This is a genomic window from Cryobacterium lactosi, from assembly GCF_004403945.1.
GTDB lineage: Bacteria > Actinomycetota > Actinomycetes > Actinomycetales > Microbacteriaceae > Cryobacterium > Cryobacterium lactosi.
In genome coordinates, this window is sequence record NZ_SOHM01000051.1 from 1 (window position 1) to 56,495 (window position 56,495).

The 56,495-nt window shown below is 69.8% G+C and carries 56 protein-coding genes and 1 rRNA gene (1 of these 57 running past the window's edge); 28 read left to right on the top strand and 29 right to left on the bottom strand.

The features are described 5' to 3' along the window. Positions 1-90: ribosomal RNA gene (locus tag E3T61_RS21350) — 16S ribosomal RNA — on the bottom strand; the annotation flags it as partial. A 566-nt stretch (positions 91-656) separates the two neighbouring features. Between E3T61_RS21350 and E3T61_RS21355 the strand changes: the two genes are divergently transcribed. Then, on the top strand, positions 657-2,216 hold the full coding sequence (locus tag E3T61_RS21355) for a phytoene desaturase family protein (protein WP_134642838.1): 1,560 nt from the start codon (positions 657-659) through the stop codon (positions 2,214-2,216). A 75-nt stretch (positions 2,217-2,291) separates the two neighbouring features. Beyond that, complete coding sequence (locus E3T61_RS21360) at positions 2,292-2,852, top strand: SRPBCC domain-containing protein (RefSeq protein ID WP_134642839.1); 561 nt, start codon at positions 2,292-2,294, stop codon at positions 2,850-2,852. Between the two features lie 3 nt (positions 2,853-2,855). Here the strand turns inward: E3T61_RS21360 and E3T61_RS21365 are convergent, their stop codons facing one another. The 5 genes from E3T61_RS21365 to E3T61_RS21385 form a co-directional block, all read right to left on the bottom strand. Further along, on the bottom strand, positions 2,856-3,434 hold the full coding sequence (locus E3T61_RS21365; RefSeq protein WP_241992744.1) for an acyl-CoA thioesterase: 579 nt from the start codon (positions 3,432-3,434) through the stop codon (positions 2,856-2,858). A gap of 9 nt (positions 3,435-3,443) precedes the next feature. Further along, complete coding sequence (locus E3T61_RS21370) at positions 3,444-4,751, bottom strand: amidohydrolase family protein (RefSeq protein ID WP_134642840.1); 1,308 nt, start codon at positions 4,749-4,751, stop codon at positions 3,444-3,446. Continuing rightward, positions 4,751-5,497 carry a nucleoside phosphorylase gene (locus E3T61_RS21375; protein WP_134642841.1) on the bottom strand — a complete coding sequence of 249 codons (747 nt, stop codon included), beginning with the start codon at positions 5,495-5,497 and terminating at the stop codon, positions 4,751-4,753. The genes E3T61_RS21370 and E3T61_RS21375 overlap by 1 nt, the downstream gene beginning before the upstream one ends. Before the next feature lie 105 nt (positions 5,498-5,602). Beyond that, positions 5,603-6,718 (bottom strand): alpha/beta hydrolase, encoded by a 1,116-nt coding sequence (locus E3T61_RS21380; protein WP_241992745.1) that lies wholly within the window; start codon positions 6,716-6,718, stop codon positions 5,603-5,605. A gap of 357 nt (positions 6,719-7,075) precedes the next feature. After that, positions 7,076-7,621: a YbhB/YbcL family Raf kinase inhibitor-like protein gene (locus E3T61_RS21385; RefSeq protein WP_134642842.1), complete on the bottom strand. Its 546-nt coding sequence runs from the start codon at positions 7,619-7,621 to the stop codon at positions 7,076-7,078. Positions 7,622-7,722: 101 nt separating this feature from the next. Between E3T61_RS21385 and trhO the strand changes: the two genes are divergently transcribed. Both trhO and E3T61_RS21395 read left to right on the top strand, forming a co-directional pair. Beyond that, the gene (gene trhO, locus E3T61_RS21390; protein WP_134642843.1) at positions 7,723-8,622 is read left to right on the top strand and encodes an oxygen-dependent tRNA uridine(34) hydroxylase TrhO; all 900 of its coding nucleotides are present in this window, start codon (positions 7,723-7,725) and stop codon (positions 8,620-8,622) included. Positions 8,623-8,775: 153 nt separating this feature from the next. Next, a complete protein-coding gene (locus E3T61_RS21395) occupies positions 8,776-9,978 on the top strand; it encodes an MFS transporter (protein ID WP_134642844.1) in 1,203 nt (400 codons plus the stop codon). Here E3T61_RS21395 and E3T61_RS21400 read toward each other — a convergent pair. Both E3T61_RS21400 and E3T61_RS21405 read right to left on the bottom strand, forming a co-directional pair. Then, complete coding sequence (locus E3T61_RS21400) at positions 9,975-10,457, bottom strand: hypothetical protein (RefSeq protein WP_134642845.1); 483 nt, start codon at positions 10,455-10,457, stop codon at positions 9,975-9,977. The two genes, E3T61_RS21395 and E3T61_RS21400, sit on opposite strands and share 4 nt — an antisense overlap. Next, positions 10,454-11,368: an LssY C-terminal domain-containing protein gene (locus E3T61_RS21405; RefSeq protein WP_134642846.1), complete on the bottom strand. Its 915-nt coding sequence runs from the start codon at positions 11,366-11,368 to the stop codon at positions 10,454-10,456. Before E3T61_RS21405 ends, E3T61_RS21400 begins: the two co-directional genes overlap by 4 nt. A 67-nt stretch (positions 11,369-11,435) precedes the next feature. On the opposite strand from E3T61_RS21405, the gene E3T61_RS21410 reads away from it, so the two are divergent. From E3T61_RS21410 to E3T61_RS21440, 7 genes are all read left to right on the top strand, one after another. Beyond that, the gene (locus tag E3T61_RS21410) at positions 11,436-12,662 is read left to right on the top strand and encodes a cysteine desulfurase-like protein (protein WP_134642847.1); all 1,227 of its coding nucleotides are present in this window, start codon (positions 11,436-11,438) and stop codon (positions 12,660-12,662) included. 98 nt (positions 12,663-12,760) lie between these two features. Then, complete coding sequence (locus E3T61_RS21415) at positions 12,761-13,663, top strand: ATP-binding cassette domain-containing protein (RefSeq protein ID WP_134642848.1); 903 nt, start codon at positions 12,761-12,763, stop codon at positions 13,661-13,663. Next, positions 13,660-14,499, top strand: a complete 840-nt coding sequence (locus E3T61_RS21420; protein WP_241992746.1) for an ABC transporter permease — start codon at positions 13,660-13,662, stop codon at positions 14,497-14,499. Before E3T61_RS21415 ends, E3T61_RS21420 begins: the two co-directional genes overlap by 4 nt. Positions 14,500-14,567: 68 nt before the next feature. Then, a complete protein-coding gene (locus E3T61_RS21425; RefSeq protein WP_134642849.1) occupies positions 14,568-15,581 on the top strand; it encodes an MDR family oxidoreductase in 1,014 nt (337 codons plus the stop codon). 60 nt (positions 15,582-15,641) lie between these two features. Continuing rightward, positions 15,642-16,022: a DUF1304 domain-containing protein gene (locus tag E3T61_RS21430; RefSeq protein WP_134642850.1), complete on the top strand. Its 381-nt coding sequence runs from the start codon at positions 15,642-15,644 to the stop codon at positions 16,020-16,022. Between the two features lie 37 nt (positions 16,023-16,059). After that, positions 16,060-16,626, top strand: a complete 567-nt coding sequence (locus E3T61_RS21435) for a dienelactone hydrolase family protein (protein ID WP_134642851.1) — start codon at positions 16,060-16,062, stop codon at positions 16,624-16,626. A gap of 67 nt (positions 16,627-16,693) precedes the next feature. Then, a complete protein-coding gene (locus tag E3T61_RS21440; protein ID WP_134642852.1) occupies positions 16,694-17,275 on the top strand; it encodes a helix-turn-helix domain-containing protein in 582 nt (193 codons plus the stop codon). 15 nt (positions 17,276-17,290) lie between these two features. Here the strand turns inward: E3T61_RS21440 and E3T61_RS22120 are convergent, their stop codons facing one another. From E3T61_RS22120 to hemE, 12 genes are all read right to left on the bottom strand, one after another. After that, a complete protein-coding gene (locus E3T61_RS22120) occupies positions 17,291-18,088 on the bottom strand; it encodes a hypothetical protein (RefSeq protein ID WP_174777059.1) in 798 nt (265 codons plus the stop codon). Positions 18,089-18,247: 159 nt separating this feature from the next. Next, the gene (gene hemL / locus E3T61_RS21450) at positions 18,248-19,579 is read right to left on the bottom strand and encodes a glutamate-1-semialdehyde 2,1-aminomutase (RefSeq protein WP_134642853.1); all 1,332 of its coding nucleotides are present in this window, start codon (positions 19,577-19,579) and stop codon (positions 18,248-18,250) included. Then, entirely contained in the window at positions 19,576-20,559 is a 984-nt protein-coding gene (hemB, locus tag E3T61_RS21455) for a porphobilinogen synthase (RefSeq protein ID WP_420898515.1), read from the bottom strand. The genes hemL and hemB overlap by 4 nt, the downstream gene beginning before the upstream one ends. A gap of 69 nt (positions 20,560-20,628) precedes the next feature. Further along, a complete protein-coding gene (locus tag E3T61_RS21460) occupies positions 20,629-21,414 on the bottom strand; it encodes a uroporphyrinogen-III synthase (protein ID WP_134642855.1) in 786 nt (261 codons plus the stop codon). Next, positions 21,411-22,364 (bottom strand): hydroxymethylbilane synthase, encoded by a 954-nt coding sequence (gene hemC / locus E3T61_RS21465; RefSeq protein ID WP_134642856.1) that lies wholly within the window; start codon positions 22,362-22,364, stop codon positions 21,411-21,413. Before hemC ends, E3T61_RS21460 begins: the two co-directional genes overlap by 4 nt. Next, the gene (locus E3T61_RS21470) at positions 22,361-23,455 is read right to left on the bottom strand and encodes a ferrochelatase (protein WP_134642857.1); all 1,095 of its coding nucleotides are present in this window, start codon (positions 23,453-23,455) and stop codon (positions 22,361-22,363) included. Before E3T61_RS21470 ends, hemC begins: the two co-directional genes overlap by 4 nt. Next, positions 23,455-24,219 (bottom strand): hydrogen peroxide-dependent heme synthase, encoded by a 765-nt coding sequence (gene hemQ, locus E3T61_RS21475; protein WP_134642858.1) that lies wholly within the window; start codon positions 24,217-24,219, stop codon positions 23,455-23,457. Before hemQ ends, E3T61_RS21470 begins: the two co-directional genes overlap by 1 nt. Before the next feature lie 60 nt (positions 24,220-24,279). After that, positions 24,280-24,573 carry a DUF3618 domain-containing protein gene (locus E3T61_RS21480; protein ID WP_134642859.1) on the bottom strand — a complete coding sequence of 98 codons (294 nt, stop codon included), beginning with the start codon at positions 24,571-24,573 and terminating at the stop codon, positions 24,280-24,282. Beyond that, positions 24,563-24,979, bottom strand: a complete 417-nt coding sequence (locus tag E3T61_RS21485) for a phage holin family protein (RefSeq protein ID WP_166793357.1) — start codon at positions 24,977-24,979, stop codon at positions 24,563-24,565. The genes E3T61_RS21480 and E3T61_RS21485 overlap by 11 nt, the downstream gene beginning before the upstream one ends. A 31-nt stretch (positions 24,980-25,010) precedes the next feature. Next, positions 25,011-25,418, bottom strand: coding sequence for a hypothetical protein (locus E3T61_RS22045; protein ID WP_166793358.1), 408 nt, complete (start codon positions 25,416-25,418; stop codon positions 25,011-25,013). Between the two features lie 91 nt (positions 25,419-25,509). Beyond that, the gene (locus E3T61_RS21495) at positions 25,510-27,042 is read right to left on the bottom strand and encodes a protoporphyrinogen/coproporphyrinogen oxidase (RefSeq protein WP_134642861.1); all 1,533 of its coding nucleotides are present in this window, start codon (positions 27,040-27,042) and stop codon (positions 25,510-25,512) included. Positions 27,043-27,124: 82 nt separating this feature from the next. After that, on the bottom strand, positions 27,125-28,282 hold the full coding sequence (gene hemE / locus E3T61_RS21500) for a uroporphyrinogen decarboxylase (protein WP_134642902.1): 1,158 nt from the start codon (positions 28,280-28,282) through the stop codon (positions 27,125-27,127). Between the two features lie 73 nt (positions 28,283-28,355). On the opposite strand from hemE, the gene E3T61_RS21505 reads away from it, so the two are divergent. Both E3T61_RS21505 and E3T61_RS21510 read left to right on the top strand, forming a co-directional pair. After that, on the top strand, positions 28,356-29,756 hold the full coding sequence (locus tag E3T61_RS21505) for a glutamyl-tRNA reductase (protein ID WP_134642862.1): 1,401 nt from the start codon (positions 28,356-28,358) through the stop codon (positions 29,754-29,756). A gap of 51 nt (positions 29,757-29,807) precedes the next feature. Beyond that, on the top strand, positions 29,808-30,854 hold the full coding sequence (locus E3T61_RS21510) for an alcohol dehydrogenase catalytic domain-containing protein (RefSeq protein WP_134642863.1): 1,047 nt from the start codon (positions 29,808-29,810) through the stop codon (positions 30,852-30,854). Between the two features lie 224 nt (positions 30,855-31,078). Here the strand turns inward: E3T61_RS21510 and E3T61_RS21520 are convergent, their stop codons facing one another. Continuing rightward, a complete protein-coding gene (locus E3T61_RS21520; RefSeq protein ID WP_134642864.1) occupies positions 31,079-32,464 on the bottom strand; it encodes a glycine--tRNA ligase in 1,386 nt (461 codons plus the stop codon). A 203-nt stretch (positions 32,465-32,667) separates the two neighbouring features. Here E3T61_RS21520 and E3T61_RS21525 point away from each other — a divergent pair, with 203 nt between their 5' ends. The 10 genes from E3T61_RS21525 to E3T61_RS21570 all read left to right on the top strand — a co-directional run bounded on the left by E3T61_RS21525 (position 32,668) and on the right by E3T61_RS21570 (position 41,689). After that, complete coding sequence (locus E3T61_RS21525) at positions 32,668-33,573, top strand: polysaccharide deacetylase family protein (protein ID WP_134642865.1); 906 nt, start codon at positions 32,668-32,670, stop codon at positions 33,571-33,573. Positions 33,574-33,708: 135 nt separating this feature from the next. After that, positions 33,709-35,991, top strand: a complete 2,283-nt coding sequence (locus E3T61_RS21530) for a carbon starvation CstA family protein (protein ID WP_134642866.1) — start codon at positions 33,709-33,711, stop codon at positions 35,989-35,991. A gap of 13 nt (positions 35,992-36,004) precedes the next feature. Then, complete coding sequence (locus E3T61_RS21535; RefSeq protein ID WP_134642867.1) at positions 36,005-36,214, top strand: YbdD/YjiX family protein; 210 nt, start codon at positions 36,005-36,007, stop codon at positions 36,212-36,214. 79 nt (positions 36,215-36,293) lie between these two features. Then, positions 36,294-37,148 (top strand): shikimate 5-dehydrogenase, encoded by an 855-nt coding sequence (locus E3T61_RS21540; protein ID WP_134642868.1) that lies wholly within the window; start codon positions 36,294-36,296, stop codon positions 37,146-37,148. A gap of 10 nt (positions 37,149-37,158) precedes the next feature. Beyond that, positions 37,159-37,563, top strand: coding sequence for an NUDIX hydrolase (locus E3T61_RS21545; protein ID WP_134642869.1), 405 nt, complete (start codon positions 37,159-37,161; stop codon positions 37,561-37,563). 129 nt (positions 37,564-37,692) lie between these two features. Beyond that, positions 37,693-39,039 (top strand): NADP-specific glutamate dehydrogenase, encoded by a 1,347-nt coding sequence (gene gdhA / locus E3T61_RS21550; protein WP_134642870.1) that lies wholly within the window; start codon positions 37,693-37,695, stop codon positions 39,037-39,039. Between the two features lie 110 nt (positions 39,040-39,149). Then, positions 39,150-39,731 carry a DUF5655 domain-containing protein gene (locus E3T61_RS21555; RefSeq protein WP_134642871.1) on the top strand — a complete coding sequence of 194 codons (582 nt, stop codon included), beginning with the start codon at positions 39,150-39,152 and terminating at the stop codon, positions 39,729-39,731. Positions 39,732-40,019: 288 nt separating this feature from the next. After that, complete coding sequence (locus E3T61_RS21560) at positions 40,020-41,087, top strand: iron-containing redox enzyme family protein (protein WP_174777060.1); 1,068 nt, start codon at positions 40,020-40,022, stop codon at positions 41,085-41,087. Next, positions 41,084-41,332, top strand: a complete 249-nt coding sequence (locus tag E3T61_RS21565) for a CDGSH iron-sulfur domain-containing protein (RefSeq protein WP_134642872.1) — start codon at positions 41,084-41,086, stop codon at positions 41,330-41,332. Before E3T61_RS21560 ends, E3T61_RS21565 begins: the two co-directional genes overlap by 4 nt. A gap of 9 nt (positions 41,333-41,341) precedes the next feature. After that, positions 41,342-41,689, top strand: a complete 348-nt coding sequence (locus tag E3T61_RS21570; RefSeq protein ID WP_134642873.1) for a hypothetical protein — start codon at positions 41,342-41,344, stop codon at positions 41,687-41,689. 13 nt (positions 41,690-41,702) lie between these two features. On the opposite strand, the gene E3T61_RS21575 is transcribed toward E3T61_RS21570, so the two are convergent. The 5 genes from E3T61_RS21575 to E3T61_RS21595 all read right to left on the bottom strand — a co-directional run bounded on the left by E3T61_RS21575 (position 41,703) and on the right by E3T61_RS21595 (position 46,179). Next, positions 41,703-42,068: a DUF7882 family protein gene (locus E3T61_RS21575; protein ID WP_420898514.1), complete on the bottom strand. Its 366-nt coding sequence runs from the start codon at positions 42,066-42,068 to the stop codon at positions 41,703-41,705. 79 nt (positions 42,069-42,147) lie between these two features. Beyond that, complete coding sequence (locus E3T61_RS21580) at positions 42,148-43,044, bottom strand: PfkB family carbohydrate kinase (protein WP_166793359.1); 897 nt, start codon at positions 43,042-43,044, stop codon at positions 42,148-42,150. A gap of 53 nt (positions 43,045-43,097) precedes the next feature. Next, complete coding sequence (locus tag E3T61_RS21585) at positions 43,098-44,132, bottom strand: ADP-ribosylglycohydrolase family protein (protein WP_241992747.1); 1,035 nt, start codon at positions 44,130-44,132, stop codon at positions 43,098-43,100. Next, on the bottom strand, positions 44,129-44,689 hold the full coding sequence (locus E3T61_RS21590) for a cysteine hydrolase family protein (protein ID WP_134642875.1): 561 nt from the start codon (positions 44,687-44,689) through the stop codon (positions 44,129-44,131). Before E3T61_RS21590 ends, E3T61_RS21585 begins: the two co-directional genes overlap by 4 nt. Next, positions 44,686-46,179, bottom strand: coding sequence for a purine-cytosine permease family protein (locus E3T61_RS21595; protein ID WP_134642876.1), 1,494 nt, complete (start codon positions 46,177-46,179; stop codon positions 44,686-44,688). Before E3T61_RS21595 ends, E3T61_RS21590 begins: the two co-directional genes overlap by 4 nt. Positions 46,180-46,238: 59 nt before the next feature. On the opposite strand from E3T61_RS21595, the gene E3T61_RS21600 reads away from it, so the two are divergent. Both E3T61_RS21600 and E3T61_RS21605 read left to right on the top strand, forming a co-directional pair. After that, positions 46,239-46,631 carry a VOC family protein gene (locus E3T61_RS21600; protein WP_134642877.1) on the top strand — a complete coding sequence of 131 codons (393 nt, stop codon included), beginning with the start codon at positions 46,239-46,241 and terminating at the stop codon, positions 46,629-46,631. Then, positions 46,625-47,197 (top strand): YdeI/OmpD-associated family protein, encoded by a 573-nt coding sequence (locus tag E3T61_RS21605; RefSeq protein WP_198418753.1) that lies wholly within the window; start codon positions 46,625-46,627, stop codon positions 47,195-47,197. The genes E3T61_RS21600 and E3T61_RS21605 overlap by 7 nt, the downstream gene beginning before the upstream one ends. Positions 47,198-47,278: 81 nt before the next feature. Here E3T61_RS21605 and E3T61_RS21610 read toward each other — a convergent pair whose 3' ends face one another. Together E3T61_RS21610 and E3T61_RS21615 are read right to left on the bottom strand one after the other, a co-directional pair. Next, positions 47,279-48,187, bottom strand: a complete 909-nt coding sequence (locus E3T61_RS21610; protein WP_134642878.1) for a serine hydrolase — start codon at positions 48,185-48,187, stop codon at positions 47,279-47,281. Between the two features lie 83 nt (positions 48,188-48,270). Beyond that, positions 48,271-50,235, bottom strand: a complete 1,965-nt coding sequence (locus E3T61_RS21615) for a M13 family metallopeptidase (RefSeq protein WP_134642879.1) — start codon at positions 50,233-50,235, stop codon at positions 48,271-48,273. A 152-nt stretch (positions 50,236-50,387) separates the two neighbouring features. Between E3T61_RS21615 and E3T61_RS21620 the strand changes: the two genes are divergently transcribed. Beyond that, on the top strand, positions 50,388-51,317 hold the full coding sequence (locus tag E3T61_RS21620; protein ID WP_134642880.1) for an NADP-dependent oxidoreductase: 930 nt from the start codon (positions 50,388-50,390) through the stop codon (positions 51,315-51,317). A gap of 46 nt (positions 51,318-51,363) precedes the next feature. Here the strand turns inward: E3T61_RS21620 and E3T61_RS21625 are convergent, their stop codons facing one another. Further along, positions 51,364-52,926, bottom strand: coding sequence for a glycosyl hydrolase family 18 (locus tag E3T61_RS21625; protein ID WP_134642881.1), 1,563 nt, complete (start codon positions 52,924-52,926; stop codon positions 51,364-51,366). A 76-nt stretch (positions 52,927-53,002) separates the two neighbouring features. Between E3T61_RS21625 and E3T61_RS21630 the strand changes: the two genes are divergently transcribed. Next, entirely contained in the window at positions 53,003-55,300 is a 2,298-nt protein-coding gene (locus E3T61_RS21630; RefSeq protein WP_134642882.1) for a glycosyltransferase family 2 protein, read from the top strand. Positions 55,301-55,431: 131 nt separating this feature from the next. Continuing rightward, positions 55,432-56,495 carry the 5' portion of an MATE family efflux transporter gene (locus E3T61_RS21635; RefSeq protein ID WP_241992748.1) on the top strand. The gene runs 214 nt beyond the window's last position, so the window shows 1,064 of its 1,278 coding nt (coding positions 1-1,064); the start codon lies at positions 55,432-55,434; the stop codon falls past the right edge of the window.

A 56,495-nucleotide genomic window follows, 5' to 3' on the forward strand; every position in this document is an offset into this window, starting at 1 on the left:
CAAGGAGCAAGCTCCTCTTCACCGTTCGACTTGCATGTGTTAAGCACGCCGCCAGCGTTCGTCCTGAGCCAGGATCAAACTCTCCGTAAATGTTTAATAGCCTCACCACCGAAGTGATGGGCACATCTAGTGCTGAAAGCCACCGGAATAGGCGAACAATCAACAAGTTTGAAACTGACAGAACAAATCATTACTGACTTGCTTTGTTGTTTAAATGTTTTCCAAAGGAATCTCTTCCGCGGTACTCCCTAGAAAGGAGCCCTACGACCGAGGTTTTTGGCATTTGACATTGTGCACGCTGTTGAGTTCTCAAGGATCGGACGCACCCNCAAGGATCGGACGCACCCGACTTCAGGCCTGAAAGGCTGTCGCTCCGGGGCACTTCGATGTTGTTCTTGTTGTCTGCTGGAATCCCAGTAAAGGAATTCGAAGCAAACTTCATCAAGCTGTACAAAGCGAAGAATCGCTTTCTTTTCTGCTTGGATTTGGTCCCGCTTGAGGCCGGTAGCTCTTCGGCTTTCCGAACCTGTGGGGTGACGAGAGATGACATTACGGGGATTCTGAGGGGGTCGCAAATCCCATCCGCATCCCGGGCGTGTCGCGCTGTCGAGGATAGGGTCGACAGACCAGCATCGTCGCTTGAGAAGGGCCCTTCCATGGACACCACGCACGACATCGTGATCGTCGGAGGTGGCCACAACGGCCTTACCGCCGCCGCCTATCTGGCCGCTGCCGGGCGGAGCGTGCTGGTCCTCGAGCGCAACGACCACGTGGGCGGGGCCGCGGTGTCGGCGGCAGCCTTCCCCGGGGTGGATGCCCGACTGTCCAGGTACTCCTACCTCGTGAGCCTGCTCCCCACCCGCATCATCGACGAGCTCGGCCTGTCAATCGAGTTGGCCAGGCGCCGGTATTCGTCGTACACCCCTGACCCCGCCGACCCGGCCACTGGACTGCTGGTAGATGCGGGTGACGCCAAGGCGACGCGGGCGTCCTTCGAGCGGATCGGCGCCGCGGCGGACAATGGGGCGTGGCAGCAACTGGGTCTGGACCTCGGGCGCCTCGGGCAGGCGCTGTTCCCCACTGTGTGCGAACCGTTGCCCACCCGGACCGAGGCTCGCCGGCTGGTCGGTGACGACGCCCTGTGGGACGAGCTCATCGAGCATCCGCTGGGCGAGATGCTGAACCGGCGCTTCTCGAACGACCTGGTGCGCGGGGTGGTGGCCACCGACGGCCTGATCGGCACGTTCACCTCAGTGCACGACACCACCCTGGACGCGAACCGCTGCTACCTGTACCACTCGATCGGCAACGGCACCGGCGACTGGGACGTGCCCATCGGCGGCATGGGCGCGGTGACGGCAGAGCTGGAGCGGGTGGCCCGCCAGGCCGGGGCGCGCATCCTCACCGGCGCCGAGGTCACCGGTATCGATCCGGACGGCGCCGTGCGCTACCGGTACGAGGACCGCGACGAGAGCGTTGTGGGCGGGCATGTGCTGGCGAACGTGGCGCCGTGGGTGCTGGACGGCCTGCTGGGGGAACGCCCGGCGGGCACTGTGAAGCCGGAGGGCGCCCAGGTCAAGGTGAACCTGCTGCTTCGCAGGCTCCCCCGGCTGCTGGATGCGACGGTGTCCCCCGAGGCCGCGTTCGGCGGCACCTTTCACATCAACGAGACCCTCAGCCAACTCGAGACCGCTTTTCAGCAGGCCAGTTCCGGCCGGATCCCCGAGCTGGTGTCCTGTGAGATCTACTGCCACTCACTGACCGATCCGAGCATCCTCTCGCCCGAGTTGGTGGCGGCGGGCGCCCAGACCCTCACGGTGTTCGGCCTACACACCCCCGACCGGCTCACCCGCTCGGACAACACCGCAGCGCGGGCACAGCTGCAGGCGGCAGTTCTGGCCTCGCTCAACTCGGTGTTGGCCGAGCCTGTCGAAGACCTGCTGCTGAGGGATGCCGACGGCCGGCCCTGCATCGAGACGAAGACCACCGCGGACCTCGAGCAGGCGCTCAACCTGCCCGGCGGCGACATCTTCCACGGGCTCCTGTCCTGGCCGTTCCTGGAAGACGACGCCCCCAGGGGCACGGCGGCCGAGCGCTGGGGTGTGGCCACCAGGCATCCGCGGATCCTGCTTTGCGGGGCCGGCGCCCAGCGCGGCGGCGGGGTCAGCGGCCTCGGCGGGCACAACGCCGCCATGGCCGTGCTCGAGGGCGACTGAGGACTCTGGCGCCTGCCCCGAACTAGGCATAGCCTCAAGGTGAAGGCTCGTGTTTCACTCAACGTGGAGGTCACCATGCCCACTTCGCCCCTGCCCGGCCCGCCGGATGTCGCCCATGCCACGGGGAGACTCGCCCACCGGGCCGACGGGCTCTACCTGCTCTTCGACCGCATCTTCCCTGCGACCGCGGAGTCGGTGTGGGAGGCCGTGACCAAACCTGAGGGCCTGCACGGCTGGATCGGCACCTACACGGGGTCCCCGCGCACCGGCGCCGTGCGGTTCCGGATGGAATCGAAGCACGATTCCCAATGGGAGTACGTGAGCATCCTGGAATGTGTGGAGTTCAAAAAACTGGCCCTGGACATCGGCGAGGGTGAGGACGCCTGGCGGGTGATGGCCCATCTGACCGAGGGATCGGGCAAGACCGTGCTGACCTTCGGGCTGCGGTTGCACTCCCCGGCGGAGGCAGCCACGTTCGGCCCGGTCTGGGACTACTACCTCGATCGCTTGGTCGCATCGCGGACCCACCACCCACTGCCGTCCTTCAGCAAGTACTACCCCGCGCTGAAGAGCCACTATCAGGAGCTCCTCGTGCCCAAGCCCGCTCCGGCTCCGGCTGGGGAGGACCTGGCCTAGCCGCTACTCCCAGACGCTGGGGGCCGGAGCCCGGGTGGCCGGCATCGCCACGTCGGCGCTCCACTCGAGCAGCCAGTTCGGAACGGTCACTTCGTCGGGCACTGCGCCGACGGCATCCGTGAGTTCGTCGATGGTGACCACGCCGCCTGTGCGCTTGAGGAACCGGCCCCGGATGAAACCGCGGGCGTAGACCTCGACCTCGCCGGGCGTTGCATCCGGGCCTTCGGTTGGTCGCACAAAGCGCTGCTCGACGTAGACGGCCTTCTCGTCGAAGCCCAGGATGCGCGACTCCACGGTGAACCGCTGGCCGAGGGTGAGTGACTTGCGGAAGCTGATGGTCTCGGCCACCACGACCGGATACCAGCCCTTGGCCTGGAAGATCGCCCAGATGCCGGTGCGGTGCAGCATGTCGAATCTGGCGATGTCCATGATCGACAAGTACACGCCGTTGTTCATGTGCCGCAGGATGTCCTGGTCGGTGGGCAGCGTGATGAACCGCGTGCGGGCGACGTCGTAGTGCCCGAGGCGCGGGCCGAAGCGCGACAGCAGCGTGTGGAGCAGGGTTCGGAAGAACATGTGCACCCGACGATGCTAGCGGGCGGCGACCTCCGACAGCTCGCGCAGGGCCGTGTTCTCGTCGATGGTCTGCAGCACCCGGTCGCGCAGCACGATCCGGCCCCGCGCCACGGTGTGCCGCACGTCGGTGGCCGTGGCGGCGTAGACGAGCGCCGACCAGGGGTCGCGGGTGGGCTGCGCGTTCAGGGTCTCGACCCGCACCACCTGCAGGTCGGCCTGCATGCCGGCCTCGATGGTGCCCACATCCGCCAGCCCCACGGCGCGAGCGCCGTCGACGGTGCCGAGTCGCACGGCTCGTTCGGCACTGATCATGGTGGGGTCGTTGGTGGTGCCCTTGTGCAGCAGGGCGGCCATCCGCACGGCCGCGAACATATCGAGCGCGCCGGCGGATGCGGCCCCGTCGGTGCCGAGGCTCACGGCGGCGTCGGCGGCAAGGAGGTCGGGCACCCTGGCGATGCCACAGCCCAGCTTGAGGTTGGAGACCGGGCAGTGCGCCACGGCTACACCGCTGGCCGCGATGCGGTCGATCTCACCGTCGGTGAGGTGCACGGCATGCGCCAGAACGGTGCGGGCGGTGAGCAGCCCGGCCTGATCGAGCACGGCCACGGGCCGGTCACCGTTGACCTGCGCCGCCATCGCCACCTCGCCGTGGCTTTCGGAGGCGTGGGTGTGCACACGGGCACCTGCGTCGGCGGCCAGCGCGCGGATGCTCTCGAGCTGCCCGCGATCAAGCAGGTAGGCCGAGTGCGGCATCACCCAGAGGTCGTCGTCGGGCGTCTCGGCCCGGTTGTCGGCGAGGATGGCGCGCCCCTCGGCGAGCATGCCGGCGAAATCGCGGCCTTCCGGGTCTTGATCACCCATGAAGATCGGGCCGTTCAGCAGCCGGAAGCCTGCCTCGGCAGCGACGGCGCGGCTGGCCCGGGGAAACCAGTACATGTCCAGAGCGGTGGTGGTGCCGCCCGCCAGGCATTCGGCGATGCCGGCGCGGGTGCCGATCGACACAGTCTCGGCGCTCAGGGTGCGCATCTCGGCGCTGATCATGCGTTCGAGGAACACCTCGAGTGTGACATCGTCGGCCGCGCCCCTGAACAGGTTCATGGCCAGGTGGGTGTGGGTGTTCACCCAGCCGGGGGCGATCACGCAGCCCGGACTCGCGAGCACCTCCACCGCGACGAAGCGGGCGAGCAGGTCGACGGCCGGCCCGACGGCCACGATCACCCCGGCTCGGATGGCGACGGCGCCGGCCTCGACGACGGTGCCCGCGGCATCGACGGTGAGCACGGCATCCGCGGTGAGGATCAGGTCGACCGCCTCGGCGGCCATCAGACGAGCTCCGGCAGGGCAACAAGAGCATCGAGGGTGACGACGATGCCGCGGCCGACGCCATCCGCCACCACGGTGCGGTGCGGGTCGTACCCGGTGGTGTCGACGAGATCGTCAGCGGTGGCGCCGTCGATCACAAGGCCACCGCCGGCGCGCACCCCACGGGTGGAGGCGAGCACCAGCAGGGCGGAGAGCTCCATCTCGATGGCGAGCACACCGAGTTTGACGTAGCCGGCCTGGTTGAGGTCGATGATGCCCGGGTAGAAGGCCGCCCGGGTCCAGACGATGCCGCGGTGGTGCGGGGCGTTGTGCCGACGGGCCGCGTCGGCCAGCGCGATCACGACCTCCGCGCTGGCGGCGGCGGGATAGCTCTCCGGCACAAGCTGGTGGGTGACGCCGTCGTCGCGCACACAGGACTCGGCGATGATCAGGTCGCCGTCGCCGATGCCGCGGAGCAGCGCGCCGGCGGTGCCGAGCCGGACGATGGTGTCCACGCCGGCATCCATCAGTTCCTGGAACAGGCAGATCGCCCCCGGCGCGCCCACGCCATGCGAGGAGACGATGACAGAGGTGCCGTTCCAGTCGCCGACGAACGAGCGGTACTCGCGCTGGTGAGCGACCTCGCGCACGTTGTCGAGCTGGTGGGAGATCTGCTCCGCCCGGAACGGGTCACCGACGACGAGAGCGCGGGTGGGCAGCCCGGTCTTGGGAAGTCCGGTCACCGGGAACGTGTCGGCCTGGCTCATCTGTGCTCCTTTGGGTGGCGCGGCCCGGATGGCCTGGCAAGTACCGAACTTGTCTACCATGCCCGCGCGCGCAGGCGGGCCGCGCGGCCGCGGAGCCGGCCAGGGCTAGGCCAGGACCGGCACGCCCGGAGCGGTCGCGGTCAGCTTGTGCGCGGCCTGGGCGGGCAGCGCCGCGACGGTGCGCACGAACGAACCCAGCCGGCGGTAGACCTCCTGCGACTCGGGGTGCCGGGCGTCCTGCTGCCAGGTGTGCCGAGTGTTGGTGCGGTGCCGCCCGTAGATCACGGTGTCGGCCAGGATGGACCGCCGGCGCAGCGCCTCGATGAAGTTGAGATTGGCGCGGTAGAAGTAATCGCGCTCCGAGGTCGTGATGAAGACCGGCGGGAAGCCCTTGTCGAGCCACTCGATGGGCGAGAGGAATCGGGCGGCGTCGCGCAGGGACATGCCGCGGCTGCGCTCGGGCAGCAGCATCCTCAGGAAATTCAGGCTGAGCACGAATCCACGCTCGAACATGACCGAGAAATCGGCGATGCTGCAGTGCTGCACGAGTCCGCGTAGGTGCCCTGGCTCGATCTGCAGGTCGAGGTTGTAGTGCGCGGCGAGGTCCTCGTCGTGGGCCGCGGCGGTGAGCAGGGCCGCGATATGCCCGCCGGCGGAGTCGCCGCCGATGACGATGCGGGTGGCGTCACCGCCGTAGTCGAGGATGTTGCGCTTGACCCAGGTGAGCACGGCGTTGGCGTCGCTCAGCATGTGGCCGATCTTGAAGCGGGTGGCCATGCGGTAGTTGGCGTTGACGACCACCATGCCCTCGACGGCCTGGCTGGCGGCGTACTTGGTGAGCGGAGCCTTGTCGCCGGAGGTCCAGCCGCCGCCGTGGAAGTAGATGTAGACGGGCAGCGGGTCTCTGCTCGTGCTCGCGTCGGGCGCGCGCTGAACGGCGGGGCTTTCGCTGTCGTGGCGCTCGTGCGGCACGAGAACGTCGAGGCGGTGGTCGCGGATGCCATCGCCCACGTAGTCGAGGTCGAAGTGGTAGTCGACGTCGTCGATCGGGTCGGCGTTGAACTTGTGCAGCTCTCCCGGCGCGATGCGCGTCATGAGGGCTTTCCAGAGCCAGACCGGCACCCTGGACAAACCGGTCTCCCGGTGCGTGAGGTGGGAGTCCGCGGCAGGGCCGGCGGCGGGGTCAAAGCTGTTGCTGGAGTGGGGAGAGGTGTGGAACATGGTGCCTTACTGCCGACGAGGCGCTAACGGATGCGGCGTCGAAGTGCCGTTTGGCGTTGGTAGCGCTTGCATCGTTTTGTGCCGCGAGACGACGATAGGCGTCACACCCTGAGATCACCTGAGAATCCCTCAGTGTTGGTGTGGACTCGCCCCAGAGCCGCCTGCGAGCCGGTCTGGGGTGGCCTCGGGCGTAGCTCGGAGGCGGCACTGGGCCGGCTCGGGCGGCTCTGCAGCGGCTCTGCAGCGCTAGGCGGGCACGGCGCCGCTGCGCGGGTGGCGCGCCACCCGCATACCGGCGCCTACCCGCCCAGCGGCATCCGGCCCCGGAACGACCGGGGTGCGTGCGGGGCCGGCCGGCTAGGCAGCCGCCGCGGCCCCTCCGGCCACGCCGGTGGCCTCGAGCACCGCTCGGGCCAGAGTGTGGAAGTGCACGTTGAAGCCGAGCACGGCCGGGGTCGCGGCGGGGTCGACGCCGAGGTCCGCGACGTCCAGGGCGTGCAGCACGAACTGGTAGCGGTGCGTGCCCGTTCCGGGCGGCGGGCCCGCGCCGATGAAGGTGGGCTGGCGCGCCTCGTTGGGCATCACGACGGCGCCGGCGGGCAGCAGAGGCGAGCTCTCGACTCCGGCGCCGGTGGGCAGGCTGGTGACGTCGGCGGGAATGTTGAACACGGCCCAGTGCCAGAATCCGGACCCGGTCGGGGCGTCCGGGTCGAACACCGTGAGCGCGAAGCTCCGAGTCTCGGCGGGGAAGCCGCTCCAGTGCAGGTCGGGCGAGACGTCCGCACCGCCGGCGCCGGCGCCGTACTGGGCTGCGGCCAGCGGGCCGCCATCGGTCATCACCGAGCTGGTCAGGCTGAACAGGGGCACCTCGCCGAAACGGGCGAAGGGATCGGTCGTGGGCATACACACTCCATTGCACTGGTGGCGGTCTGGTGGACCCAGCCTACGTGGAGCATCTCGGCGCCCCGCTGAAGACGCCGGCGGCCCGGCCATAAAATATGGGGATGGCCATCCCGAAGATCCTGCTCTACTACGTCTTCACCCCGCTCGCCGACCCCGAGGCCATTCGCCTGTGGCAGCGTGACCTCTGCGAGTCGCTCGGCCTGCGCGGCCGCATCCTGATCTCGAAGGACGGCCTCAACGGCACCGTGGGCGGCGACCTGCCCGCGCTCAAACGCTACGTGCGCAAGACCCGCCAGTACGCCCCGTTCGCCGAGATCGACTTCAAGTGGAGCGAGGGCACCGGGCTGGACGAGGCCGGGGCGAGCCTGGACTTTCCGCGCCTGGTCGTCAAGGTGCGCGACGAGATTGTGAGCTTCGGCTCGCCGGAGTCGCTGAGCGTGGATGCCGGCGGCGTCGTCGGCGGCGGCACCCGCCTGGCCCCGGCCGAGCTGCACGCCCTGGTCGCCGAGCGCGGTGACGACGTGGTGTTCTTCGACGGCCGCAACGCCTTCGAGGCCGAGATCGGCCGATTCCGGGGTGCTGTGGTGCCGGATGTGGCCAACACCCGTGAGTTCGCGGCCGAGCTCGACAGCGGCAAGTACGATCACCTCAAGGGCCAGCCCGTCGTGACCTACTGCACCGGCGGCATCCGTTGCGAGGTTCTCTCATCGCTGATGAAGGACCGCGGTTTCGGCGAGGTGTACCAGCTCGAGGGCGGCATCGTGCGGTACGGCGAGGCGTACGGCGACGACGGCCTGTGGGACGGCTCCCTGTACGTGTTCGACCAGCGGATGTCGGTGGACTTCAGCGATCACGCCGCCGTGCTCGGCCACTGCCGGGTCTGCGGCGCCGGCACCAAGAACATGCTCAATTGCCGCGACCTGTCCTGCCGGGAGCAACTCGTGGTGTGCCCGGACTGCGTGTCCGTGTCCGCTCCGGCCTGCGCGGTGCACGCGGCCTGAGCCGACCCGCGGGACCGGGCCGACAGCCATCCCGCAATGTAGTTGCTTGCGCACTTACCTAGCGTGTGCAATCATTTATGACGCGCCTGCAACTACCAGCGCGTGCACCATGCGGACGTGCAACAACCCGCTCAGAAACGTGAAGGATTTTTCATGCCCATTGGATTGATCGCACTCGCCCTCGGCGGTTTCGGGATCGGCCTGACCGAATTCGTCATCGCCGGCCTCCTGCCCGAGGTGGCCGCCGACTTCGCCGTCACCGAGGCCGCCGCCGGCTGGCTCATCTCCGGGTACGCCCTGAGCGTGGCCGTCGGAGCCATCCTGCTCACCGCCGCCGTGACCCGGTTGCCCCGCAAGCACGTGCTCGTGGGCCTGATGGTGCTCTTCATCGTCGGCAACCTGGTCTCGGCGCTGGCACCGACCTACTCGATCATGCTTCTCGGCCGCATCATCGCTGCCCTCTGCCACGGCGCGTTCTTCGGCATCGGCTCGGTCGTCGCGGCCAGCCTGGTGCCGGGGAGCAAGAAGTCCGGCGCCATCGCCATCATGTTCACCGGCCTCACCCTCGCCAACGTGCTCGGGGTGCCGTTCGGCACCTTCATCGGCCAGAGCTTCGGATGGCGGGCCACCTTCTGGGCCATCACCGTGATCGGCGTCATCGCCCTGGCCGGCATCGTGACGCTGGTGCCCCGCGCCACCGACGACACCGCCCACGTGAGCAACCTGCGCGGCGAACTCCGCGCGTTCAGGTCCAGCCAGGTCTGGCTTTCCCTGGTGGTCACCGTGCTCGGATTCGGCGGCATGTTCGGTGCCTTCACCTACATCGCCTACACGCTCACCGAGGTGAGCGGCTTCTCCAGCGCGGCCGTACCGTGGCTGCTCGTGGTCTTCGGCGCCGGCCTCTTCGTGGGCAACATCCTCGGCGGCAAGGCTGCGGACCGGCGGCTCGACCCCACCCTGGTGGTGCTGCTGATCGGGCTCACCGTGGTGATGGTCGTGTTCGCCCTCACCGCCGCGAACCCCGTCGCGACCGTGATCGCGCTGGTGCTGATGGGCGGCTTCGGCTTCGGCGCCGTTCCCGGCCTGCAGACCCGCATCATGCTCTACGCCGACACCGCGCCGACCCTGGCCTCGAGCGCCAACATCGCCGCGTTCAACGTGGGCAACGCCCTCGGTGCCTGGATCGGCGGCATCACGATCAGCGTGGGCCTGGGCTACACGTCACCGCTCTGGGCAGGGGCCGCGATCACCGCGGCAGCGGCGATCGTGATGATCGTGGCTGCCACCCGCCGCAGCGTGCTCAGTCCGCCGAGCGCCGCGGCCATCCCGGCCCCGCTGGTCAGCAGCATTTCCTAACCTTCCCGAATCGCAGGCACCCCGGCCATCCTGGCGGCCCTGGCGTAGTGGCGAGCCTTCGTGCTCGAGAGCGCCAGCAGGATCAGGATGTCGATCGTGACGCTCACCAACGAGGTGCGCAGGGTGATCTGGGCGCCGTTCAGGGAATAGTCCGCGAACGAGATCAGGATGCTCATCGAGGCGAATGACATCGCCACCACCCTCGCCCAGTTGCGGCCGGTGAACACCAGCCCGGCCAGGCCCAGGTAGAGCAGCAGGTACAACCCGTACACCCCGAGAATCACACCCAGCACCACACCCGCGGTCTGCTCCCCGGGCTTCTGGCCGTCCAGCACGATCGTGGCGGCGAAGGTGTCCCAGGAAGCAACGACCGTGAGGATGACGACCCCGCCGGACACCACCCGGGCGCACATCAGGAGCACCCCGCCGACCACCGAGGCGGGGCGCCTGATCCCGGCGGGGGCTCCGGAGGTCGTCACGACAGCCCGGTGAACTCGATGACGCCACCGGGCTCGCCGCGGACCGCGGTGCCTGGCGCGGATTCGCCGGCCGGTTCGCCGGCCACCGGCATTCCGCGCAGGTCGATCACCGGCAGGTCACCATCCGTCTGGATGCTGTCGCCGCCGCCGTTGCGGGAGTGGTAGCCGGTGGCGAAGTCCCGCAGCAGCACGATGCGGGTCTCCGGCACCGCCTGTCGGATGCTGGCCACGATGTGGTCTCGCTCGATGTCGGTGTGCTCGTCGATCTTGTGGGTGACCTGCAGCGTGAACAGGCTCAACCCCACCGACCGGTCGAACGTGCCGGCCGCCAGCCAATCCACCCGGTGCCCGCCCGGCAGCATCCACCCGTCTGGACAGCGCCAGAAGCGCACGTGGTGGCGCTTGGCCGGATTGTCCGCCACCTCCTGCTGGTAGGCGAAGTCCTGCACCCTGTCGAAGAGCAGCAGCGGGCTCACGGGCGCCTGCAGGTAGCTGCGCCGGCTCACCGTTCTGGTGACGATGCGCCAGCTCGACGCGAGAGTCACGTCGTCAGCACGGATCCAGCCCGCCGCGGCGAGCGCCATGTGCAGTTGGTCGGCGCTGCCGGCGACGGCGAGATTGACCGGGTCGCCGAGCAGGCCGTCGCTCGTGCGCGTGCGGCCGATGAAGTAGTCGGGCACATAGAGCCTGGTGAGGATGCGATGCAGCCGCGGCAGGACCAGGTAGGCCAGCAACGCCCAGAACAGCACCGCGAACCAGAGCAGGCCCCAGCCGAGCCCCAGGCTCTCGGTGGCCAGCAGCACCGCCAGCCACACCGACGCGAATCCGGCCAGCACGAAGAAGAACGAGTCGAGAACGGCCCCGGGCGAGACGCGCCGACGACCGGAGGGTCCCGCCGCGATCTCTGGCATGGCGCCATCGTAGTTCGGTGCCGGCCTGCGCGGTGGGTGTCCGGCGGATCAATGCTTGGATGGCAGGGTGACCTACGACGTCGAATCGATCCGCGCCCACTTTCCCGCCCTCGCCGCAGGAACCGTGCACTTCGACAGTCCGGGCGGCACGCAGACTCCGCGGAGCGTGGGGCAGGCGATCCTCGACACCCTCACCGGCCCGCTGTCGATCCGCGGTCGCCGCAGCCGCTCTGAGCGAAACGCCGACGACGCCGTCACCGGGTTTCGTTCGGCGATGGCCGACCTTCTCGGCGCCGACCCGCTCGGCATCGTCTACGGACGCAGCGCCACCCAACTCACCTACGACTTCTCCCGCCACCTCGCCCGCGGCTGGGGCCCCGGCGACGAGATCGTGGTGTCGCGACTCGACCACGACGCCAACATCCGCCCGTGGCTGCAGGCCGCCGGTCACGCGGGTGCGACGGTGGTCTGGGCGGACTTCGACCCCACCACCGGGGAACTGCCCGCGGCGGCCGTGGCCGCGGTGCTCACCGACCGCACCCGCCTCGTCGCGGTGACCGCCGCCTCCAACCTGATCGGCACCCGGCCGCCGATCGCCGAGATCGCCGCTGTGGTGCACCGGGCCGGGGCGCTGCTCTTCGTCGACGGCGTGCACTACGTGCCGCACGCGTACGTCGACCTCGCGGCGCTCGGCGCCGACTTCTTCGTCTGCTCGCCGTACAAGTTCTTCGGCCCGCACTGCGGGGTGCTCGCGGCCGACCCGGCACGTCTGGCCGGCATCCACCCCGACAAGCTGCTGCCGTCGACGGATGCGGTACCTGAGCGTTTCGAACTCGGCACCCTGCCCTACGAGACCCTGGCCGGGGTGACCGCCGCGGTCGACTTCCTCGCCGGCCTCGGCGAGCTGGCCACCGGGGTGGCACCGCGCCCCAGCGTCAGCCGCCGGGAACGCCTCCGCACCTCACTGCGACTGGCCGAGGCCCACGAGGATGCCCTCCGCAGCTGGTTGGAGTCCGGACTGGCCGCCCTGCCCGGGGTGACGGTGTATTCACGCTCCGCTGAGCGCACTCCGACGGTGCTCGTGGGCTTCGCACACCGCCCCGCCGCCGACGCCACCGAGTTCCTGTTCGAGCGCGGGATCCTCGCTCCCTCCGGTTCGTTCTACGCGCTCGAGGCCTCCCGACACCTGGGCCTGGGCGAGACCGGGGCGTTGCGCATCGGCCTCGCCCCGTACAGCACTGCCGGTGAGATCGACGCGCTCCTCGCGGCCGTCACCGAGTTCGCGCTCCGCTGACCCCCGCCGGCTGGCGAATCTGCCGCTTGTCCGAAAAACCCGGGCGGACCGGCCCGTTCTCCCCATAAGCTGGGCACCAAGCAACAAAGGGGACACGGATGCCACTCGGCGCTGTCATCGAATTCACCAACATCACCAAGAAGTTCGGCCAGGTCACGGCGGTGAACGACCTGTCCTTCACCGTCGAGCCCGGCCGGGTCACCGGCTTCCTCGGCCCGAACGGCGCCGGCAAGACCACCACACTGCGGATGCTGCTGGGCCTCGTCGCCCCCACGTCGGGCACCGCCACCTTCGGCGGGCTGCGCTATCGCGACCTGGCCCGACCTCTGAACACCGTCGGAGCGGCCCTCGAGGCCGCCAATTTCCACCCCGGCCGCACCGCCGCGCATCACCTCGGCGTGTACACGACCGCCGCCGGCATTCCTCGCACCAGGGTCGCCGAGGTGCTGCACACCGTGGGACTGGCCGAACACGCCACCCAACGGGTCGGCGGCTACTCGCTGGGCATGCGACAGCGCCTTGGCCTGGCCTACTCCCTGCTGGGCGACCCCGGCGTGCTGGTCCTGGACGAGCCGATCAACGGCCTCGATCCGGAGGGCATCAAGTGGATCCGCGGCTTCCTCAGCAGCATGGCCGCCGAGGGCCGCACCGTGCTGGTCAGCTCCCACCTGCTCAGTGAGGTGCAGCAGAGCGTCGACGACGTCATCATCATCGCCAAGGGCGAGCTGGTGCACTCCGGCCCGCTCTCCAGCCTCGATACCGACATCGCCCCACAGGTCATCGTGGATTCCCCCGACCGGGACGCCCTCGTGACCGCCCTCACGGAGGCCGGGCTGGCCTTCACCTCCGGCCGCACCGGCTTGATCGTCGCCGTGCCCGACCCCGGCCAGGTGGGACATATCGCCTTCGCCGCCGGAGTGGAACTGAACGTGTTGCACCGGCAGAAGGCGGGCCTGGAAGATTCCTTCCTCGCCCTCGTCGAAGGAGGCGACTCGCTGTGAACCTGATCCTGCGCCCCGTGGCCGCCGAATTCAGCAAGATCCTGACCACCCGGATGTGGTGGATCCTCGCGCTCGTCCTGTTCGGCTACATCGCCCTGATCGCGTGCGGCCTGGCCGCCCTGTTCGGCGGTCTGGACAGCGGCGCCATCAGCCCCGATGCCGTGAACAGCGGCGGCGGCACCGCCGGTCTGACCGGCCTGGGCAGCATTCCTCCGTTGATCTACAGCTTCGCCGCCTCGGTCGGCTATGTCTTCCCCGTGCTGCTGGGCGCGCTGGCGACCACGGGTGAGTTCCGCCACCAGACCCTCACCCCCACGTTCCTCGCCACCCCGAAGCGCGGCCGCGTGCTCGGTGCCAAGACAGTGGCGTTGATCGTCATGGGCGCGGCGCTCGGCGTGGTGGCGCTGGCCGCATCCGTCGGGATCGGCGCGCTGGTGTTGGGCGGTTTCGGGATCGACCCGCTGCTGGCCGACGGTGAGACCTGGGGGTTGATCGGCCGCACCGTGCTCGCCATGGCGGTCTGGGCAGTGATCGGCGTGGGCCTGGGTGTGCTCGTGCCCAGCCAGGTGGCCTCGATCGTGATCGTGCTCGCGTTCACCCAGTTCATCGAACCCCTGCTGCGCTTCGCGTCCACCTTCACCCAGATCACCGCCGACATCGGCAAGTTCCTGCCAGGCGCCGCGTCGGACGCCTTGGTGGGAGAGAGCTTCTTCACCCTGGCCAGTCCAGGCGGGGCGGTTCTGACCAGCTGGCAGGGTGGCCTGGTGCTGCTGGCCTACGGGCTGCTCGCCACGGCCGCGGGCTACTTCATCAGCTGGAAGCGCGACGTCACCTAGGCCGTTCCGGGCAGAAAGGCCCGGTGTGCGCCAGGATCCGGCAGGGATCCCGGGTCTAGGGTGAAGACATGGCTGCTACCGAATTCCGCGCGATCATCGTCACCCGCACCGAAGATGAGTCGGGCAAACGCACTCAATCCTCGGCCCTGACCACGGTCGGGAACGACGTGTTGATGCCCGGCGATGTCACCGTCGCGGTGGAATTCTCCAGCATCAACTACAAGGACGGCCTGGCCCTGATGGGCCGGCCCGGCGTGGCCAGGGTGTGGCCGCTGATTGCCGGCATCGACCTGGTGGGCACCGTCGAGTCGAGCACCGACCCCCGCTGGGCCGTCGGCGACAGAGTGATTCTGAACGGCGCGGGCATCGGCGAGAGCCACCACGGCGGCCTCGCCGAGCGCGCCCGCGTCTCCGGCGCCTCCCTGGTGCGACTGCCGGAGGGTGTGAGCGCCTCGCGTGCCGCGGCCATCGGTACCGCCGGGTTCACGGCCATGCTGGCCGTGCTCGCCCTCGAACGCGGCGGCGTCCTGCCGGACTCCGGCGATGTGCTGGTGACCGGCGCGGCCGGCGGCGTCGGGTCCGTCGCCATCGCCCTGCTCAAGGCACGCGGCTATCGGGTGGTCGCCTCCACCGGCCGCGCCGAGGAACTCGGCGACTACCTGCGTGGGCTGGGAGCGGCCGAGCTGCTGGACCGCAGCACTCTCTCGGAGGCGGGCAAGCCGTTGCAGACCCAGCGCTGGGCCGGCGCGATCGACTCGGTGGGCAGTCACACGCTGGCCAACATCCTCGCCCAGACGAACCAGGGCGGCGTGGTGGCCTCCTGCGGGCTGGCCCAGGGCGCCGATCTGCCGACCACGGTGATGCCATTCATCCTGCGGGCCGTGACCTTGGCCGGCATCAACTCCGTGGAAGCCCCGCTGGTACTCCGCCAGGAGGCCTGGGGCCGCCTGGCCGCCGACCTCGACTTCGACCAGCTCGACAGCCTGACCTCGGTCATCGCGCTCGAGGACGCGTTTGCCGCCGCCGATGACATCCTGGCCGGCCGGCTGCACGGCCGCACCGTGGTCGACGTGCGACGCTGACCCGGCGTATCTCTCGGGGCTCACCCCCGCGGGTCGGCAACCCCCGGCTAGGCTGACGGAATGGGCCTTCTCGCATCCGTTTTCGTCGCACTCGCGGCCGTCCTGCACGTCTACATCTTCCTGATGGAGAGCGCCTGGTGGACCCGGCCGAAAATCTGGCAGCGCTTCGGCCTGGCCAGCCAGGCCGAGGCGGAGACGACCCGGGTGCTCGCTTACAACCAGGGTTTCTACAACCTCTTTCTGGCGGTCGGCGCCATCATCGGACTGTTCCTCTACTTCGGCGGCCCTGAGCAGGCCGGGGCGGCACTGATCCTGTTCAGCACCGCGTCGATGTTCGTGGCCGCGATCGTTCTGACCACCTCTGGGCCCGGCAAGGTCAGGTCTGCCCTCACGCAGGGTACGCTGCCGCTGATCGGATTCATCCTCTTCCTGTTCGCCTAGAGATCCCGGCCGGCAGGACCCCGCCGAAAGGACCGTTGTGACCCACGTCATCCTCTTCCACCACGCGCAGGGCCTCACCGAGGGGGTGGCGGAGTTCGCCCAACGCCTGCGCGACGCCGGCCACGACGTGGTCGTGCCCGACCTCTACGACGGCCTCATCTTCGACACCATCGACGCCGGCGTCGCGCACGCCGAGAAGACCGGCTTCGACACCATCATCGAGCGCGGCGAACGAGCCGCGGACACGATGCCGTTGGACACTGTCTACGCCGGCTTCTCACTGGGCACCCTGCCCGCCCAGAAGCTCGCCCAGACCCGCGGTGGTGCGCGCGGCGCGATCCTGTTCCACGGCGGCGTTCCGGCCGCCATGTTCGGGTCGGACTGGCCTGCGACGGTGGCGTTGCAACTGCACGTGACCGCGGAGGACGAGTGGATCGAGTTGCTCGAGGTGGAGCAGCTGGCCGAGGACGCCGGGGCGGCCGAGCTGTTCATCTACCCCGGCTCGGCCCACCTGGTCGCCGACTCCAGCCTCAACGAGTACGACGAGGAGATCGCCGAACTCATCCTGGCGCGCGCGATCGCGTTCCTCGACCGCCTCGCCTGAGTCCGCGAAAGGGTGGCAGAGCGGCCGAAAGGCGCAACTTGGCTTGCCGATCTGGCACGATGAGGGGATGACCTCAGACACGCCATCCGTCTTGCAGACCGTGGGTGCCCGGCTCCGCGAGCTGCGCCTGCAGAGCGGGCGCACCCAGGCGCAGCTCTCCGCGGCCACCGGGATCTCGGAGAGCACGCTCTCCAGGCTCGAGTCCGGACAACGCAAACCCACCCTGGAGCTGCTTCTGGCCCTCTCCGCCGCCCACGACGTGACCATCGATGATCTGGTGCGCGCACCGGCCGAGGACGACCCGCGCCTGGACCAGCGACCGTTCACCCGCCACGGCCGCACCTTCGTGCCGCTCAGCCGCACCGCCGGCGGGCTGCAGGCCTTCAAGGTGATCATCCCCGGCCGCACCAGCGACGAGCCGTTGGAGCAACGCACCCACGAGGGCTTCGACTGGTTCTACGTGCTCAGCGGCCGGCTCCGGCTGGCGCTCGGCGAGCACGTGATGCTCCTCGGGGTGGGCGAGGTCGCCGAATTCGACACCCGCGTGCCGCACGCCTTCGACAGTGCGGGGCCGGAGCCCACGGAGATCCTCAGCCTGTTCGGCCAGACCGGCGAACGCATCCACGTGCGGGCCAGCACCGTTCGCTGACCCGGCAGGGGTGATCTAGGCGGATGCCTCGGGCCGGCCGGCAGACTCCGCGAGCGGCTCCGCGGTCGGGTCGGCGACCGGCTCGGTGGCGAGGTCGGCGGCGGGGGTCACTTTGGCGCGGGATGCCCGCTTGGCCGGCTTCACCGGCGCAGAGAGGTCGACCGGCGCTGCGGGGTCGGCCGAACCGGTGGTTTCAGCGGGTTCGGCGGCCGCGACGACCTTGGCCGGCCTGACCCGCTTGGCGGGCTTGACCGGAGTAGTCGGCTCCGCGGGGTCGGTTGCCGCGACAGGCTTGACGGCCTTGGGGGTACGCGTGCGCCTGACCGGCTTGACCGGCTTGACCGGTGCGGCCGGTGCGGCCGGCTCGGCCGGCTCGGTCGGCTCGGTCGGCCGTGCGGCCTCCGTCGCAGTCGACTCTGCCGGCGCGACGGATTCGTCCAGTTCCGGCACATCCTGGGCTTCGGTGGCCTCGAGCTTGAGCGAGGCGATGAGGTCTGGCGCGTGGTTGGTCGACAGGATCACCCGGGCGAAGTCGTCGCCGGTCAGGTCGATCACGACGGCCTGGCGGCGGCGCTTGATGGCCAGGAAGTCCTTGCCGCCGTGGAACTTCCACACGCCGACGGCCACGACCAGCGGCACGAGTGCGCCGGGGGCACGGATGCCGCGCACCCAGATCCACGGATCATCCGTGATCGTGACCGACCGGATGTTCTCCCGCTGGATCACCACGTTCTCTCGGCGGAAGGCCAGCGTTTTCTCCGCGGGCGTCAGGTGAATCTCCAGCCGGTCGGGATGTACGCGCAAGGAAGCCATTCCCCCAGTCTGCCCGGTCCGGCTGGAAAACCCCCTGTCGCTAACTCACAAAGCCGTAACGCCGCCGCGGTGGAATCCGTTGCCATCTGTTACCCGTGCGGACGATTGCGCCCGGGACGCCGGGCGCAATTGTCCGCTTTGGGAACAGTTATCGGAAGGCTAGACCGTGGGGCGGGCCTCGGCGGCGGCCTTGGCGGCGGCCGGCAGCGCCTCGAGGATCTTGCCGATCGAGTCGCCGTCGTGTGCCGCGGAGACGAACCAGGCCTCGAACACCGACGGCGGCAGCGAGATACCGCTCTCCAGCATCGAGTGGAAGAACGGCCCGTACCGGTAGGTCTCCTGGCGCTTGACCCCCGCGTAGCTCCGTGGCGGGGTGATGGCCGCGTCCTGGCCGAAGACGAAGCTGAACAGGTTGCCGGCGTGCTGCACGCTGTGCGCCACACCCTCGGCGAAGAGCGCGCTCGAGACGGCGTCGGCGAGCAGCTCGGCGGTCTCGTCGAGCCGTGCGTACACGGTGTGGTCGGCCGCCGTCAGGGTGGCGATACCGGCGGCCACGGCCACCGGGTTGCCGGAGAGCGTGCCGGCCTGGTAGACCGGGCCGGCCGGGGCCAGGAAGTCCATCACGTCGGCCCGGCCGCCGAGCGCGGCGACCGGGAGCCCGCCGCCGATGACCTTGCCGTAGGTGAACAGGTCGGGTGTGTAACTCTCGCCGTCCTCCGCCTGCAGCGCCCAGAAGCCGCCGGAGTGCACCCGGAAGCCGGTGAGCACCTCGTCGACGATGAGCAGCGCGCCGTACTCGTGCGCGAGGTCGCACAGGGCCGCGTTGAAGCCGGCATCCGGGGCGACCACGCCCATGTTCGCCGCGGCGGCCTCGGTGATCACGGCGGCGATCTGGCCCGGGTAGGTCTCGAAGGCGGCACGCACCGCGTCGAGGTCGTTGTACGGCAGCACCAGGGTCTGCGCGGCGGTGGCCGCGGTGACGCCGGCCGAACCGGGCAGGGCGAGGGTGGCCAGGCCGGAGCCCGCCTCGGCAAGCAGACCGTCGGAGTGGCCGTGGTAGTGGCCGGCGAACTTGATCAGCAGGTCGCGCTGGGTGAAGCCGCGGGCCAGCCGGATGGCCGTCATGGTGGCCTCGGTGCCGGTGGAGACCAGGCGGAGCTTCTCGATCGCGCCCACCCGGCTCTTGATCAGCTCGGCCAGCACGGTCTCGCCGGGGGTGGACGCGCCGAAGGACAGGCCCAGGGCGGCGGCCTCTTGCACCGCGGCGACCACGGCGGGGTGCGCGTGACCGAGGATCGCCGGGCCCCACGAGCTGACCAGGTCGACGTACTCCCGGTCGTCGGAGTCGGTGACATACGCCCCGGCCGCCTTCACGAGGAACAACGGGGTGCCGCCGACGGAGCGGAAGGCACGCACCGGCGAGTTGACGCCGCCCGGGATGGAGAGCTGCGCGCGCGCGAAGAGCTCGTCGTTGTGGGTGGTGTGGGTCATCGGGCATCCGTTTCGGTGAGCCAGGCGGCGAGTTCGACCGCCCAGTAGGTGAGAATGGCGTCGGCGCCGGCGCGGCGGATGCTGAGCACCGACTCCTCGATGGCGCGGCGGCGGTCGATCCAACCCTGGGCGGCGGCGGCCTCGATCATGGCGTACTCGCCCGAGACCTGGTACGCCCAGACGGGCACCTCGCTCATGGCGGCGACCTCGGCGAGCACGTCGAGGTAGCTGCCCGCGGGCTTGACCATGACGACGTCGGCGCCCTCGTCGATGTCGATGCGGGCCTCGCGCACGCCCTCGCGGCGGTTGGCGGGGTCGAGCTGATAGGTGCGGCGGTCGCCGACCAGGGTGGACTGCACGGCCTCGCGGAACGGGCCGTAGTAGGCCGAGGCGTACTTGGCCGAGTAGGCCAGCACGGCGGTGTCGGCGTGGCCGGCGGCGTCGAGGGCGGCGCGCACGGAGGCGACCTGGCCGTCCATCATGCCGGAGAGGCCGAGCAACGCCGAGCCGGCCTCGGCCTGGGCCAGCGCCATCTCGTTGTAACGCAGCAGGGTGGCGTCGTTGTCGACATGACCGTCGGCGGCGAGCACGCCGCAGTGGCCGTGGTCGGTGAATTCGTCCAGGCACAGATCGGTCTGCACGACCAGGGCGTCGCCCACCTCGGCCACGAGCGCGCGGGTGGCGGCGTTCAGGATGCCGTCGGGGTCGGTGGCCCCGGTGCCGGTGGCGTCACGCACGGCGGGCACGCCGAAGAGCATCACCCCGCCGATGCCGGCCGCTGCAGCCTCGGCCACGGCGCGGCGGGCGCCGTTGATGCTGTGCTGCACAACGCCGGGCATCGAGGAGATCGGGGTGGAGTCGGTGCCCTCACGCACGAACATCGGCAGAACGAGCTCGGCGGGGTGGACACGGGTTTCGCTGGCCAGGCGGCGGAGTGCGGGGGTAGTGCGCAGTCGTCGCGGGCGGATGACGGGGTTTATCACCCGACCAGCCTAGGCCTCCCGCCTGAGAGCGGGAGCGGCGGCCGGTCGGGCCCTGGTGCCGCTCCGTTACAGGTCGCGGGGGGCGAGGCGCACGAGGGCCTCGATGAGGGACTCGGCGCTGCGCTCGTCGGCGACGACGTCGACGCGCAGGCCGATGGCCGCCGCATCCTTCGCCGTGCGCGGGCCGATGCAGGCCACCAGGGTGGTCGTGGGGATCGGGCCGAGCTGGTCCTGCACCTGCTGGGCCACGCTGCCACTGGTGACCAGCACCGCGTGCACCCGGCCGGCCTTGACGTCGGCGACGACCCGGTCGGAGACCGGGACGCCCACGGTGCGGTACGCCACGACCGACTCGACGTCGTGGCCGATCCGGCGCAGGCCCTCGGTGAGCAGCGGCTTGGCGATCTCCGAGCGCAGGGTGAGCACCCGAAGCGGGATGACGCCGTGGGTGGCGGCCTCCCAGTCGGCCAGCAGGCCCTTGGCGGAGTTGTCCTCCGACGGCACGATATCGACGTGGTAGCCGGCGGCCACGAGCGCGGCGGCGGTGGTCTCACCGACCGCGGCGATGCGGGTACCCGGCGCCACGACGGCGCGGTGCGAGGAGAGCACGTCGACGGTGGTGGCGCTGGTGACGGTCATCCAGTCGAAGTCGCCGGCGGCGAGCTTGGCCAGCGCCGTGTCGAGTGCGGCGGCGTCGTCGGTGGGGGCGAAGTTGATCATCGGTGCCACGATCGGCAGGGCACCACGGCTGCGCAGGTTCGCCGCGACCTGGTCGCCCCATGGCCCGCCGCGCGGCACGAGGACGCGCCAGCCGGCCAAGGGCTTGTCGGGGTTGTGCCGTACGGCGCTCACGAGGTCACCGACAGGGGGGCGAACTCGGCGGCGCCGCCGGCCAGAAGCTCACGGGCGGCGCGCTCGGCGACGTCCAGGGCGGCATCCTGCAGGTCGGCGGTGGAGTGTGATTCGGGAGTCGCGGCGTGCGAGGCCGTGATCCGGCGGGTGCCGTCCGGGCTGTACACGGTGGCGGTGAGGAACAGCAGGCCGTCATCGATCACGGCGGTCGCACCGATCGGTGCCGCGCAGCCGGCCTCGAGCCGGGCGAGCACGTGGCGCTCGGCCGTGACGGTGGCCTGGGTGGTGGCGTGGTTGAGCACGGCGAGGGCCTTGGTGAGCAGCCGGTCGGGCTTGCCCTCCCGCACCTCGATGGCCAGGGCGCCCTGGCCGGGCGCGGTGGGCCAGTCGGAAAGCTCAAGGTAGTCGGTGGCCACATTCTCGAGCAGGCCAAGCCGGCCGAGGCCCGCGGCGGCGAGCACGACGGCATGCAGGGTCTCGTCGGTGACCAGGGCGAGGCGGGTACCCACGTTGCCGCGGATGTCGACGACCTCGAGGTCCGGGCGCATTTCACGCAGCTGCGCGACACGGCGCGGCGAACCGGTGCCGACCTTGGCGCCCTCCGGCAGCGTGGCGAGGGTGAAGCCGTCGCGTGCGCAGAGCACGTCCCTGGCGTCGGCGCGTTTGGGCGTTGCCCCGATGGCCAGGCCCGCGTACGGGTCGGTGGGCAGGTCCTTGAACGAGTGCACGACAACGTCGCATTCGTCATTCAGCAGCGCCTCACGCAGGGCGCTGGCGAAGACGCCGGTGCCGCCGAGGCTGGAGAGCGACTCGCGGGACACGTCGCCGTGTGTGGTGATCGGGATGATCTCCACGTCTCCGCCGATGGCCGCCTGAATACGATTCGCGACCGCCGTGGTCTGGGCCATGGCCAGGGCGCTGCCCCGGGTGCCGACGCGGATGACGCTCACGGCGCGATTCCAGCGACCGCCGGCTTGAAGCCGAGGCGCACGTTCTCGCAGCAGCCCGGGCGGCAGACGTCGTACCAGGGGCCGAGGTCGGTCAGGGCGGGGCGGTCCTCGGCAGGCACGTCGTTCAGACGTTCCTCGACCAGGTCGATCAGCCCGCTCACGTAGACCGGGTCGGCGCCGGGGGTGGGCACCCGCACCGAGAACAGACCGTGCTCCTTGGCCGTTTCGGTGGCCTCGTTGTCGAGGTCCCACATGACCTCCATGTGGTCGCTGACGAAGCCGAGCGGCACGATGACGACGGCGCGGATGCCGCGCGCCGGCAGCAGCGCGATGGCGTCGTTGATGTCGGGCTCGAGCCACGGCATGCTGGGCGGGCCGCTGCGGGACTGGTACACCAGTTGCCACGAGGATTCGAGGCCCTGCATGACCACGTCGGCCACGGCCATGTGCTGGGCGGCATAGGCGCCGTCGGGGCCGAAGCCACGCTCGGCCGGTCCGCTCTTGGCTGCGTCGGTGGACGGAATCGAGTGCGTCGAGAACAGCACCTCGACCTCGGTGGCGAGGTCGATGCCGGGAATCTGGGCCTCGATGTCGGCCAGGCCCTGGCGCACACCCGTGATGAACGGGGTGACGAAGCCGGGGTGGTCGAAGAACTGGCGGATCTTGTCGATCTGCACGGTGCCGGCGAGCCCGGTCGAATCCAGCGCCTGGGCGAAGTCCTCCCGGTACTGGCGGCAGCCGGAGTACGAGCTGTACGCACTCGTGGCGATGGCAAGCAGGCGGTCCTGGCCGTTGGCGTGCGCCTCGGCGATGGTGTCGGGCAGGTAGGGCGCCCAGTTGCGGTTGCCCCAGATCACCGGGATCTCGATGCCCCGGCGGTCCAGCTCGGCCTGCAGGGCGGCCCGCAATACACGGTTCTGCTGATTGATGGGGCTGATGCCGCCGAAGTGGCGGTAGTGCACCGCGACCTCTTCGAGGCGTTCCTCGGGGATGCCGCGGCCGCGGGTGACGTTGCGCAGGAACGGGATCACGTCGTCCTGGCCCTCTGGTCCACCGAAGCCGGCGAGCAGGATGGCGTCGTAGCTCGTCATTACTGCAGCACCTCGACCAGCTCGGCGGTGGTGATGCGCCGCCCCGTGTAGAACGGCACCTCTTCGCGCACGTGCATGCGGGCGTCGGTGGCGCGGAGCTCGCGCATCAGGTCGACCAGCTCGGTGAGCTCGTCGGACTCGATCGGCAGCAGCCACTCGTAGTCGCCGAGGGCGAACGAGGAGACGGTGTTGGCGATGGCCCCGCGGAACGCGGCACCCTTGCGGCCGTGGTCGGCGAGCATCTGGCTGCGCTCGGCCTCCGGCAGCAGGTACCACTCGTAGCTGCGCACGAACGGGTAGACGGTGAGCCAGCCCTTGGGCTCGACACCGCGGAGGAATCCGGGCACGTGGCTCTTGTTGAACTCGGCGTCGCGGTGCACCCCCATGGCGTTCCAGGTGGGCAGCAGGCTCTTGAGCAGGCGGCTGCGACGCAGCTCCCGGTTAGCCCACTGCAGGGTCTGGGCCTCGTCGGCGTGGGTCCAGAGCATCACGTCGGCGTCGGCCCGGAGGCCGGACACGTCGTAGATCCCGCGCAGGGTCACGCCCTCGGCTTCGACGAGGGCGATGATGTCGTCGAGCTCGTCGACGAAACGCGGTACGTCACGGCCGTCGAGATCGTCGGGGTTGGACGGGTCCTTGCGCAGCACAGTGAAGAGGGTGAATCCGGAGGGGGAGGCCTCGGTGGGTTCAGCCTCTGACGAGGTGTGTGAAGCGGGGGTGGGCGTGGTCTTGTCTACTGCCTCTCCGGCAGCCGGGTGAGTCATGTCTACTAGTCTCTACCGCTTTGCCCGGAGAGCCAAAAGTAGCCCAGCCCACCCGGCCGTTCAGCGGCGGTCGAGGACCGTCTTGACGCCCCACCAGACGACGGTGCCCACCGCGGCAGCAGCGCCGAGGGCGATGCCGGCCAGGGCGACGGGGTTGTCATCGCCGAGCCTGTGCAGGCCCAGGGTGAAGCGCCGGGTGTTGATCTTGATCTGCTTGGGCACGTTGAGCTTGTACTCGATGGCGTCGAGGGTGCCGGCGAGCGCGGCACGCGCCCGGTCGGCTTCGGCGCGCAGTTCGGCCGTGCTCCGGTGGTCGGGGGCGGTGTCCGGGGTGGTGTCCTTGTCAGTGCTCATATTCGCCAACTCCCTTGAATGCGTTGACGTCCTTCTGGATGCTCGCGGTCACGCCCTCCGGATCATGGCTGGTGCCCTTCTTGACCCGGTTGAGCCCGATCAGGGCCAGGATCACCGCGATGAGGAGCAGCGCGACGGCCACGATCAGCGCCGCCAGCCAGAGCGGCAGCACCAGGTCGAGCGCGATGACGGCCAACGCGATGAACACGATGACCGCGAAGAATGCGAACACCGCCGCGCCGATGAACAGGCCCAGGCCGATGCCGACATTCTTCGCCTTGCCGGAGATGTCGGCCTTGAAGGCGTCGATCTCAGCCTTGACCAGATCGATGATCTGGCCAGGAAGCTCACTGAGGAGCGTGAACAGTGACTGCTTGCTTTTGGGGTTGTACCCGCTGTTGCTCACTGGCATCCTTCCTTGGACTGTCGTCGTGAGGTTACTGCGCGGCCGTGGTGTCGTCTGCGGTCTGCGCGGACTCGGCCGCGGAGGTGGCAGAGGCCGCGGCGGACTTGGCGGACTTCGTGGCGGAGGCGGCGGCCTTGGTGGCCGCAGTGGCCTCGCCGGGCTTGATACCGGACCTGGATGCCGGGGCTTCCTTGGTCTTGTCGGACTTGTTCGCAACGGCCGAGGCGACCTTCTTGCCCGCTTCGTACAGGGCGCCGGGCACGTCGCCGACGCGTTCGAGGGCGAAGTCCTTGACCTCGTTCACCCGGCGCTGTACGGGAGGCCGGTTCCACAGGTCTGAGGCGGCCGACGCGATCTGGTCGTATCGCTTACGTCCGGCGCGTGCACCCAGCACGTAGCCGACGAGGCCACCCGTGATGAAAAGAAGCTTTCCCCGCATTGTGACTCCATTCCTTTACGTTCATGTAGTGTCCCAGCGTAACCCCCCGGCACGGAGAGGCCCATATGTGCAACGCCTGAAACAGTCCTGATCAGAGGTCTAGCACTGCCCGTCTGCCGCGGATACCCGCGGCGAGCGCATCGGGGATCACCGAGGCCAGGCCGGTGCCGGAGAGCCATCCGCCCGTGACGTCGAGGCCGGCTGTGGCCTCCACCGTCTCGCGCACCCGGCGGATGCGCTCGGGCGCGCCGATCGTGGCGGGCGAGAGGCCGTCGCTCCACAGGGTGCGGGCGAATCCCACAACCGGGGCTCCGGCGAGGTCGACGCCGAGGATCGCCGAGGCGTCGTGCACGGCGAGCTGTTGCAGGTCGGCGTCGCTGAGGCCCAGGGTGGGCACCGGGGCGCCGGCGCGGCCGAAGGAGAGCCGCAGGATGTGCCGGCCGGGTGGGGTGAGGGCATCCACCCAGGCCCATTTGGCCGTGACGTGGGTGATCGCCTTGGCGGTGACCCCGGGGGTGCCCTCGGCCACGAGCGCTCCGGTGCCGCGCGGGTGCGCGTCCAGCGACGGCGCGTCGAGCACCAGGGTGGCCAGTTCGACGGCGGCCGGCGCCGGCCAGCCCAGGGCTGCGAGGGCGGCGAAATCGGCGCCGAGCGGGGCCAAGAGGCCCAGGGCTGCTGCGGCGGGAACGGCGAGGATCACGTGCCGGGCCTCGATCGTGCGGGGCTCGGCGGGCGTGGTGGGTGCGTCGGCCTCGGCAGCCGCGTCACCGGCTGCGGCGTCGGCATCCGTCGTCGGGGCGAACTCGACGACCCAGCTGCGGCTGGTCGTCTGGCTGCCGTCCGCGCCGGTCTTGGGCACGTCGACCGGTGTGAAGCCGGTCACGGCGGCGTGCGTGCGGATCTGGACGTCGTAGCGCCCGAGGTCGGCGACCAGGGCGTCGACCAGGCGGTGCATGCCGCCGTTCAGCCCGCGCACTGCGGAACCGGCCGGCGCGGCTGTGCGCATCGCGGTGACCGCGCCGGAGAGGGACCCTGCCGAGGTGAGGGCGCGGTTGAGGCCTGGGGCCACGACGTCGACCTCGAGATCGGCGGCCGCGGTGGCGTAGACCCCGCCGGCGACCGGGTTGACCAGGCGATCGAGCACCTTCTGGCCCATCCGCTTGCTCACGAGCGCGCCCAGGCTGTGCTCCCGGCCGATCTTGAGCACCGGAATCAGCCGGTCGGCGTAGGCGCGGAGCGCCCCGGACCAGCCGATCGCGAGGCGCACGTCCTCGGCCAGCGGCGACCCGGGGATGCCGAGCACGCCGGCCTTGGGCAGCGGCACCGACACGGGGGCGCCGCCGGGGCGGTGTCCGGGCAGGTGCAGCCAGGCGCCGGCCGGGTTCGGCTCGACGATCTGATCGGTGAGGCCGAGGTCGGCGATGAACGCCGCCACGGTGTTGCCGCGCACGGCGAAGCTCTCTGCTCCGGCGTCCAGCTGCAGGCCGGCGACCTCGTGGCCGGCCACGGCCCCGCCGAGCGTGCCTGCCGCCTCCAGCACGACAACGCTGAGACCGAGGTGGGCGCACTCGCGGGCGGCCACCAGACCGGCGACACCTCCGCCGATGACCAAGACGTCCTTCATGACCTTGCTTTCCGCCGGCGTCTGCGGCCGGCACGGGCTCTGGTGAGCGATGCTCTGGTGAGCTGCTCCCTGAAGCGGTGCGCTACGAGGCTGTGCTCTCCGCGGGGGTGTGAGTTGACGTGGTTTCGTGCACGAACTTCACCAGCCGGGTGAGCACGTCGGGGTTCGTCTCCGGCGGCACACCGTGGCCGAGGTTGAGCACGTGGGACGGCGCCGTACGGCCACGCTCGAGCACGTCGAGGACATGCGCCTCGAGCACCGACCACGGCGCGTTCAGCAGTGCGGGGTCGATGTTGCCCTGCACGGGCACGACGCCGCCGAGGCGCCGGCTGGCCTCATCCAGGGGCACCCGGTAGTCCACGCCGACGACGTCGGCGCCGATACCGTGCATGGCCTTGAGCAGCTCGCCGGTGCCGACACCGAAGTGCACGACCGGAACGTTACGGCGGATCGACTCCGGGTCGGCGGCCAGGTCGGCGGCGGACTCCAGATAGGTGAGGTCGCGCACGTGTGCGATCGCGGCGGTGGACGCCGGGGCGACGAAGCGGCTGTAGTCATTGAGCGAGAGAGCGCCGGCCCAGGAGTCGAACAGCTGCGCGGCGCTGGCACCGGCGAGCACCTGGGCGCGGAGGAACCGGCCGGTCACCTCAGCGGTCCAGGCCATCAGCTTGGCCCAGGCCTCGGGGTCGGAGTGCATCAGGGTGCGGGCGTGGATGTGGTCCTTGGACGGCCCGCCCTCGACGATGTACGCGGCGAGGGTGAACGGTGCCCCGGCGAAGCCGATCAGCGGGGTGGAGCCCAGCGCGGCGACGGTGAGGGCGACGGCCTCGCTGATGGGGGCCAGCGCGGTGTCGAGCACGGCAGGGTCAAGGGCGATGAGGCGGTCGACGTCCGCGGCGGTGCGCACGGCCTCGGCGAGCACCGGGCCCTTGCCGGCGACGATCTCCACGTCGACGCCCACGAGCTTGAGCGGCACGACGATGTCGCTGAACAGGATGCCCGCGTCGACGCCGTGCCGGCGGATCGGCTGCAGGGTGATCTCGCTGGCCATGGCGGGGTCGAGGCAGGCGTCGAGCATCCGAGTGCCCACTCGCAGTTCGCGGTACTCGGGCAGGGAGCGGCCGGCCTGGCGCATGAACCACACCGGGGTCACGGCGGGGCGGGTGCCCTGGTAGGCCCGCACCAGGCGGGAGTCCGAGGTGAGGCCGGAAGAAAGTGGGTGCGTCGTCTCGAGGTTCATCACGCTCGATTGTCCTCTACATAAGCTGGGGGAACGATTCGAGGTGTTGTTCGACACAACGTAGAATCAAGCGGTGTTGATTTGTCTGTCCGCGAACCACAAGAACTCCAGCTTCGACGTGCTCGAAAAGCTGTCTGTGGGCGCGGATGCAGCGGCGGGCGGGATGCTCACGGGTCACGACGCTCTCAACGGGGCCGTGGTCGTGGCCACCTGCAACCGCTTCGAGGCCTACCTCGATCTCGACGAACCGTTCGGGGTCTCCCCGCTTCCCGCTGTGTATGCCGCGATCGACGCCGTGAGCGCGAGCACCGGCGTCAGCGCCGCGCTCCTGCGCGACACGCTCGACCTCGTGCACGGCAACGGCGTGGCCGAGCACCTGTTCGCCGTGACCAGCGGGCTCGAGTCCGTCGTGGTCGGCGAGGGCGAGATCGCCGGGCAGGTGCGCCGTTCCCTCGAGGAGGCCCGCGCCGCCGGAACCACCAGCCCCGAACTCGAGCGGCTGTTCCAGCGTGCCTCGCAGACCTCCCGCGGCGTGAAGAACCGCACCGGCATCGGCGCCGCCGGTCGCTCGCTCGTGCGCCTCGCGCTGGAACTGGCGGAGAGCCGGGTCACCGACTGGGCGCACACCCGGGTGCTGCTGGTGGGCACGGGTCGGTACGCCGGCGCGTCGCTGGCGGCCCTCCGCGACCTCGGCGTCACCGACGTGCGGGTCTACTCGCCGTCCGGCCGCGCCGTGAAGTTCGCCACCGCACACGACATCGGGGCCGTGCCGACGGATGCCGCCGAACTGGCCACCGAGACCGCGCTGGCCGACCTGATCCTCACCTGCACCACCGTGGAGCACCACGTCATCGACGCGGGCATCCTCACCGCCGGCCGCGCCCTCATGGCCGCGAAGCACGCCGCGGAGGTCCCTCCGCTGATGGCCGGGCCGGATGCCGTGCGCTCGTGCCCGGTCGGCACCGAGCCGGAGGCCGCCCGCCAGCTGATCATCGACCTCGGTCTGCCCCGCAACGTGGACCCCGACGTCAGCGACGTGCCCGGAGTGGAGCTGCTCGACCTGGAGACCATCCGCATCCACGCGCCCCTCGAACAGCTCAACGCCACCAGCGAGGCGCGCAAGCTGGTGGGGCGGGCCGCCAAGAAATTCTCCGCCGTGGCCGAGGAGCAGAGCCTGGCACCGGCCGTCGTGGCCCTGCGCTCCCACGTCTTCGACATCCTCGACGGTGAGATCGAGCGGGCCAGAAAGCGCGGCGACAGCAGCGAGGCGACCGAGTCCGCCCTGCGGCACCTCGCCGGCGTGCTGCTGCACACCCCGATGGTCCGTTCCCGCGAGCTGGCCAGGGCCGGCGATCAGGATGCGTTCCTCGGCGGCCTCGGCGCCCTCTTCGGTATCGAGATCGCCCTGCCGGAGTCGACGGTGGCACCCGTCGAGCTGCCCGGGGTGGTCGGCATCTCCGACGCCGCGTCCTGACGTGCGCGGAACATCGGCCTGGTCCGCTTTCGCGGCTGACGTGGTTCTGACGTGAAGGCAGTCTGGTTCGATCGGTTCGGGGAGCTGCCCGTCCTGCGCGAGGTGGCCGACCCGGAGCCCAGCGCCGCCGGCGTCGTGGTGCGGGTCGAGGCCACCGGGCTCTGCCGCAGCGACTGGCACGGCTGGCTGGGCCACGACGACGGCATCGCCCTGCCGCACGTTCCAGGCCACGAGCTCGTCGGCGTGATCGATGCCGTCGGCCCGCTGGTGCGACGGTTCACGGTGGGCCAGCGGGTCACCGTGCCGTTCGTCTGCGCCTGCGGCGACTGCCCGGAATGCGCCGGAGGCAACGCCCAGGTCTGTCGTAACCAGACGCAGCCCGGTTTCACCCACTGGGGCTCGTACGCCGAACGGGTCGCGCTGCACCACGCCGACGTGAACCTGATCGCGGTACCGGATGCCCTCGACGCCGGCGCCGCCGCGCTGCTCGGCTGCCGGTTCGCCACGTCGTACCGCGGTCTCGTGCACCAGGCAAAACTGGTGGCGGGCGAAACCCTCGTGGTGATCGGTTGCGGCGGGGTGGGCCTGTCGGCCGTGATGATCGGGGCGGCGCTTGGCGCCCGGGTGATCGCCGTCGATATCAGCGTGGACGCCCTGGCCGCTTCGGCCCGCGCCGGCGCCGCCTATACGGTCAACTCCAGCGGTATGACCGACGCCAAGGTGGTGGAGCGGGTGCGCCTGTTCGCCCCCGAAGGCGCCCAGGTGTCGGTGGAGGCGCTCGGCCGGGAGAGCACCGTGGGCATCGCCATCCGCTCGCTGGCCACCCGCGGGCGGCACGTGCAGATCGGCCTGCTCGCCGAAGACCCCCGCCTGCCCCTCGGCCTGGTGATCGGCCGCGAGCTCGCCGTGCTCGGCAGCCACGGCATGCCCGCCGGCGACTACCCGGAGCTGATGGCGCTCGTGGCCAGCGGCAAACTGCGCCCGCAGGACCTGATCAGCCACCGCATCCCGTTGGCGGATGCGCCGGCGGCCCTGGCCGCCATGTCGGCGCCGCTGCCCACCGCCGGTGTCACCCTGATCGACCTGACGCTGCCGTAACACCGCCGGGGCGCGGCATTGCGGAGGGCTGCCTTGCGGAGGGCTGCCTTGCGGAGGGCTGCACAGGCACACGCAGAGGGCGAAGGGCGCGGCATCCGGAGCTATGCGGGTGGCGCGCCGGTAGGCGGGTGGCACGCCACCCGCACAGCGGCGCCTACCCCGCAGAACGCGTTATGCGGGTCAGGCGCCGCTATGCGGGTCAGGCGCCGGATGCGGCGGGGCGGTTACGCTCCGCGCAGGCGCACGGCCAGGTAGGCGTCCAGCTCGGCGAGGGGCACGCGCTCCTGCGCCATGGTGTCGCGGTCGCGCACGGTCACGGCCTGGTCCTCGAGCGAGTCGAAGTCCACCGTGATGCAGTACGGGGTGCCGATCTCGTCTTGGCGGCGGTACCGGCGGCCGATGGCGCCGGCGTCGTCGAAGTCCACGTTCCACGATTCGCGGAGGCGCGCAGCGAGCGAGCGGGCCATCGGCGAGAGGGCCTCGTTGCGCGAGAGCGGCAGCACGGCGGCCTTGATCGGGGCCAGGCGCGGGTCGAGCTTGAGCACGGTGCGCTTGTCGACGCCGCCCTTCGCGTTGGGCACTTCCTCCTCGTGGTAGGCATCCACCAGGAACGCCATCAGCGAACGGGTGAGGCCGGCCGCGGGCTCGATCACGTACGGGACCCAGCGCTCGTTCTTGGTCTGGTCGAAGTAGGAGAGGTCCTTGCCGGATGCCTCGGAGTGCGTCTTGAGGTCGAAGTCGGTGCGGTTGGCCACACCCTCGAGCTCGCCGAACTCGCTGCCGGAGAAGCCGAAGCGGTACTCGATGTCGACGGTGCGCTTGGAGTAGTGCGAGAGCTTCTCCTGAGCGTGTTCGAACAGGCGCAGGTTCTCCGGGTTGATGCCGAGGCCGGTGTACCAGCCCATCCGCTGGTCGATCCAGTACTGGTGCCACTCCTCGTCGGTGCCGGGCTCGACGAAGAATTCCATCTCCATCTGCTCGAACTCGCGGGTGCGGAAAATGAAGTTTCCGGGGGTGATCTCGTTGCGGAAGCTCTTGCCGATCTGGCCGATGCCGAACGGGGGCTTCATGCGCGCGGCCTGCAGCACATTGGCGAAGTTCACGAAGATGCCCTGAGCGGTCTCGGGGCGGAGGTAGACCATGCCGGCCTCTTCGTCGACCGGGCCGAGGAAGGTCTTGAGCAGGCCGGAGAACGCGCGCGGCTCGGTCCACGTGTGCCGGTTGCCGCAGTTGGGGCAGGCGATGCCGTCGATGCCGCCCTCGGGGGCGCGGCCCTTCTTCTCCTCGAACTCCTCGACGAGGTGGTCCTCGCGGAAGCGCTTGTGGCAACTGGTGCACTCCACCAGCGGGTCGGAGAAGACCTCGACGTGACCGGAGGCCTCCCAGACCTTACGCGGCAGGATGACAGAGGAGTCCAGGCCCACGACGTCGTCGCGGCTGGTGACCATGAAGCGCCACCACTGCTTCTTGATGTTCTCCTTGAGCTCCACACCGAGGGGCCCGTAGTCCCAGGCCGACCGGCTACCGCCGTAGATCTCACCGGCCTGGAAGACGAAGCCGCGGTGGCGGGCGAGGGCGATGACGGAATCAAGACGGGAAAGTGCGGCCACGGTGGCTCCAATGGTCCAAAAGGATGGTCAAAACGCCGGGCAGGGCCCGGGTACGGATTTGTCCATTTTAGCGATGCGGCCGCGGCCCCCGATTACGGGCGTTGCCGACCCACCCGCACGGGCGATATCGTCGACTCGTTCGACCCGCACCGGGCCGGTTCCGCTCTCTCGGCTCCATCGACCGGCTCCGGGGGGAGGACCGCGTGCGACAGGCACCAGACCAGGCAGCAGACCCGGCAGCACGCCCCTCGCCGTCGGCCGGCACGCGGCCGGACGGCCCCGCCCTCAGCCGGCGCACCGTGCTCGTGTCGCTGGGGCTGACCCTCACCCTCGCCGGCTGCGCCGCCCTCGCGCCCACCCCGACGGCCGCCCCGGTCGCCGCCGTGACCCCGACGCCCAGCCCCCTCCCCCGGCCGCTGCCCGGTGCGATCCCGCCGCCCGCGCCCCTCCGCCAGCCCGCGCCCGGCCTCCTGCGGGTGCCGGTGCCGCCAGGCACCCTCTCCGAGTTGCCGGGCGAGGGCGCCTTGCTGGCCTGGACCGTCGACGACGGTTCCAGCAGTGAGGTGGTGGCCCGGTACATCCGTTTTGCCGCCGAGACCGGCACCCGGCTCACCCTCTTCGTCACCGGCTGCTACGACTCCTGGACCGACAACGCCGAAGCGCTGCGACCACTCGTGCAGTCCGGCCAGATCCAGCTCGGCAACCACACCTGGTCGCACCCCGACCTCAGCACCCTCGGCGACGCCGATGTCAGCTCCGAGCTCGGCCGCAACCACGACTTCATCACCGACACGTTCGGGGTGGATGCCCGCCCCTTCTTCCGGCCGCCGTACGGGGTACACGACGCCAGGGTGGATGCCCTCGCCGCCGACCTCGGCTATACGGTGCCGACCACCTGGTACGGCTCGTTGTCGGACTCCGGGCTCATCACCGAACAACAGGTGGTGGACTTCGCGACCACCTGGTTCCTGCCGCAGCGCATCGTGATCGGGCACCTCAACTTCGAACCGGTGACCAACGTGTTCGGCCAAATGACCGGCCTGCTGCACGACCGGGGCCTGACAACGGTCACCCTCAACGACGTCTTCACCAGCACCGCACACCCCTGAGCGAGGCCGGCGGGGTGGGCCTCCTGCCGACACGCGCGGGACCAAAGGCCCCTCCTGAGGAGTTCTCGGCTGTTAGCGTTGCGTAAGTTACCCGGCAATCAGCTGTGAGTTTCTCTGCATCTCAAAGGGGAGAATATGGACGCTACGTCCAAGATTCCGCACGACGCGATCGACGAACCAGACCTCACCCAGGACCCCGCGCTGCCGCCGGTGGCCTTGGACCCGACAATCCACGAGGCTGAAGAAGCCCACTGGACTCCGGTGAAGATCGCGATCTGGGTGGCCATCGCTCTGCTCGGCGGACTGAGCTGGGTGATGCTGGCCGTGGTGCGCGGCGAGACCGTGAACGCCATCTGGTTCGTCTTCGCCGCGATCTGCACCTACCTGATCGGCTACCGGTTCTACTCCAACTACATCCAGAAGCACCTGCTGCGCCCGGATGACCGTCGGGCCACACCCGCCGAGTACAAGGCCGACGGCAAGGACTACGCCGCGACCGACCGCCGGGTGCTCTTCGGCCACCACTTCGCCGCCATCGCCGGCGCCGGCCCCCTGGTGGGCCCGGTACTCGCCGCCCAGATGGGCTACCTGCCCGGCACGATCTGGATCATCGTCGGCGTGGTCTTCGCCGGCGCCGTGCAGGACTACCTGGTGCTGTTCTTCTCGATGCGTCGCGGCGGCCGCTCGCTGGGCCAGATGGCCCGCGACGAGCTCGGCCGGGTCGGCGGCACCGCCGCCCTGATCGCCACGCTCACGATCATGGTCATCATCGTGGCCATCCTCGCCCTCGTCGTGACGAACGCCCTCGCCGAAAGCGCCTGGGGCGTCTTCTCGGTCGGCATGACCATCCCGATCGCCCTGTTCATGGGCTGCTACCTGCGGTTCTTCCGACCGGGCAAGGTCACCGAGATCTCGATCATCGGCTTCGTGCTGCTCATCGCCGCGATCGTCGGCGGCGGCGCCATCGCCGGCACCGAGTGGGGCGCTGCGCTCTTCACCGTCGACAAGGTGCCGTTGGCCATCGGAATCATCGTCTACGGCTTCATCGCCGCGATCCTGCCGGTCTGGCTGCTGCTGGCCCCCCGCGACTACCTCTCTACCTTCATGAAGATCGGCACCATCGGCATGCTCGCCGTGGCGATCATCGTCGTGCGGCCCGAGATCACCGTCCCCGCCGTCACCGAGTTCGCCACCAGTGGTGCCGGCCCCGTCGTCAGCGGCACGCTCTTCCCGTTCCTCTTCGTCACCATCGCCTGCGGCGCCCTCTCCGGCTTCCACGCGCTGATCGCCTCCGGCACCACGCCCAAGCTGATCGAGAAGGAACGCCAGACCCGATTCATCGGCTACGGCGGCATGCTGATGGAGTCGTTCGTGGCGATCATGGCACTCGTAGCCGCGCTCTCGATCGACCAGGGCATCTACTACGCCATGAACGCGTCCCCCGCCCTCACGGGCGGCACCGTGCAGGGCGCAGCCGCGTTCGTGAACGGCCTGGGCCTGACCGGCGTGAGTGTCACCCCGGAGCTTCTCGCCCAGACCGCGCTCAACGTGGGCGAGGAGACCATCGTCTCGCGCACCGGCGGCGCGCCGACCCTGTCGGTGGGCCTGGCCAACATCATGCAGCAGGTCGCAGGCGGCAGCGGCATGATGGCGTTCTGGTACCACTTCGCGATCATGTTCGAGGCCCTGTTCATCCTCACCGCAGTGGATGCCGGCACCCGCGTGGCCCGGTTCATGCTGCAGGACAGCCTGGGCAACTTCTTCCCGAAGTTCAAGGACACCTCCTGGCGCACGGGCGCCTGGCTCACCACCGGCATCATGGTGGCGGCCTGGGGTGCTGTGCTCGTGATGGGCGTCACCGACCCGCTCGGCGGCATCAACACCCTGTTCCCGCTGTTCGGCATCGCCAACCAGCTGCTCGCCGCGATCGCTCTGGCCGTGTGCATGGCCATTGTGGCCAAGCGCGGCATGTTCAAGTACATCTGGATCGTGGCGGTGCCGCTCGGCTTCGCGGCCGTCGTGACCATCACGGCCTCGATCATGAAGATCTTCTCGACCGTGCCGTCGGTGGGCTACTTCGCGCAGAACGCCGCGTTCTCCAAGGCGCTGGCCGACGGGGAGACGAGCTTCGGCACGGCCACCTCGGTCGCGGCGATGGAGGCCGTTGTGCGCAACACCATGGTGCAGGGCATCCTGTCGATCGTCTTCGTCACGCTCGCCGTCATCGTGATCTTCACCGCGCTGCAGGCCACCTGGAATGCGTGGAAGACCCACTCGAATGCCACCAACGAGGACCTGGCCGTGCCGTCGCGGATCTTCGCGCCGTCCGGCATCATGGCCACCCCGGCAGAGAAGGCCACCCAGGCCCTGTGGGACGCCCGACCGAGCACCGGTAAGCGCAAGACTCGCGAGCACTGATGGCCGGGCGCTGATGGGCGTGGCCACCGCGGTGCGCTCGGCCGTGGCCGGGCTCGCCTGGTACGTCAAGGGGGTCATGGGTGAGGATGCCTACGAGAAGTACTTGGCGCACCACGAGTCGGTGCACGGCACCGATGCCCAGGTGCCCGTGCTGACCGAACGGGAGTTCTGGCGGGACCAGACCGACCGGCAGGACACCAACCCGCAGGGCCGGTGCTGCTGACGCGGCTGACGCCTTCCGACGATCTGTGACTGACGGCCCGCCCGGGTGTGAACCCGGGCGGGCCGTAGCATTGGAGACGATGACTGACTCAACGATCCCCCCGCGTGCGACACCGACCAAGCCCCCGCTGAACAAGGACACCCGCCTCTGTATCTCGCTGGCCGCCCGGCCCAGCAACTTCGGCACCCGGTTCCACAACTACCTCTACGAACAGTTCGGCTTGGACTTCGTCTACAAGGCGTTCACCTCCACCGACCTGGCCGGCGCGATCGCCGGCGTGCGGGCGCTGGGCATTCGGGGCTGCTCGGTGTCGATGCCGTTCAAGGAGGATGTCATCGCCCTCGTCGACGAACTCGACGCCTCGGCCACGGCCATCCAGTCGGTGAACACGATCGTGAACGACGACGGTTACCTGCGTGCGTACAACACCGACTACATCGCCGCGGCCGACCTGCTCAAGAGCAACAACCTCGACCCGGCCACCCCGTTCCTGCTGCGCGGCTCCGGCGGCATGGCCAAGGCCGTGGCCGCGGCCCTGCGCGACTCCGGTTTCGCCGCCGGCACCATCGTGGCCCGTAACGAGACGCGCGGCCGGGCCCTGGCCGACGAGCTCGGCTACGCCTGGCTGGCCGAACCGGGCGAGGCCACCGCACCGCTGCTGGTGAACGTCACCCCGATCGGCATGGCCGGCGGCGCGCAGGCCACCGAGTCGGCGTTCACCGCCGCGGCCATCGCTGCTGCAGACACCGTCTTCGACGTCGTGGCCCTGCCCGCCGAGACGCCCCTGATCCTCGCGGCCCGCGCGGCCGGCAAAACCGTGATCACCGGCGCCGAGGTGATCGCCCTCCAGGCCGCCGAACAGTTCGAGCGCTACACCGGTCTGCGGCCGACGAACGAGCAGGTGCGGGCCGCGTCGGCCTTCGCCCGCGCGTGAGCGCCGCGCCGTGACCGACGCCGACATCCTGGTCGGGGCCGTCGCCCTCATTCGCGACCGTCGGGTGCTCATGGTCACCGCCCGTGGCCGCGACGTGTGGTTCATGCCCGGCGGCAAGATCGACTACGGCGAGAGCGAGGCGGATGCCGCAGCTCGCGAGGCCTGGGAAGAGGTGACGCTCCGCCTGGACCCCACCGCCCTCGAACCGCTGTTCACGGTGCTGATCCAGGCCCACGGCGAACCCGAGGGTCGGCTCGTGCGGATGGCCGTCTTCGGCGCCGAGACCGCCGAAGAGCCCACCGCGAGCGCCGAGGTAAGCGCCCTGCACTGGGCCACCTCGGCCGACCAGCACCGCTGCCCACCGGCCGGCGTCGAGGTGCTGCGCCGGCTGCACGCCGCCGGCCTGATCGACTGAGCCCCGGGCGGCCCGGGCGGCGGGCTCCTCGACTGCCCCGCCCGGGTGAAGCCGATACGGTGGAAAGGCCGAACCCCACCACGCAGCATCTGAGCTGCCCTTCGGCTTTCCATAGCGTGAAGGAGATCCATGTCGGTGCTCGACAAGCAGCTGGTTCCAATTTTCGAGGAGGTCCTCGACCGGAACCCGGGCGAAGCCGAGTTCCACCAGGCGGTGCGCGAGGTTCTGGAGAGTCTCGGACCGGTGGTGACAAAGCACCCGCAGTATGCGGACTCGGCCGTGATCCGGCGCCTGTGCGAACCCGAACGACAGATCATCTTCCGGGTGCCGTGGGTGACCGATTCGGGCAAGATCGAGGTGAACCGCGGGTTCAGGGTGGAATTCAATTCCGCCCTCGGACCGTACAAGGGCGGACTGCGGTTCCACCCCAGCGTCAACCTGGGGATCGTGAAGTTCCTCGGCTTCGAGCAGATCTTCAAGAACTCCCTCACCGGGCTCCCCATCGGCGGCGGAAAAGGCGGGTCAGACTTTGACCCGAAGGGCCGGTCCGACGCCGAAGTGATGCGCTTCTGCCAGTCGTTCATGACCGAGCTGTACCGGCACCTGGGCGAGTACACCGATGTCCCTGCCGGTGACATCGGCGTCGGCGGGCGCGAGATCGGCTACATGTTCGGCCAGTACAAGCGCATCACCAACCGCTACGAGTCCGGCACGATGACCGGCAAGGGATTGAGCTGGGGTGGATCCCAGGTGCGCACGGAAGCGACCGGATACGGCACCGTCTTCTTCGTCGACGAAATGCTCAAGGCATCCGGTGCCGATTTCGGCGGCAAACGCGTGGTCGTGTCCGGCTCGGGCAACGTGGCAATCTACGCGATCGAGAAGGTCCACCAGCTCGGCGGCACCGTGGTCGCCTGCTCGGACTCCGGCGGCTACGTCGTCGACCCGGGCGGCATCGACCTCGCCCTGCTCAAAGAGGTCAAGGATGAACGGCGGGGACGGATCTCCGAGTACGCGGCACTGCGCCAAGGCGCCACGCACGTCACCGACGGCTCGATCTGGGATGTTCCGTGCGACATCGCGTTGCCGTGCGCAACCCAGAACGAACTCGACGCCGACGGCGCCGCGGCCCTGATCCGCAACGGCTGCGCGATCGTCGCCGAGGGCGCGAACATGCCGACCACCCCGAACGCGGCCCGGTTGCTGGCGGAGGCCGACGTGATGTTCGCTCCCGCGAAGGCGGTCAATGCGGGTGGTGTGGCCACCAGTGCGCTGGAAATGCAGCAGAACGCGTCGCGGGACTCGTGGACCTTCGATCACACCCAGGATCGTCTCGCCGAGATCATGCAGGGCATCCACGACCGGTGCCTGGAGACCGCCGACGAGTACGGCACTCCGGGAAGCTACGTCGCCGGGGCGAACATCGCCGGCTTCACCCGGGTCGCCGATGCGATGCTCGCCCTCGGCGTGATCTGACCCCAGCCCGCGAACCGTGAGAAAAGCCCCTCAAAACGCGAGTTTTCGGGGCTTAGCTCACAGTTCGCGGGCGGCTCGCGGGAGGGCGGGAGCGGGCGTACCCTGCCTGCATGACCGACCACGTGCCGCTCCCCTGGGACCACATCCGGCTCTGGGAGATCGGCCAGCTGCAGAATGCCACCGGGAGCGGTCTGGAGCACTGGCTCGCTCGCATCCGGGATCTCGACCCGCCCACCGAGGCGGCACTGCGCGAGTGGCTCGGCACCGAGGGGGTCAGCGGCTACCCGCGCGCGCTGCTCGTGCACGAGACGTTCGGCTACCCGGACTCCACGGTGCGAGCCGCCGACGAGCTGATCGACGCCCAATACGCCGACCGGCCGTCGCTGCGGCCGATCCTGGATGCCGTGCTGCTGTACGCCGGGGACCTCGACGAGGTGAGCATCCAGACCCGCACCACGCACGTGGCGCTGTCCGGGCCGCAGCGCACCTTCGCAGTGGTGCAGCCGACCACCAGGCACCGGGTAGACCTGGGACTGCGTATCGCCATGCCGGTGGCGGCACCCAGCACCCGGTTGCGGCCGACCACAAAGCTCGGGGCGGACTTCCCTGTGCTGATTCCGCTCACTGCGGCCAGCCAGGTCGACTCCGAGGTGGCCGCCTGGCTCAAACACGCCTACGACGCAACCCTGTGACGGGAGCGGAATGTTAGCCCGAATCACCGCCGCCGGCTACCCCCCTCGGTCGCAGTCGTCGAATCGGCCTCGCGCGTTAAAGACGGAAGAACCCCGGATTCGTCACGAAATCCCCTGAATTGGCCGGATCCGCCGCTGTCATTGTGCTCAGGCCTGGACCCGACGAGGATCGGGTTTCGGGCGCGCAAGCGCGCCCGGACCGATATGGCCTGAAGGGATCACCATGCACCTCCGCGAACACCGCAGCCAGAGCGCCCGCGGCCACCACCTTCGGGTGCGGGGTCGCGCATGAAACTGCCAGGCGACCGCGGGCCGGTGAGTTCGGCGTTGGGCGCACTGCTCACCAACCCGGAACCCGCCGCCGAACCTGACCTGATCAGGATCCTGCGGGACACCGCTGCCAGGGCCATCCGCGACACCGACGACATCCTGCTCGACGAGGATCTGCAATCGGCCCTCTACGCAGCCTACGAGTTGCGTTACGGCGGCCTCACCGGCGTCGACGACGCCTGGGAGTGGAATGCCGACGTGCTCGCGCTCTGCGCCGCCATCGAATCTCGCTTCGAGCAGGCCCTGCGCGACAGGGTGCCGATGCCGCCCCTGCCCGCACCCGGTGTCGACACGGTCGCCGCCGCCCTGTTCGAGTTGACCGGCGCCGACACCGGGCCGAGCGTCTCCCGCTACCTGGCCAAGAAGGCCACCGACGAACAGGCGCGCGAGTTCCTCATCCACCGCTCGGTCTACCAACTGAAAGAGGCCGACCCGCACAGCTGGGCGATCCCGCGCCTGCGCGGCCGGGCCAAGGCCGCACTCGTCGAGATCCAGGCCGACGAATACGGCGGCGGCCGGCTCGCGCACATGCACTCCGAGCTGTTCGCCCGCACGATGCGGGGACTCGGCCTCGACGACACCCCCGGCGGCTACGTCGACATGGTTCCGGCGATAGTTCTCGCCTCCAGCAACATGATGACCATGTTCGGCACCCAGCGCCGCCTGCGCGGCGCCATCGCCGGGCATCTCGCAGCGTTCGAGATGACCTCGTCGCTGCCCAACCGGCAATACGGCAACGGCTTCCGGAGGCTCGGCTACGACCAGAGCGTCACCTTCTACTTCGACGAACACGTCGAAGCGGACGCCGTGCACGAGCAGATTGCCGCGCGCGACCTGGCCGGCGGGCTCACCGAAGACGAACCGGGCCTGGTGGAAGACGTCGTCTTCGGCGCATCCGCGTGCCTCTTCGTGGACTCCCTCGCCGGAGCGGCTCTGTTGACGGCGTGGACGGCGGGTGAATCCGCCCTGCGCGGCGGCACGCTCGAGCCTACAGTGGCACTCGAGCCGGCAGGGGCACTGTCATGACGGAGCAGGCCGGCACGTCAGGCGGGGATGCGACCGTGAGCATCACCGCGTGCCCGAACGGCCCGCTGCTGGTCCGCGGCAGGTTTGAGATCCTCGCCCCCGCCGGCGAGGTCATCCCCTCCCGCCGCAAGACCGTGGCCCTGTGCCGCTGCGGCATCTCGACCCTCAAACCGTTCTGCGACGGCAGCCACAAGGCTGTCGGCTTCACGACCGAACCAGAGGCCCCAACCGGCCAGCCGGCGTAGGGTCGACGGATGAAGCGAATCACCTACAACGGCGAACCGATGATCACCGGGACAGCCGTTGCCCAGTCGCTGGTGCACTACGTCACGCATGTCGCAGCGGTGGCCTCCGCTGTCGCGGTGGAGGTTCCGGTGCTGGAGCCCAACGGCACCGTGCAGGCGCACACGCTGGTTCTCAGCGGCGCCACCCAACTCGCGGTCATCGACGTGGACGGCCTGTCCGAGGAGGAAGAGGGCACCCGGTTTCCCGTGCCGGAGCTTCCGCCCGTCGGCGGCCAGGCCTACGCCCTGCCCCCGGAGGAGATCCAGAACGACGCGCCGTTCCTCGACGACGACCCGCTGGATCTGGCCCCGCGCTGATCCCGGCCGCCGGTCAGCTCCGCTGCGGCCCGGGTTCGGCCGTCAAGAGCAACCCCTGGCCGCTGTTGGCAGATGTGGTGAGCACGTCGATCCAGGCCCGGTTGAGCGTGGGCGTCTTACCGCCGTAGTACTTGAAGTACAGCGGGATGCTGGCGTGCAGCCACACGCTCGACCGGCCGTCGCCGATGGCGGGCGAGTCGTTCCAGGACAGGAAAAAGCTCTCGCCGCGGCGCAGCTTCGATCCGATGACGACCTGCAGGTGCACGAGGGCACGGTCCTCGAACTCGACCTCGATGCCGTCGTAGATGAGCTTGCCGATGATGAGCCTCCTTCGCGAAGAGCGCGCTCGATCACGACACGCGCCCTCTGGTGTTTTCAACCATAGGACGGGAGGCTCCCACTTTCCATCACGCTCCGCCCGGCGAATTCACGGGGAGAAACGGGGCACCAGGGCGCTGTCACGATTCGCGCCGGAGGAGGTGGTCCAGGGCAGCGCCGTTCGCCTGCCGCACGGCGGCGACTGGCCCCCGCCCGGCGGCCAGGGCCGCGATGAGGCTGCCCGTGTGGGCGTCGCCGGCCCCGTTCGTCGAGGTGACGGATGCCGGCGCCGCGCCGACATGGACCGGCGGACGGCCCTGCACGGCGAGGATGCAGCCCTCCGCGCCGATGCGCACGACCGCGTGAGCCGGCCCACGGCGCGGCGCATCCGCAGCCGCACCGGCGGACGCCAGGCGCTCGGCGAGCGCCACGGACGCCAGTCGGGGATCGGCCAGGCCGGTCAGCAGGGTCGCTTCCCGCCCGTTGCAGCTCCACCAGTCGGCCCGGGCGAAGAGGCCCGAAAGGTTGGCGGGATCCAGTTCGTGGCCCAGTGGGCCCGGGTCGACGACGAGGGTGGCCTCGTGCGGCAGCCCGGCGAGCACGGCCAGGATGGTGCGCCGAGTCACCGCGTGCAGAAGGCCATAACCGGACATGAGTACCGCGTCGGTCGGCCGCAACGGAACCTGGGCACGCCACGCCTGCTCGAACCGGCCTTCCGCGCCCGGCATCGTCACGAAGGTCCGTTCACCGGTCGCATCCACCATCACGACACAGACGCCGGTGTCGAGGCCGGGAACCGGGGCCAGGACCGTCTCGATGCCGGCGGTGGCGAGCGCGGCCCTGGCCAGGTCGCCGAATGGGCCGGTGCCGGTGGTGCCGGCGTGCAGGGTGCGAAGACCCTCGCGCCGGGCGACCGCCATCGCGGTGAAACCGCCGCCGGCCACGAGAGAGCCGCTCGAGCCGAACACGTCGCCGCCTGGCTCCGGCAGGGCGGGAACGACGCAGACGAGGTCGATCAGCACGGTGCCGAAGCTCACCAGCCGGTGGATCGGGCCGCACGCCGGGTACCCCGGGCCGGCCGCCGCCGCGGTCACCGACCCGGCGGGCGCAGCGCCAGCAGCGCCGCGGTGACCGGCGCCAGGTCCAGGTCGTTCACCCGGCGAACCGTGCCGACCGCCTCAGCCGGGAACCCGGAGACCCCGTGCACGGCACCGCCGATCGCGCCGGCCATCGCGGCGATGGTATCGCTGTCGCCGCCGAGGGACGCGGCGGCCAGGCAGGCGCGCCAGGGGTCATCCGGGAACAGGGCCAGCACGGCGAAGGCCGCCGGTACAGACTCCTGGCTGGCCAGGCTGGTGCCGACCAGTTCGTAGACCAGGTCGAGCGACTCCACCGGCCGGCGGGCATCCATCAGGCCTACCGCCCAGCGGATGCGCGGGGCCACCTGCGCTGCGGCCACCCAGAAGCCGCGTGTGGCGCCGAGCCGGGCCGTCTCGATGGCCAGCTCGGTCGCCTCGGCCACGGTGGCGCCGTCGATCGCGGCGCTCACGGCAGCGGCGACCGCGGCGGCGCCGGCTATGGCCACCCCGGTGTTGTGGGTGGCGAGCGCGCTCTCCACCACCCGGTCCACCAGGGCCGGCAGGTCGTCGGCGGGCATCATGACGCCCACCGGAGCCACCCGCATCGCGGCGCCGTTGGTCACGCCGAACCGGCCGGACTCGGCGGTGGACTCCCCCGCCAGAATGCGGGCCAGAGCGCCCCGGGTGGACGGGCCCAGCAGGTCCAGCGATCCCTTGGCCCGCATCGCCCGCTCCCAATCCAGCAGCGACCTGGCGTAGTCGGCGGTATCCAGATGACCAGACCCTGCCACCAGGGTCCAGGCCAGCAGCAGGGCCTGTTCGGTGTCGTCGGTGACCGACCCGGCCGGCATCCCGGCGGCCAGCGGATGGTCGTCGGCCGCGGGCTCGAACCCGGTGACGCCGTCCACGCCGAACCGGCGCAGCACCTCGGGGCGCGACATCATCTGGCTGGGCATGCCCAGGGCGTCGCCGATGGCCAGACCGGTGAGCGCGCCGAGTGCGCGGTCCGGCTGGCCGGCCGGTCGGCGGCCCGGGGCCGGTGTCACCGGCCGAGCCCTCGTTCGGTGAGGATCTCCTCGACGGTGGTGATCTCGATCAGCGGTCCGTACAACGCCATCACGTCGAGAGCGCGCCGGTGGTCGGCGTCGCTGAGCCCGGCGCAGGCATCCGCCACCACCCGCACCCGCACGCCGTCGTCGGCCGCGGCCAGGGCCGTTGACAGCACGCAGCAGTCGGTGGAGACCCCGGCGAGGATGATGTCGCTGGCGCCGCCGAGGGCGACCCTGGTGGCAGCATCCCACTTGCCGAAGGTGGGCCGATCGATCAGCACGGCGTCACCGGGCGGCAGGGCCGGCACCAGGTCGTAGAGGTCGGCGTTGGCGGGATCCAGGGCGAACGGCCACTGCTGGTAGTACTCCACCCAGGCGCCCGCCGGGATCTCCGGCGCCAGGAACCGGGTGAGCGCGGTGCGACCGGGGAAGAGTTCGCGCAGCCGTACGGCGCCCGCCGCCGCGTCGTCGAACCGCGGGGTGAACCATTGGCTCGTGGGCTCACCGAAGATGCGCTGCAGGTCGACCAGCACCAGCCAGGAGCCGGTGGTCATGCCCGGGCCGCCGCATCCAGCTCGTCGGTCAAGTGGTCACCGTCGGCCAGCGGCAATGCCTCCTGGCGACGCACGGTGCCACGGCCGAAGAGCCAGGTGCCGCCGAAACCGATCACCAGGGCCACGAGCACGCCGAGGTTGGCGAAGGCCCAGTCGCCCTCCTTGCCGCCCAGCCCGAAGGGTTCGAGCAGGTAGCCCTGCCAGGCCAGCCACTCGGCGAAGCCGTTGGTGACCATGCCCCAGCCGATCACGGAGCCCAGCGCGATGAGCACGATCGCGAGGACCCGCACGTTGCCGTACCGTCCGGCGGGGTCGAAGAGGTCCTTCGCCGAGTAGCCGGTGCGGCGCATCAGCACGTCGGCCATGAAGATGCCGCACCAGGCGGCCACCGGTACGCCGAGGGTGATCAGGAAGCCCTGGAACGGGCCGAGGAAGTCTGCCGCGAAGAACACCACATAGATCGCACCGAGCACCATGAGAACCCCGTCGATGCCGGCGGCCACAAACCTGGGTACCCGCAGGCCCGTGCTGAGCAGGGCCAGGCCGGAGGAGTAGATGTCCAGCACGGCACCGCCGACCAGGCCGAGAACCGCGGTGAGCGCGAACGGGATGAGGAACCAGACCGGCAGGATGGTGGTGAGCGCGCCGATCGGATCCAGGGCTATGGCCGCGCTGAGCTCGGGCGACGAGCCGGCCAACAGCAGGCCGAATACGAGCAGGATGATCGGCGCGAGCGAGGCGCCGAAGGTGGTCCAGCCGACCACGCCGGCGCTCGACGCCGTGCGGGGCAGGTACCGGGAGTAGTCGGCGGCCGCGTTCACCCAGCCCAGGCCGAAGCCGGTCATCATGAACACCAGTGCGCCGATCACCTGGGGCGCCCCGCCTGCCGGGATCGCCGCCAGGGTGGCACCGTCGATCTGCCCGAAAGTGAGCACGATGTAGACCACGGTGAGCACACCGGTGACGATGGTGATCCACATCTGCAGCTTCATGATGAAGTCGAAGCCGATGATGCCCCCGGCCACGATCAGCGCGGCCACCACGATCAGCGCGACGACCTTGGTCAGGTCGCCGCCCTCCCAGCCGAGCTCCCGGAACACCGTGGCAGTGGCCAGGACCGCCAGCGACGCGAGCACGGTTTCCCAGCCCACGGTGAGCAGCCAGGAGATGGCCGAGGGAACTCGATTGCCGGTGACCCCGAAGGCCGCCCGACTGAGCGTCATGGTGGGGGCGTGTCCGCGTTTGCCGGCCAGGGCTATGAAGCCGCAGAACAGGAACGACACCACGATGCCGGTCAGTCCCACCAGGGTGGCCTGCCACAGCGAGATGCCGAAGCCGAGCAGGAACGACCCGTAACTGACCCCGAGCACCGACACGTTGGCCGCGAACCACGGCCAGAACAGATCCCGCGGATGCCCCTTGTGCTCGCTCTGATCGATCGAGTTGATGCCGTTGCGCTCCACGCTCAGCGCGGTGGTCTGGTCGCTCATGCGACGAGACTACTCGCGAGCGTGCCTCGGCCGGACGAATTGCGGACTATCGTGCCTGCATGGATGCGAAACTCTTCGCCTATCTCAGCTATGCGGATGCGCCGGCGGCGCTGACGTGGCTGAGGGACCTGGGCTTCACGGTGGTGCGCCGGCAGGATGGCGAGGGGAACCAGGTGATCCACTCCGAGCTCCGTCTCGGCGAGGTGGTGGTGATGGTGTCGTCCTTCGACGAGGACTACGTCACAGCCCCGCTCCTCGGGCGTTCCACCGGGCGCGGGCTCTATCTCCTGGTCGACGACGTGGACGCCTTCTTCGGCCGGGCCATCGCCGCGGGCGGGACCTCCGTCATCGGGCCCGAGGACACCGACTGGGGCTCACGGCGGGCCCGGGTCCTGGATCAAGGCGGGCTGGAGTGGAGCTTCGGGAGCTACGAACCCGGCGTCAGGTGGTGAGCGGAGACGCCGAGCGGGTGCACCCCGCAGATCGGGCGGCCTGGCGCCTGTGGCTGGCGGAGAACCACACCGTGAAGACGGGTGCCTGGCTGGTCACCTGGCGTCAGGGCGCCGGGATGCCTGTGCTCGCCTATGAGGACGCGGTGCTCGAGGCCCTCGCCGTGGGCTGGGTGGACAGCAAGGGGGCCCGGCTCGACGAGTCGCGCACCATGCTCTACTTCGGCCCGCGCCGACGCGGCAGCTCGTGGTCACGACCGAACAAGCAACGGATCGAGCGATTGCGCGCGGAGGGATTGATGCTCCCGGCCGGGGAGGCCGCGGTTCGCGCGGCCGAAATGGACGGTTCCTGGACCCGCCTGGACGAGGTGGAGGACCTGATCGTGCCGCCCGACCTGGCCGAGGCCCTGGCCGCGATCGCCGGCGCCCGGGCGAACTGGGACGCGTTCCCACGCTCCCCGCGCCGCGCCATCCTGGAGTGGATCGTCCTCGCCAAACGCCCAGAGACCCGGGCGGCCCGCATCCGTGACGCCGCCGAGTCTGCGGGCCGTAACGAGCGCGCCCGTTAGACCCGAACCATCCGCGAGCCGTGAGAAAAGCCCCATATTTTCGGGTTTTTCGGGGCTTAAGTCACAGTTCGCGGAGGGGCGCTAGTGCACGTATTCGAGGAGGTCGAGACCGACCGAGCGCATGCCGTCGAGCACCGAGAGACGTGAGGAGAGGTTGTGGTCGTCGAAGAAGATCGACACGGCGTAGGCGACGCCGGCACGCGGGCCGCGCAGCACGCCCACCTCGCTGCGCACCCCCTTGTCACAGCCGGTCTTGTTCACCAGCAGCACCCCGTGCGAGGGCTCCCGGTGTGCGTGCGGCGAGAACCCGAACGCGCTGGCCACCATCGACAGGTCGGAGTTCAGCGACAACCAGCCGAGCACCCGTTCGCTGCCGTCGTCATCGAGGATCTCACCGCGCGCCAACGCCGTGAACAGCCAGGTGAGCTCGCGGGCGCTGCCGACCGAGAGGTTGGGGGCGTCGTCGGGGCCTCGGCTGTCGCGCACGAGGTCGAGCAGGCCGGTGCCGGCCAGGCCGAGTTCCTCGGTGCGGCGGCGCACCGCCTCCAGGCCCACCGCGCGCAGCAGCACATTGGTGGCCAGGTTGTCGTTGGTGGCGCCCACCAGCGCGGCCAGGTCGGCCACCGGCAGCGACGGAGCCTGCAGGTGCTGCCAGAGTCCGGAGCCGTCCACCGAGTCCCGCGGTGTGCGGTCGAGGATCGTGTACGCGCCGAAGTCGGCGTCGCGCAGCCGTGATGCCACCTCGATGAGCAGCAGCACCGTGCCGATGCCGGCGGTGGGCATCACGACGTGGTCGTCGACCGAGAACAGCACCCGCCCGGTGGCCAGGTCGGTCGCCCGCGCGGACACCTGGGCACCCCCCATGGCGAGCTCGCCGAGGGACTGGAAGCCGCGTTCGAAGCTGGACGGCACAGCGGACTGCCGGTGTTTCCCGGCACGCTCGACAGCGTGCCGTGACCGGCGTTCGGATTCCTGTGCTGGCGCGACCACTGCTCTCGGTGTCCTCTGACTATCGGTGCTGTTGAGCCCCCGCGAACACCCTAACCCACGGGCCGCGAGGCATGGCCGGGCCACTACCAGATCGTGACGCGCTTCTCAGGAGCAAGCCACGCAGCATCCGTTTCGGTCACGCCGAACGCCGTGTAGTACTCGTCGATGTTGCGCACGATCTGGTTGCAGCGGAACTCGTTGGGCGAGTGCGGGTCGATGGCGAGCAGGCGGATGGCCTCCTCGTCGCGCAGCTTCATCTGCCAGGCCTGCGCCCAGGAGAGGAAGAACCGCTGGGCTCCGGTGAGGCCGTCGATCACGGGCGGCTCGGCGCCCTCGAGGGAGAGCAGGTAGGCCTTCCAGGCGATGGAGAGGCCGCCGAGGTCACCGATGTTCTCACCGATGGTGAGCGCACCGTTGACGTGGTGGTCGGGCACCTGGGCCGGGGCGAGCGCGTCGTACTGCTCGATGAGCGACGCGGTGCGCTCCTCGAAGGCGGCCCGGTCGGCCTCGGTCCACCAGTCGGTGAGCCGGCCGTCGCCGTCGTACTTGGAGCCCTGGTCGTCGAAGCCGTGGCCGATCTCGTGGCCGATCACGGCGCCGATCGCGCCGTAGTTGGCGGCGGCGTCCCGGTTGACGTCGAAGAACGGCACCTGCAGGATGGCGGCGGGGAAGACGATCTCGTTGAAGCCCGGGTTGTAATAGGCGTTGATGGTCTGCGGGGTCATGAACCACTCGTCGCGGTCCAACGGGTTGCCGATCTTGCCCAGTTCCCGGTGGAACTCGAACTCGCCGGTGGCGCGCACGTTCTTGATCAGGTCGCCGGGATCGATGGCCAGGCTGGAGTAGTCGCGCCACTTGACCGGGAACCCGATCTTGGGGGTGAACTTGTCCAGCTTCTCCAGCGCGCGTGCGCGGGTCTCCTCCGTCATCCAGTCCAGGCCGGTGATGCTGGCCCGGTAGGCCTCGACCAGGTACTCGACGAGCACGTCCATGCTGGTCTTGGCGTCCGGCGAGAAGTGCCGGTCGACGTAGATGCGGCCGACGGCCTCGCCGAGCGAGCCCTCCACGAGCGAGACGCCGCGCTTCCAGCGGGCGCGCATCTGCGGGGTGCCGGTGAGGGTGCGACCGTAGAAGTCGAAGTTCGCTTCCACGAAGTCGCTCGACAGGTACGACGCGCTCGAACGGATGACCTGCCAGCGCAGCCAGTCCCGCCAGGCGTCGAGCCGGTCTTCGGTGAGCATCTCGGCCAGGCCGACCACGAAGCTCGGCTGGCGCACGACGACCTCAGCGAACGCCACGGCCGGGGCGTCCAGGCCCTCCAGCCACAGGTCGAGGTCGGCGCCGGCGGCGAGCGCGGACAGCTGGTCCCAGGTCTTGAGGTTGTAGGTCTTCTCGCTGTCGCGGGTGCGCACGTTGTCCCAGTGGTGGCTGGCGAGCTCGGTTTCCAGGGCGAAGATGCGCGCGGCGCGCACCGGCGCGTCGTCGACGCCGGCGAGGGTCAGCATCCGTTCGACGAAGGCGAGGTAGGCGGTGCGCACATCGGCGAATTTCTCGTCGCGGTAATAGGACTCGTCCGGCAGGCCGAGGCCGGCCTGTTCGACGAAGACCAGGTAGCGCTCGGGGTTGCCCGGGTCGTTGTCGACGTAGAGCTGGAAGGTTCCGGCGACGCCGGCCCGCTCGAGGCGGCCGAGAGTGGCCAGGAACACCGGCACGCTGCTGATGCCGTCCACGGTGGCCAGGTCCGCGGCCAGCGGGGTGGCGCCGAGCTGCTCGATGCGCTCCTCGTCCATGAAGCTGGCGTACATGTCGCCGAACTTGCGCTCCTCGGTGCCCTCGGCGGCGGTCTGCGCCTCGAGGATGATCTCCTGCACCGCCTTCTCGGCCTCTTCGGCCAGCAGATAGAACGACCCCCAGCGCGCCTTGTCGTTCGGGATCTCGGTGCGGGCGATCCACTTGCCGTTCACATGGCGGAAGAGATCGTCCTGCGGGCGCACGCCCGGGTCGAGTTCGTCGGTATCGATTCCGGATGCAGTCACCTGATCAGTCATCCGCCCAGCCTAATCCTCACCGCACCGGGGTGGGGCGGGCTCGGCGCGGCGCGGCGTCATGGGACCATGGGCCATGGTGGCGGATGCGGCGGGCGTGGGAGCATAAGCAGAACGGCGCTCCACACGGGTCGCCTCTGACCCAGGAGGTCCCCATGCGCGTCATCACCCTGCCCGAGTTCGGCTCCGCCCTCGAACTGAGCGAGATCGACACCCCTCAGCCGTCCGCAGGAGAGGTGCGGGTTCGCGTTCACGCGGCATCCGTCAACGGGTTCGACCTGGCCGTGGCCGCCGGCTATCTCAATGGCCTGATGGAGCACCGGTTCCCGGTGGTGCTGGGCAAGGACTTCGCGGGCATCGTGGATGCCCTCGGCGACGGCGTCACGGCCTACGCCGTGGGCGACCGGGTCTTCGGCGTCGTCACCAAGGCCCACCTGGGCGACGGCTCGTTCGGCGAGTTCGTGGTCGTGCCCACCGCGACGGGTCTGGCGAAACTGCCGGATCAGGTGGACTTCGCCCGTGGCGCCGCCCTGGGCCTGGCCGGCACGGCAGCCCAGGCCGCCGTGGATGCCGCCCAGCTCACCCCCGGCAGCACCGTTCTGGTGGTGGGCGCCACCGGCGGTGTCGGCAACCAGGCCGTGCAGCTGGCCGCCGCAGCCGGCGCCACCGTGATCGCCACCGCGCGCACCGCTCTGGGCATCGCCCAGGTGCGCCTCCTCGGCGCGAGCGAGGTCGTCGACCACACCCAGAACCTCAGCGCGGCCGTGCTCGCCGCCCACCCCGACGGCGTCGACGTCGTGCTGCACTTCGCCGGGGATGCGGCGACCGTGCTGCCCGCTGTGCGCGCCGGTGGCCGTCTGGTGTCGACCCTGATCGGTTCGCCCGACCAGCTCACCACCGACACCGTCACCGTGGTCCCGATCCTCGCCGATCCCACCGCCGAGGTGCTGGCCAGCCTGGCCGAGAGCCTGGCCGCCGGCCGCACCTCGGTGACCGTGCAGGGCAGCTACGCCCTCGAAGACGTCGCAGAGGCCTTCGACGACTTCGAGTCCGGAGCACGCGGCAAGCTCGTCATCCTGCCGTAACCGTCGACGAGCTCGTCTGACCGGCTGCCGCCCGCCGGCGCCCGGGTTACCGGGTCGCCGGCGGGTTCAGCAGCGCACCGATCTCCTCGGCACTGAGCTGGCGCCACGGTGAGACATCCGCGTCGACGGCCGCGGCCTGCGGGCTGTCGCCGGTGGTCCACCACTTGGCCTCGAAGGTCAGCGAATCGAACATCACCCGGTCGCCGGCGGTGAACACCGAGGCCCCGTCCCACTCCGGGTAGCTGCCGGGGGGCAGCGTGGCCAACGGGACCGGCGTCTCACCGGGCAGGACCGGGCCGATCAGCGTCCACGGAGTCTCCGTTGACTGCAGCACCGGGTTGTCCGGCAGATCGCCCTGGGTCCAGTACTTCGCGACATACACCTCGCGGTGCCAGACCACCTTGGTGTCCTGCGCATAGGCCACCAGTTCCGACCACACCGGGTAGGGGCTCGCGTCCGGGTCGTCCACCAGGTCCGCGGCCGACGCCGTCGGTCCCGCCGTGGTCAGCACGCCAGCGGATGCCTCCGGCGTTCCCGTGAACGAGTCCCCGAGCAGGTCGGCGAACTTCAGGTCGCCCTGGGAGACGCCGCTGCAGGAGTCGGAGACCCGGGTGACGTCGGGGTAGTTCGACCCACAGGTCTGGTCGCGGTTGAGCGACCACATCGACATCCGGCCCACCCCGCTCTCGAGCGCGAAGGTGTTGAGCGCGCGGGCGTCCTCCAGGGTGAGGATCTCACCGGCCACATCGTTCTGGCCGATCATCGGGGTCATGCCGACCTTGTTCCAGAGTTCCTTGGTGCCCAGTTCGATGCCCTGGCGGCCGTAGAGGGTCTTCAGCTGACGGTGCGTGCCGCTCAGGGCTCCCTCGGTGGCTTCCACCATGCTCAGGCCGTCCCGGCTGGCTCCATAGTCCATGGTCATCACGTTGACGCCGGCCAGGTCCACCCCGGCGGCGAGCATCTGGGCGACGGCCGTTGTGCCGACCTCCGACAGCCCGGTGGGCAGGACGGGCAGGGTGAGCCAGACTGCCAGCGGCGCCTCCGTCGTCGAGCGCTGCTCCTGGATGGCGGCGATCGCCAGCGCGCGCCGCTCACCGGCCGCGGTGTCGGCGAGGTTGTCGCCCTCGATGTCGAGGTCGATGGTGTTGAGCTTGTACCGGTCGATCACCGACTCGTAGCCCCGGCGAAGGTCGGCGGCGTCGGTGCAGCCGGTGGCCAGCTCGTTGTTGAGCAGGCCGCCGAACGAGACGATGACGTCGCCGCCCTGCTGCACGCGACGGGCCACGCGGCGGTCGAGGTCGAGGGCGACATCCGCTTCGTCAAGCGAGTAGTACGTGCCCCACGACGGCGTGCAGGCGTCCTCGGACGAGGCCACCACGAACGACAGGACCACGTGTGCGCCGGACGAGCCGGCCGGATTCTCGAACGCGTAACTCGGGGTCGCCGTGACGTCGACGTATCCGGCCATCCACGCCGCCGGGCGCTGGGTGGTGGTGTCCTGGAACCAGCGCCAACCCTGGAAACCGGAGAAAAGCAGTCCGGCGACGACCACGAACACGCCGGTGAGACGGAGAACCGACAGTCGCCTGCCGGGAAAACGCTTGGACATGGGCCCCCAATTCTGGTTCACTACGATCAACATACAGTTGTATACAAGTGGGTGGCGCGGGAAATTGGGGATCAAGATGGACCTGACCAGCGAGGTTTCCGCGGGACGCAGACGGCAGTGGGGTTCTGAGCGTCGCAGCGAGCCGCTGCCGATCGTGCATGCTCGCCCCTCGAACCGCACCATTACCCTCGGGCGCCTGGGGATCGTATGCACTGTGGGGTTCTGGCTCTGCTACGTGTTCACCACCATCGTGCGCGAATTCGTCAACAATCCCGGTTCCGGCTTCCGTTTCACCGTTGAGGCCGTCGGCTACGTGACCGTCGTGACGATCCTCAGCTTCTCGGCACTGATGTACCTCGTGGCCCGACAGGGTGCCCTGTACAGGTTCCGTAGCCACGACAGGGTGCCCCGCGGTGAACTGGACCGGCACTTCGCCCACTACAACGAAGCCATCACGGTGCTCGTGCCCAGTTATGCGGAGGAGACGAACGTCGTGCGGGCGACCCTGTGGTCGGCGGCGCTGCAGGAGTTCCCGCATCTGAGCGTGGTGCTCCTGCTCGACGACCCGCCGTTCCCGAGCGACCCGGGCAAGCTGGCCACGCTCAACGCCACCCGCGCGCTGCCCAGCCAGATCGAGCAGGCCCTCGCCGAACCCGGCGAACGGTTCCGCGCCGCCGCCCTGGCCAGGGCGACGCGGTTCGCCGACGACAGCATCGTGGCGCACGGGGATGTCCAGGCCCTCGCCGATGACTACGCCGCGGCGGCCGACTGGCTGGAGGAGCTGGCCGACAAGGAGCAGGTGGCCGACCACGTGGACGAGTTCTTCGTCGACCAGGTCATCATGGGCCTGGCCCGCGAGCTGCGGTTGAGCCTGCTGGCCCTGAATGCCTCGCTCGCGCAGGAGTCCTACCCGAGCCACGACGCCATCATCGCCCTCGGTCTGCGCCTGGCGCGGCTGTTCACCACCCGAGTGGGCTTCTTCGAACGCAAGCTCTTCTCCTCGCTCTCGCACGAGGCGAACAAGGCCATGAACCTGAACTCCTACATCGGGCTGATGGGCAAGAACTGGACGACCGAGCAGACCTCGGACGGCGTCGTGCTGCGCGAGACGCCGGACGGCGACGTCCCCGACCTTTTCGTGGCCGACACCACCTACCTGCTCACCCTGGATGCCGACTCGCTGTTGTTGCGGGACTATTGCGTGCGTCTGGTCTACCTGCTCGAACAGGCCGAAAACGCCCGGGTGGCCGTGACCCAGACACCGTATTCGGCGTTCCGCGGCGCACCCACCCGGATCGAGCGCGTCGCCGGTGCGAGCACCGATCTGCAGCACATGTTGCACCAGGGCATGACCTACTACAACGCCACCTTCTGGGTCGGCGCGAACGCCGTGATCCGCAAGCGTGCGCTCGAGGACATCGTCGAAACCGAGGTCGTCGCCGGGTTCACCGTGAAGACCTTCATCCAGGACCGCACGGTGATCGAGGACACCGAGTCGAGCATCGACCTGGGCACCCACGGCTGGACGCTGGTCAACTACCCCGAACGCCTCAGCTACAGCGCCACCCCGCCCGATTTCGGATCCCTGATCGTGCAGCGTCGGCGCTGGGCAAACGGCGGCCTGCTGATCCTGCCCAAGTTCTTCGACCAGCTGCGCACCCGCCGGTTCAACCGCGAGCACGTGCTGCTCACCGAGATCGCCCTGCGCGGCAACTACATGGCGTCGATCGCCTGGGGCAGTTTCGGTCTGCTGTTCCTGCTCGCCTACCCCTACGACAGCCGGCTGCTCAGCCCGTTCGTGTTCCTCGCGGCCATGCCCTACTTCATCGCGATGGGCTTCGACCTGCGCGAGTCCGGCCACCGGTTCAGCGACATCTTCCGCATCTACGGGTTCAACCTGGTGCTGCTGCCGGTCAACCTGGCCGGTGTGCTGAAGTCATTCCAGCAGATGTTGACGGGCGAGAAGATCCCCTTCGTGCGCACTCCCAAGGTGAAGGACCGCACGGCCGCGCCGGCCCTGTATGTGGTCGTGCCGTACCTGATCGTGCTGTTCTCGCTGCTCACCCTGTACCGCGATGTGAGCCAGCAGAACTGGGGGAACGCCCTCTTCGCCGGCTTCAACGCGGTGATGGCCGTTAGCGCGATCCGCAACTACATCGGCATCCGCAACTCCATCGTCGACACCTGGCTCGGCTTCCTCAACTTCCTCTACGTCGACGAGAAGAAGCCCAAGAAGGTGCCGTTCGACCCGGCATCGCTCGTGGATCCCACCCGCCCCGTCGACTGGCAGCGCATCCTGTACCACGGCGACCGCCGCCTGGCTCGGGATGTGCGCAGCACGAAGGACCGCCGCCGCCGGATCGGCATCCGCTGACCGGGCGAACCCCCCACGGCGCCGGTCGGGCCGCGCTCACTCGGTGTCCGCCCGTCGGTGCGGATAACTAGAGTCGAGTCATCAGACTTCTACGCCCCCAACCCATCGACCGTGAGATCCGCCGGCTGGCCGTGCCCGCCCTCGGCGCGCTCGTCGCGGAGCCGATGTTCCTGCTCGCCGACTCCGCCATGGTCGGGCACCTCGGTGCGGTGCCCCTGGCTGGCCTCGGCCTGGCCAGCGCCGTCTTGCAGACCATCATCGGGCTGATGGTGTTCCTCGCCTACAGCACCACCCCCGCGGTGGCCCGCTGGCTCGGGGTCGGCGACCGGCGTCGCGCGGTGTCGGTGGGGGTGGATGGCCTGTGGCTCGCGCTCGGCCTCGGCGTGGTGCTCGCCGCGGCCGGCTGGTTCGCGACGCCCGCCCTGGTGGGCGCGTTCGGTGCCGAAGCCGAGGTGACCCGCGCCGCCGCCGACTACCTGGGCCTGTCGATGTTCGGTGTGCCCGCCATGCTGCTGGTCTTCGCCGCGACCGGGCTGCTGCGCGGCCTGCAGGACACCCGCACGCCGCTCTGGGTCGCCGGTCTGGGCTTCATGGTCAACATCCTGCTCAACCTCTGGTTCATCTACGGGCTGGGCCTGGGCCTGGTCGGGTCGGCGCTGGGCACGGTGCTGGCCCAGTGGGGCATGGTGGCGGTGTACCTCGTTGTCGTCGTGCGGCATGCCCGGCGCGAGCGGGCGCCCATGCGACCGCACCGCGCGGGCCTGCTCCGCGGGGCGACAAGCGGCGGCTGGCTGTTCCTGCGCACCGCGAGTCTCCGAGCGGCCATGCTGTTGGCGGTGTTCGTGGCCACCAGCCTCGGCTCGCCGGAGCTCGCGGCGTTCCAGATCGCGATGACCCTGTTCGCCACGCTGGCGTTCGCCCTCGACGCCCTCGCGATCGCCGCGCAGGCCCTGGTGGGCCGTGGTCTCGGCGCCGGCGACGAGCGGCAGGTGCGGCAGGTGCTGCGCCGGTGCCTGGAATGGGGCATCGGCGGCGGGACGCTCCTCGGCCTGGCCCTGGTGGCCGTGAGCGGGGTGCTCGGCGGCGTGTTCACCGGCGCCGCCGAGGTGACGGCGCTGCTGCCGCCGACCCTGATCGTGCTCGGGTTGTCCGTGCCGCTCGGCGGCCTGGTCTTCGTGCTCGACGGCGTGCTGAT

Coding starts and splice junctions, on each gene's coding strand:
- E3T61_RS21355 (WP_134642838.1), top strand. CDS start 657: ATGGACACCACGCACGACATCGTGATCGTCGGAGGTGGCCACAACGGC.
- E3T61_RS21360 (WP_134642839.1), top strand. CDS start 2,292: ATGCCCACTTCGCCCCTGCCCGGCCCGCCGGATGTCGCCCATGCCACG.
- E3T61_RS21370 (WP_134642840.1), bottom strand. CDS start 4,751: ATGGCCGCCGAGGCGGTCGACCTGATCCTCACCGCGGATGCCGTGCTC.
- E3T61_RS21375 (WP_134642841.1), bottom strand. CDS start 5,497: ATGAGCCAGGCCGACACGTTCCCGGTGACCGGACTTCCCAAGACCGGG.
- E3T61_RS21380 (WP_241992745.1), bottom strand. CDS start 6,718: ATGTTCCACACCTCTCCCCACTCCAGCAACAGCTTTGACCCCGCCGCC.
- E3T61_RS21385 (WP_134642842.1), bottom strand. CDS start 7,621: ATGCCCACGACCGATCCCTTCGCCCGTTTCGGCGAGGTGCCCCTGTTC.
- trhO (WP_134642843.1), top strand. CDS start 7,723: ATGGCCATCCCGAAGATCCTGCTCTACTACGTCTTCACCCCGCTCGCC.
- E3T61_RS21395 (WP_134642844.1), top strand. CDS start 8,776: ATGCCCATTGGATTGATCGCACTCGCCCTCGGCGGTTTCGGGATCGGC.
- E3T61_RS21405 (WP_134642846.1), bottom strand. CDS start 11,368: ATGCCAGAGATCGCGGCGGGACCCTCCGGTCGTCGGCGCGTCTCGCCC.
- E3T61_RS21415 (WP_134642848.1), top strand. CDS start 12,761: ATGCCACTCGGCGCTGTCATCGAATTCACCAACATCACCAAGAAGTTC.
- E3T61_RS21425 (WP_134642849.1), top strand. CDS start 14,568: ATGGCTGCTACCGAATTCCGCGCGATCATCGTCACCCGCACCGAAGAT.
- E3T61_RS21430 (WP_134642850.1), top strand. CDS start 15,642: ATGGGCCTTCTCGCATCCGTTTTCGTCGCACTCGCGGCCGTCCTGCAC.
- E3T61_RS21440 (WP_134642852.1), top strand. CDS start 16,694: ATGACCTCAGACACGCCATCCGTCTTGCAGACCGTGGGTGCCCGGCTC.
- E3T61_RS22120 (WP_174777059.1), bottom strand. CDS start 18,088: ATGGCTTCCTTGCGCGTACATCCCGACCGGCTGGAGATTCACCTGACG.
- hemL (WP_134642853.1), bottom strand. CDS start 19,579: ATGACCCACACCACCCACAACGACGAGCTCTTCGCGCGCGCGCAGCTC.
- E3T61_RS21470 (WP_134642857.1), bottom strand. CDS start 23,455: ATGACGAGCTACGACGCCATCCTGCTCGCCGGCTTCGGTGGACCAGAG.
- hemQ (WP_134642858.1), bottom strand. CDS start 24,219: ATGACTCACCCGGCTGCCGGAGAGGCAGTAGACAAGACCACGCCCACC.
- E3T61_RS21480 (WP_134642859.1), bottom strand. CDS start 24,573: ATGAGCACTGACAAGGACACCACCCCGGACACCGCCCCCGACCACCGG.
- E3T61_RS22045 (WP_166793358.1), bottom strand. CDS start 25,418: ATGCGGGGAAAGCTTCTTTTCATCACGGGTGGCCTCGTCGGCTACGTG.
- E3T61_RS21495 (WP_134642861.1), bottom strand. CDS start 27,042: ATGAAGGACGTCTTGGTCATCGGCGGAGGTGTCGCCGGTCTGGTGGCC.
- hemE (WP_134642902.1), bottom strand. CDS start 28,282: ATGAACCTCGAGACGACGCACCCACTTTCTTCCGGCCTCACCTCGGAC.
- E3T61_RS21530 (WP_134642866.1), top strand. CDS start 33,709: ATGGACGCTACGTCCAAGATTCCGCACGACGCGATCGACGAACCAGAC.
- E3T61_RS21535 (WP_134642867.1), top strand. CDS start 36,005: ATGGGCGTGGCCACCGCGGTGCGCTCGGCCGTGGCCGGGCTCGCCTGG.
- E3T61_RS21540 (WP_134642868.1), top strand. CDS start 36,294: ATGACTGACTCAACGATCCCCCCGCGTGCGACACCGACCAAGCCCCCG.
- gdhA (WP_134642870.1), top strand. CDS start 37,693: ATGTCGGTGCTCGACAAGCAGCTGGTTCCAATTTTCGAGGAGGTCCTC.
- E3T61_RS21555 (WP_134642871.1), top strand. CDS start 39,150: ATGACCGACCACGTGCCGCTCCCCTGGGACCACATCCGGCTCTGGGAG.
- E3T61_RS21560 (WP_174777060.1), top strand. CDS start 40,020: ATGAAACTGCCAGGCGACCGCGGGCCGGTGAGTTCGGCGTTGGGCGCA.
- E3T61_RS21565 (WP_134642872.1), top strand. CDS start 41,084: ATGACGGAGCAGGCCGGCACGTCAGGCGGGGATGCGACCGTGAGCATC.
- E3T61_RS21570 (WP_134642873.1), top strand. CDS start 41,342: ATGAAGCGAATCACCTACAACGGCGAACCGATGATCACCGGGACAGCC.
- E3T61_RS21590 (WP_134642875.1), bottom strand. CDS start 44,689: ATGACCACCGGCTCCTGGCTGGTGCTGGTCGACCTGCAGCGCATCTTC.
- E3T61_RS21595 (WP_134642876.1), bottom strand. CDS start 46,179: ATGAGCGACCAGACCACCGCGCTGAGCGTGGAGCGCAACGGCATCAAC.
- E3T61_RS21600 (WP_134642877.1), top strand. CDS start 46,239: ATGGATGCGAAACTCTTCGCCTATCTCAGCTATGCGGATGCGCCGGCG.
- E3T61_RS21615 (WP_134642879.1), bottom strand. CDS start 50,235: ATGACTGATCAGGTGACTGCATCCGGAATCGATACCGACGAACTCGAC.
- E3T61_RS21620 (WP_134642880.1), top strand. CDS start 50,388: ATGCGCGTCATCACCCTGCCCGAGTTCGGCTCCGCCCTCGAACTGAGC.
- E3T61_RS21625 (WP_134642881.1), bottom strand. CDS start 52,926: ATGTCCAAGCGTTTTCCCGGCAGGCGACTGTCGGTTCTCCGTCTCACC.
- E3T61_RS21630 (WP_134642882.1), top strand. CDS start 53,003: ATGGACCTGACCAGCGAGGTTTCCGCGGGACGCAGACGGCAGTGGGGT.